The organism is uncultured Campylobacter sp., from assembly GCF_938002845.1.
Lineage (GTDB): Bacteria > Campylobacterota > Campylobacteria > Campylobacterales > Campylobacteraceae > Campylobacter_B.
In genome coordinates this window covers 1-57,671 of sequence record NZ_CALKZP010000050.1, presented here as the reverse complement: position 1 = coordinate 57,671, position 57,671 = coordinate 1, and the positions used below count along the sequence as shown (strand labels likewise).

50 protein-coding genes and 3 pseudogenes (1 of these 53 running past the window's edge) are annotated in these 57,671 nt (G+C 48.7%); 29 read left to right on the top strand and 24 right to left on the bottom strand.

Going from position 1 to position 57,671, the window contains the following annotated elements:
* The 14 genes from wecC to yajC form a co-directional block, all read right to left on the bottom strand.
* A protein-coding gene (gene wecC, locus Q0224_RS07935; protein WP_297950507.1) for a UDP-N-acetyl-D-mannosamine dehydrogenase crosses the window boundary here: on the bottom strand, positions 1-670 show its 5' portion. 527 nt of this gene lie to the left of the window's left edge; only the first 670 of its 1,197 coding nucleotides appear in the window; its start codon is at positions 668-670; the stop codon falls past the left edge of the window.
* Positions 664-1,800, bottom strand: coding sequence for a non-hydrolyzing UDP-N-acetylglucosamine 2-epimerase (gene wecB / locus Q0224_RS07930; protein ID WP_297950363.1), 1,137 nt, complete (start codon positions 1,798-1,800; stop codon positions 664-666). The genes wecC and wecB overlap by 7 nt, the downstream gene beginning before the upstream one ends.
* A 150-nt stretch (positions 1,801-1,950) precedes the next feature.
* Positions 1,951-2,649, bottom strand: coding sequence for a 3-methyladenine DNA glycosylase (locus Q0224_RS07925; protein WP_297950362.1), 699 nt, complete (start codon positions 2,647-2,649; stop codon positions 1,951-1,953).
* Positions 2,646-2,771 carry a hypothetical protein gene (locus Q0224_RS07920; RefSeq protein WP_297950361.1) on the bottom strand — a complete coding sequence of 42 codons (126 nt, stop codon included), beginning with the start codon at positions 2,769-2,771 and terminating at the stop codon, positions 2,646-2,648. The genes Q0224_RS07925 and Q0224_RS07920 overlap by 4 nt, the downstream gene beginning before the upstream one ends.
* Entirely contained in the window at positions 2,768-3,751 is a 984-nt protein-coding gene (locus Q0224_RS07915; RefSeq protein ID WP_297950360.1) for an ATP-binding protein, read from the bottom strand. The genes Q0224_RS07920 and Q0224_RS07915 overlap by 4 nt, the downstream gene beginning before the upstream one ends.
* The gene (locus Q0224_RS07910) at positions 3,735-6,695 is read right to left on the bottom strand and encodes a DEAD/DEAH box helicase (protein WP_297950358.1); all 2,961 of its coding nucleotides are present in this window, start codon (positions 6,693-6,695) and stop codon (positions 3,735-3,737) included. The genes Q0224_RS07915 and Q0224_RS07910 overlap by 17 nt, the downstream gene beginning before the upstream one ends.
* Positions 6,695-7,588 carry a M23 family metallopeptidase gene (locus Q0224_RS07905; protein ID WP_005872272.1) on the bottom strand — a complete coding sequence of 298 codons (894 nt, stop codon included), beginning with the start codon at positions 7,586-7,588 and terminating at the stop codon, positions 6,695-6,697. The genes Q0224_RS07910 and Q0224_RS07905 overlap by 1 nt, the downstream gene beginning before the upstream one ends.
* Positions 7,581-9,182: a bifunctional folylpolyglutamate synthase/dihydrofolate synthase gene (locus Q0224_RS07900; RefSeq protein WP_297950356.1), complete on the bottom strand. Its 1,602-nt coding sequence runs from the start codon at positions 9,180-9,182 to the stop codon at positions 7,581-7,583. The genes Q0224_RS07905 and Q0224_RS07900 overlap by 8 nt, the downstream gene beginning before the upstream one ends.
* Complete coding sequence (gene lptE / locus Q0224_RS07895; RefSeq protein ID WP_297950354.1) at positions 9,163-9,702, bottom strand: LPS assembly lipoprotein LptE; 540 nt, start codon at positions 9,700-9,702, stop codon at positions 9,163-9,165. Before lptE ends, Q0224_RS07900 begins: the two co-directional genes overlap by 20 nt.
* Positions 9,703-9,708: 6 nt before the next feature.
* On the bottom strand, positions 9,709-12,156 hold the full coding sequence (leuS, locus tag Q0224_RS07890) for a leucine--tRNA ligase (protein WP_297950353.1): 2,448 nt from the start codon (positions 12,154-12,156) through the stop codon (positions 9,709-9,711).
* Between the two features lie 9 nt (positions 12,157-12,165).
* Positions 12,166-12,507: a DUF6394 family protein gene (locus Q0224_RS07885; protein WP_005872279.1), complete on the bottom strand. Its 342-nt coding sequence runs from the start codon at positions 12,505-12,507 to the stop codon at positions 12,166-12,168.
* Positions 12,508-12,516: 9 nt separating this feature from the next.
* A complete protein-coding gene (gene secF, locus Q0224_RS07880; protein WP_297950352.1) occupies positions 12,517-13,485 on the bottom strand; it encodes a protein translocase subunit SecF in 969 nt (322 codons plus the stop codon).
* Positions 13,469-15,073, bottom strand: a complete 1,605-nt coding sequence (gene secD, locus Q0224_RS07875) for a protein translocase subunit SecD (RefSeq protein WP_297950351.1) — start codon at positions 15,071-15,073, stop codon at positions 13,469-13,471. The genes secF and secD overlap by 17 nt, the downstream gene beginning before the upstream one ends.
* Positions 15,063-15,335: a preprotein translocase subunit YajC gene (gene yajC / locus Q0224_RS07870; protein WP_005872282.1), complete on the bottom strand. Its 273-nt coding sequence runs from the start codon at positions 15,333-15,335 to the stop codon at positions 15,063-15,065. Before yajC ends, secD begins: the two co-directional genes overlap by 11 nt.
* Between yajC and Q0224_RS07865 the strand changes: the two genes are divergently transcribed.
* From Q0224_RS07865 to Q0224_RS07825, 9 genes are all read left to right on the top strand, one after another.
* Positions 15,311-16,654, top strand: a complete 1,344-nt coding sequence (locus Q0224_RS07865) for an apolipoprotein N-acyltransferase (RefSeq protein ID WP_297950350.1) — start codon at positions 15,311-15,313, stop codon at positions 16,652-16,654. The two genes, yajC and Q0224_RS07865, sit on opposite strands and share 25 nt — an antisense overlap.
* Before the next feature lie 64 nt (positions 16,655-16,718).
* Positions 16,719-17,438 carry a UMP kinase gene (gene pyrH / locus Q0224_RS07860; RefSeq protein ID WP_005872284.1) on the top strand — a complete coding sequence of 240 codons (720 nt, stop codon included), beginning with the start codon at positions 16,719-16,721 and terminating at the stop codon, positions 17,436-17,438.
* Between the two features lie 23 nt (positions 17,439-17,461).
* Entirely contained in the window at positions 17,462-17,680 is a 219-nt protein-coding gene (locus Q0224_RS07855; RefSeq protein ID WP_291935955.1) for a DNA-directed RNA polymerase subunit omega, read from the top strand.
* Positions 17,658-19,850 (top strand): RelA/SpoT family protein, encoded by a 2,193-nt coding sequence (locus Q0224_RS07850; protein WP_297950349.1) that lies wholly within the window; start codon positions 17,658-17,660, stop codon positions 19,848-19,850. The genes Q0224_RS07855 and Q0224_RS07850 overlap by 23 nt, the downstream gene beginning before the upstream one ends.
* A gap of 14 nt (positions 19,851-19,864) precedes the next feature.
* Complete coding sequence (gene tyrS / locus Q0224_RS07845) at positions 19,865-21,070, top strand: tyrosine--tRNA ligase (protein WP_177389336.1); 1,206 nt, start codon at positions 19,865-19,867, stop codon at positions 21,068-21,070.
* Complete coding sequence (locus tag Q0224_RS07840; protein ID WP_297950348.1) at positions 21,070-22,158, top strand: nitronate monooxygenase; 1,089 nt, start codon at positions 21,070-21,072, stop codon at positions 22,156-22,158. Before tyrS ends, Q0224_RS07840 begins: the two co-directional genes overlap by 1 nt.
* On the top strand, positions 22,142-23,980 hold the full coding sequence (locus tag Q0224_RS07835; protein ID WP_297950345.1) for an N-acetylmuramoyl-L-alanine amidase: 1,839 nt from the start codon (positions 22,142-22,144) through the stop codon (positions 23,978-23,980). The genes Q0224_RS07840 and Q0224_RS07835 overlap by 17 nt, the downstream gene beginning before the upstream one ends.
* 669 nt (positions 23,981-24,649) lie before the next feature.
* Positions 24,650-25,237, top strand: a complete 588-nt coding sequence (locus Q0224_RS07830; RefSeq protein WP_297950344.1) for a hypothetical protein — start codon at positions 24,650-24,652, stop codon at positions 25,235-25,237.
* Positions 25,234-25,560: a hypothetical protein gene (locus Q0224_RS07825; RefSeq protein ID WP_297950342.1), complete on the top strand. Its 327-nt coding sequence runs from the start codon at positions 25,234-25,236 to the stop codon at positions 25,558-25,560. Before Q0224_RS07830 ends, Q0224_RS07825 begins: the two co-directional genes overlap by 4 nt.
* Positions 25,561-25,654: 94 nt before the next feature.
* On the opposite strand, the gene Q0224_RS07820 is transcribed toward Q0224_RS07825, so the two are convergent.
* Positions 25,655-26,761 (bottom strand): FtsW/RodA/SpoVE family cell cycle protein, encoded by a 1,107-nt coding sequence (locus Q0224_RS07820; RefSeq protein ID WP_005872296.1) that lies wholly within the window; start codon positions 26,759-26,761, stop codon positions 25,655-25,657.
* A gap of 53 nt (positions 26,762-26,814) precedes the next feature.
* Between Q0224_RS07820 and Q0224_RS07815 the strand changes: the two are divergent.
* The 10 genes and pseudogenes from Q0224_RS07815 to Q0224_RS07770 all read left to right on the top strand — a co-directional run.
* Positions 26,815-27,447, top strand: a pseudogene (locus Q0224_RS07815) (RluA family pseudouridine synthase); the annotation flags it as partial.
* A 579-nt stretch (positions 27,448-28,026) separates the two neighbouring features.
* Positions 28,027-28,362 (top strand): annotated as a pseudogene (locus Q0224_RS07810) (RluA family pseudouridine synthase); the annotation flags it as partial.
* On the top strand, positions 28,292-28,957 hold the full coding sequence (locus tag Q0224_RS07805) for a fibronectin type III domain-containing protein (protein ID WP_297941755.1): 666 nt from the start codon (positions 28,292-28,294) through the stop codon (positions 28,955-28,957). The pseudogene Q0224_RS07810 and the gene Q0224_RS07805, both read left to right, overlap by 71 nt.
* A 3-nt stretch (positions 28,958-28,960) precedes the next feature.
* Positions 28,961-30,979, top strand: a complete 2,019-nt coding sequence (trmB, locus tag Q0224_RS07800; protein WP_297950339.1) for a tRNA (guanosine(46)-N7)-methyltransferase TrmB — start codon at positions 28,961-28,963, stop codon at positions 30,977-30,979.
* Positions 30,967-31,656, top strand: coding sequence for an ATP-binding cassette domain-containing protein (locus tag Q0224_RS07795; protein WP_295152369.1), 690 nt, complete (start codon positions 30,967-30,969; stop codon positions 31,654-31,656). Before trmB ends, Q0224_RS07795 begins: the two co-directional genes overlap by 13 nt.
* Positions 31,643-32,458: a hypothetical protein gene (locus tag Q0224_RS07790; protein ID WP_297950337.1), complete on the top strand. Its 816-nt coding sequence runs from the start codon at positions 31,643-31,645 to the stop codon at positions 32,456-32,458. The genes Q0224_RS07795 and Q0224_RS07790 overlap by 14 nt, the downstream gene beginning before the upstream one ends.
* Positions 32,455-33,843: a peptidoglycan DD-metalloendopeptidase family protein gene (locus tag Q0224_RS07785; protein WP_297950335.1), complete on the top strand. Its 1,389-nt coding sequence runs from the start codon at positions 32,455-32,457 to the stop codon at positions 33,841-33,843. Before Q0224_RS07790 ends, Q0224_RS07785 begins: the two co-directional genes overlap by 4 nt.
* Before the next feature lie 4 nt (positions 33,844-33,847).
* Positions 33,848-34,240 carry a hypothetical protein gene (locus Q0224_RS07780; RefSeq protein WP_297950333.1) on the top strand — a complete coding sequence of 131 codons (393 nt, stop codon included), beginning with the start codon at positions 33,848-33,850 and terminating at the stop codon, positions 34,238-34,240.
* A gap of 25 nt (positions 34,241-34,265) precedes the next feature.
* Positions 34,266-35,081 carry a threonine/serine exporter family protein gene (locus Q0224_RS07775; RefSeq protein ID WP_297950331.1) on the top strand — a complete coding sequence of 272 codons (816 nt, stop codon included), beginning with the start codon at positions 34,266-34,268 and terminating at the stop codon, positions 35,079-35,081.
* Between the two features lies 1 nt (position 35,082).
* Positions 35,083-35,574, top strand: a complete 492-nt coding sequence (locus Q0224_RS07770) for a threonine/serine exporter family protein (RefSeq protein WP_295098183.1) — start codon at positions 35,083-35,085, stop codon at positions 35,572-35,574.
* A 2-nt stretch (positions 35,575-35,576) separates the two neighbouring features.
* On the opposite strand, the gene Q0224_RS07765 is transcribed toward Q0224_RS07770, so the two are convergent.
* From Q0224_RS07765 to Q0224_RS07755, 3 genes are all read right to left on the bottom strand, one after another.
* On the bottom strand, positions 35,577-35,699 hold the full coding sequence (locus Q0224_RS07765) for a hypothetical protein (RefSeq protein WP_297950329.1): 123 nt from the start codon (positions 35,697-35,699) through the stop codon (positions 35,577-35,579).
* Positions 35,700-36,668, bottom strand: a complete 969-nt coding sequence (locus Q0224_RS07760; RefSeq protein ID WP_297950327.1) for a hypothetical protein — start codon at positions 36,666-36,668, stop codon at positions 35,700-35,702. It abuts the gene before it with no gap.
* Positions 36,669-36,851: 183 nt separating this feature from the next.
* Positions 36,852-38,012 (bottom strand): PepSY domain-containing protein, encoded by a 1,161-nt coding sequence (locus tag Q0224_RS07755; RefSeq protein ID WP_297950325.1) that lies wholly within the window; start codon positions 38,010-38,012, stop codon positions 36,852-36,854.
* Between the two features lie 354 nt (positions 38,013-38,366).
* Here Q0224_RS07755 and Q0224_RS07750 point away from each other — a divergent pair, with 354 nt between their 5' ends.
* The 6 genes from Q0224_RS07750 to Q0224_RS07725 all read left to right on the top strand — a co-directional run bounded on the left by Q0224_RS07750 (position 38,367) and on the right by Q0224_RS07725 (position 44,423).
* The gene (locus Q0224_RS07750) at positions 38,367-39,056 is read left to right on the top strand and encodes a hypothetical protein (RefSeq protein ID WP_297950323.1); all 690 of its coding nucleotides are present in this window, start codon (positions 38,367-38,369) and stop codon (positions 39,054-39,056) included.
* Between the two features lie 44 nt (positions 39,057-39,100).
* Positions 39,101-39,823 (top strand): hypothetical protein, encoded by a 723-nt coding sequence (locus Q0224_RS07745; RefSeq protein WP_297950321.1) that lies wholly within the window; start codon positions 39,101-39,103, stop codon positions 39,821-39,823.
* Positions 39,824-40,126: 303 nt separating this feature from the next.
* Complete coding sequence (locus Q0224_RS07740) at positions 40,127-41,020, top strand: DMT family transporter (RefSeq protein WP_297950319.1); 894 nt, start codon at positions 40,127-40,129, stop codon at positions 41,018-41,020.
* 324 nt (positions 41,021-41,344) lie between these two features.
* Entirely contained in the window at positions 41,345-42,058 is a 714-nt protein-coding gene (locus Q0224_RS07735) for a vWA domain-containing protein (RefSeq protein ID WP_297905175.1), read from the top strand.
* Positions 42,059-42,734: 676 nt separating this feature from the next.
* On the top strand, positions 42,735-43,841 hold the full coding sequence (locus Q0224_RS07730; RefSeq protein ID WP_297950317.1) for an alanine racemase: 1,107 nt from the start codon (positions 42,735-42,737) through the stop codon (positions 43,839-43,841).
* 141 nt (positions 43,842-43,982) lie between these two features.
* A complete protein-coding gene (locus Q0224_RS07725) occupies positions 43,983-44,423 on the top strand; it encodes a pyrimidine dimer DNA glycosylase/endonuclease V (RefSeq protein WP_297950315.1) in 441 nt (146 codons plus the stop codon).
* 367 nt (positions 44,424-44,790) lie between these two features.
* Here Q0224_RS07725 and Q0224_RS07720 read toward each other — a convergent pair.
* The 4 genes and pseudogenes from Q0224_RS07720 to Q0224_RS07705 form a co-directional block, all read right to left on the bottom strand.
* Positions 44,791-45,126 (bottom strand): annotated as a pseudogene (locus Q0224_RS07720) (formate--tetrahydrofolate ligase); the annotation flags it as partial.
* A 129-nt stretch (positions 45,127-45,255) separates the two neighbouring features.
* The gene (locus Q0224_RS07715) at positions 45,256-45,813 is read right to left on the bottom strand and encodes a histidine phosphatase family protein (RefSeq protein ID WP_297950313.1); all 558 of its coding nucleotides are present in this window, start codon (positions 45,811-45,813) and stop codon (positions 45,256-45,258) included.
* Positions 45,814-45,981: 168 nt separating this feature from the next.
* Entirely contained in the window at positions 45,982-46,614 is a 633-nt protein-coding gene (locus Q0224_RS07710) for a tetratricopeptide repeat protein (protein ID WP_297950311.1), read from the bottom strand.
* A 57-nt stretch (positions 46,615-46,671) separates the two neighbouring features.
* Positions 46,672-49,311: a hypothetical protein gene (locus Q0224_RS07705; RefSeq protein WP_297950309.1), complete on the bottom strand. Its 2,640-nt coding sequence runs from the start codon at positions 49,309-49,311 to the stop codon at positions 46,672-46,674.
* 448 nt (positions 49,312-49,759) lie between these two features.
* On the opposite strand from Q0224_RS07705, the gene Q0224_RS07700 reads away from it, so the two are divergent.
* Positions 49,760-50,125 (top strand): hypothetical protein, encoded by a 366-nt coding sequence (locus Q0224_RS07700; RefSeq protein WP_297950307.1) that lies wholly within the window; start codon positions 49,760-49,762, stop codon positions 50,123-50,125.
* A 569-nt stretch (positions 50,126-50,694) separates the two neighbouring features.
* Here Q0224_RS07700 and Q0224_RS07695 read toward each other — a convergent pair.
* Both Q0224_RS07695 and Q0224_RS07690 read right to left on the bottom strand, forming a co-directional pair.
* Positions 50,695-52,341, bottom strand: a complete 1,647-nt coding sequence (locus tag Q0224_RS07695; RefSeq protein WP_297950305.1) for a formate--tetrahydrofolate ligase — start codon at positions 52,339-52,341, stop codon at positions 50,695-50,697.
* Between the two features lie 140 nt (positions 52,342-52,481).
* Positions 52,482-53,240, bottom strand: coding sequence for an exodeoxyribonuclease III (locus tag Q0224_RS07690; protein ID WP_297950303.1), 759 nt, complete (start codon positions 53,238-53,240; stop codon positions 52,482-52,484).
* Between the two features lie 67 nt (positions 53,241-53,307).
* On the opposite strand from Q0224_RS07690, the gene Q0224_RS07685 reads away from it, so the two are divergent.
* The 3 genes from Q0224_RS07685 to Q0224_RS07675 all read left to right on the top strand — a co-directional run bounded on the left by Q0224_RS07685 (position 53,308) and on the right by Q0224_RS07675 (position 57,325).
* Positions 53,308-53,670: a diacylglycerol kinase gene (locus tag Q0224_RS07685; protein WP_297950301.1), complete on the top strand. Its 363-nt coding sequence runs from the start codon at positions 53,308-53,310 to the stop codon at positions 53,668-53,670.
* A 380-nt stretch (positions 53,671-54,050) separates the two neighbouring features.
* Complete coding sequence (locus Q0224_RS07680; RefSeq protein WP_297950299.1) at positions 54,051-55,193, top strand: PepSY domain-containing protein; 1,143 nt, start codon at positions 54,051-54,053, stop codon at positions 55,191-55,193.
* Complete coding sequence (locus tag Q0224_RS07675) at positions 55,190-57,325, top strand: TonB-dependent siderophore receptor (RefSeq protein WP_297950297.1); 2,136 nt, start codon at positions 55,190-55,192, stop codon at positions 57,323-57,325. The genes Q0224_RS07680 and Q0224_RS07675 overlap by 4 nt, the downstream gene beginning before the upstream one ends.
* Positions 57,326-57,671: the final 346 nt, after the last annotated feature.

Here is a 57,671-nt window from a genome sequence, read left to right as displayed (position 1 = left end):
CGCACAAAATACTAAGTTCATTTGCAAAGGCTATGTTTACGTCGCGGAAAGAATTCTCTGTAAGCTTTGACATCTCTGCAGTTTTCGAGTCAGTATGTAAAACTTCGCCTTCTACGAATTCTGCGTAAAATTCCGCTATCTTTTTAGTAGCAATCTTTGTAGTTCCACCCACGATTCTATCGTTTTGCGTAAGCTCTTTTAAAATTTTACCTGGCAAAACTCTCTCAGGACAGTGAGCGATATAAATTTTAGAAATATCAACACCGCCATTTTTTAAAATTTCGCCTATCTTTTCGGTAGTACCTACCGGCGAAGTGGATTCTAAAACGACCATATTATCGTCTTTTACGTATGGTATTATAGATTTTGCCGCACTTATGACATAATCGATATTTGGCACGTACCCGTCTCGAAACGGCGTCGGAACAGCTATAATAAAAATGTCTGCAAAATCGGGCTTAACATCTGCTTTGAAATTTCCGCTTTCTACTGCTTTTTTAACAAATACGTCAAGTTCCGGCTCGACGATATGAATTTTACCCTCATTGATCGTATCTACGACGCTCTGCACTACATCAACGCCGTGGATTTTATAGCCCCTATTTGCCAAAAGCGCTGCTGTCGGCAGCCCTATATATCCAAGACCTAAGATGCAAACTTTTTTCACAATATTCCTTTTAAAAATTCCAGTATTTTTTTGCAAGCTTTACCGTCGCCATACGGACTTACACTTTTACTCATTTTATCATATTCATCTTTTAAATTTAATAATTTTTGCACCTCTTTTATGATATTTTCGCGCTTGGTGCCGATAAGCTTCACACATCCTGCTCTTATCCCTTCAGGTCTTTCGGTAGTTTCTCTGATAACTAAAACGGGCTTGCACAGGCTCGGCGCCTCCTCTTGGATGCCGCCACTATCGGTTACTATCAGATATGCCTTGCTCATAAGATAGACGAAACTATCATATTCTAGCGGATCGATTAAAAATATATTCGAAATGCCCGATAAAATTTCTCCTACAGGCTTTCTTACATTTGGATTTAAATGCACGGGGTAAACGATGTCAATATTTTCGTTTTTTAGCGCTATTTCACGTAAAGCCTCACAAATATTAACAAAGCCTTCTCCGAAATTTTCTCGTCTGTGTCCTGTAACGAGAATAAATTTTCTATCACTAAGCTTATATTTGGAATTTATAAAGGATAAAATTTTATTTTTTAGCAGCTCGTTGTTTTCGATTTTATCTATCGTCCACAAAAGCGCGTCTATGACAGTGTTGCCGCTAACGATTATATTTTTTGAATCTTTGCCTTCTTTTAAAAGATTGTCTCTCGCATCGGTAGTCGGCGTGAAGTGATATTTAGCTATGAGTCCCGTCATCTGCCTATTTATCTCTTCAGGAAACGGCGAATAGATATCATGCGTCCTAAGGCCAGCTTCTACGTGAGCAACGTCGATCTTTTGATAATACGCCGCTAAAGAAACGGCATAAGTAGTAGTCGTATCTCCATGCACAAACACGATGTCCGGGGTATATTCGCCAAATACATCGCGCATACCAAGTAAAACACCAGACGTAATATCGTACAGATCCTGCCCTTGCTTCATTAAATTTAGATCAAAATCAGGCTTGATATCAAAAAATTCAAGCACCTGATCGAGCATCTGTCTGTGCTGCGCCGTGACGCAAACTTTCACTTCAAATTCTGCGTGCTTTTGAAATTCCTTTATCAACAAAGCCATCTTAATGGCCTCCGGGCGCGTTCCAAATACTATTAAAATTTTTCTTTTCGTCATAAACTCCCCTAAATATCGATTTTTTAACCAAATTTATCGCCGTAATTTTAATTAAATTTTGCTATATCGGCACTTAACAATACATAAAATCACCTATTTATCGCTACTTAGATGGTATAGAATGTTCTTTGCTTCAAAGACGGCTAAGATTTATTTTAAATTATCAAAAAATTCCATCGCAAAATCATCAAAAATTTTACCTTTCAAATGCGCTTTACAAAATTCCACTATGAGCCCGTGAAATAGTGCATACGCGCCGTTTTCGTTCTCCAGCTTATCTGCTTTTGCCGCCGCATCGCAGGGAAGATTAGCAGAATTTACAAATTCATAGATCCGCTCAAATTCCAGCTCGCCTAGCCACGCGTTAAGCTCGTCATAGCTTTCAAACTCATAGCCCAAAGCCCCGAGTAGCCGCGCTGAATAGCTGTCCGCGACCATCACCGCGCGCTCGCATGCATAGCATAGGATTGCGTCGCAGCTCTCCGCGCCGATCCCCTTGCGCGCTAGCAGCCACTCGCGGCTAACGCCTGATTTGAAGCTCTCAAAATCCCCAAAATCCGCGATCATCGCTTTGCAAAACAAGCTTAAGCGTCTCGCTTTTTGATTATAAAATCCGCTTACTTTGATGATCTTCGCAAGCTCCGCTTCATCTAGCCCGGCAATGCTTTCTAAGCTCAAAAGCCCCTTGCTATGCAGGTTTTGCAGCGCCGCGTCGGCATTGCGCCACGCCGTATTTTGGATCAAAATCGCCCCCACGACCACCTCAAAGCTTCCAAACCCTGGCCACCAGCGAAAATCCTTAATTTCCACGGCGCGAAAAAGCGCGATAAAAAGCTCGATCGCGCTCATCTCGCGCCTCCGAAATTTCTGGCGTCGTTTCTAAAATTTCGCGCAGTGGCGGCAGTTTGTCGCACATATTTCGCTACCGCGATAAAATTTACGTCAAATTTAAATTCGCACGCTGTATTCATCTGCCGCCGCCTTTTAAATTTGTAAAAAATTCCTCGCTAAAGCTCAAGAAAAACTGCTTTGCCGCGCGGCCGCTGCGGCTTGCGCGAAGCATCGCAAACTCCCGCGCCTTTGCGTGCAGCGCGTCTAAATTTGCAGCAAAGCTCAAGCGAAATTCCGCCGCACTCATACCTTGCGCAGCCGCAAAATAGGCATCTACGATCCCTAAATACTCCCGCATGCTCCCGCCGTAAAAGCTTAGCTGCAGCCCGAAACGCTCGCTCAGGCTGATTCGCTCGTTCGCCGCGTCGCTTAGGTGCAGCTCGCCGCGGCTGATCTGCGCGGCGTCGTTATCGCTTGCGCATTCGCCTACGATGTGGCGACGATTGGATGTCGCATACATCAGCACGTTGCACGGCGCGCGCTCTAAGGATCCTTCTAGCAGCGGCTTAAGGTGCTTGTAGCCGCTCTCGCCAAGCTCAAAGCTCAAATCATCGCAAAAGATGATAAATTTAAAGCTCGTTTCGCGGATTGCGTCGATTATATCCACAAGAAAGCCCAGATCGTTCCTGCCGATCTCGATGATCTTAAGGTCTTTCGGGATAAATTTAGAAAAAACCGCTTTTGCAAGGCTTGATTTGCCGCAGCCGCTCTCGCCCCACAAAAGTGCGTGGTTGGCGCTGCAGCCGCGTAGGAAGGCGTCAGTGTTTTTTATTAGAGCCGATTTTTGGCTCTCTAGCCCCACAAGCGCGTCAATACCCGTGAAATCGATGTCGCGGACGATCTTTAGCGCCTTTTTATTTGCGCGAAAGACGGCGACCTGTACCGTGCGCCAATCAATCGCGCTAAAATCGCTGAAATAAATTTGCTCGCCGGCGGCGCTCTGCACGCTTTTTAGGACGGCTTGCGGCGCTAAATTTAAACCGCTTGCCGCGTCTAAATTTAACTCTTCGCTTCTGCTTTTGCCCGCGCTTTTTTTGATATTTTCATCGCAAGTTTGCATTTTTTAGCTCCCTTCGCAGATAGATCAAGATTTCGTTTATCACGTCGTCATCGTCGCGCGTCTGCGCCTTTAATCGCACCTTATCGCCGTTTGCAAGGGTGATCAAGATATTTTCATCCATGCTCGAAATCACGCGCAAGCCGAGCTTCGTAGCCAAAACCTTAATCATCATCACGTCGATAAATTGCTTAGTGTAAACATCCGCGCGCCCGAAACGATCCTCGATCTCGCCAAAAATTTCAAGCACTTCGTTCGCCTCGGCGCACTTGCTAAGCCGCCTGTAAAGATCCAGGCGCAGGCGATCTTCTCTGATAAATTCCGAGTTTAAAAAGGCGTTTACCGAAATTTTAAGCTCCACGCTCGCAGCGGCGCTCTTTCTGCTTAGCAGCTTGCCGATCTCCTCTTCGAGCATCTTTAGATAAAGCGAGTAGCCGATCGCTTCGATATGCCCGCTCTGCGCCTCTCCGAGCAAATTTCCGCCGCCGCGAATCTCCAGATCGTGATACGCCAGCACCGAGCCGCTACCCAAAAACGAGTTGCTCTCAAGCGCTACGAGCCGCTTTAGCGCGTCCTGCGTAAGAGCGGTTTTATCCTCGATCAAAAAGTAGCAAAAGCCCTGCTTATTGCTGCGTCCGACGCGGCCGCGCAGCTGGTGCAGATCGGCGATACCGAATTTATCAGCGTTTTCGACGATGATAGTATTCACGCGCGGCATGTGGATGCCGCTTTCTACGATGCTGGTGCAAAGCAGCAGATCGTATCCGCCCGCTACAAATTTTAAAATTTCACCCTCCGTAGTTTTAGCGTCGATCTTGGAGTGCAAAATTAGAATTTTAAGGCTCGGCAAAATTTCAAGCAGCTTCTTTTTGGCGCTTTGCATCGTCGCGATGTGATTGTGGACGTAAAAGATCTGCCCGCCGCGTCGCAGCTCGCGTGAAATCGCCTCTTTTATGATCTTTTCATCCCACTGCTTGACGAAGGTGCGCACGTCCAAGCGGTCCTGCGGCGGGCTAAGCAGCGTGGAGTAGCTTTTAATCGAGCTTAGCGCCATATTTAGACTGCGCGGTATCGGAGTGGCAGACATACTAAGTAGGTGCGAGGCGGCGCTTTTCTCTTTGAGCCGCTCCTTTTGCTTAACTCCGAATTTATGCTCCTCATCGATGATTATGAGCCCTAAATTTGCGGGATTTAAATTTAAAAGCGAGTGCGTGCCGACCACGACGATCGCCTCGCCGCTTTGCAAGCGCTTTAAAATTTCACTCTTTTGCCTCGCGCTACTGAAGCGATCGAGCTTGAAAACAGGAATTTCAAACTCCCTAAAGCGCTCGCTAAGCGTGGCGTAATGCTGGGAGCTAAGCAGCGTCGTAGGCACGAAAAACAGCACCGAATGCCCGCTGCGGATGCAGGCAAAGATCGCATTCATCGCAACCTCAGTTTTTCCAAAGCCCACGTCGCCGCTAAGTAGGCGGTCCATCACCTTGCCGCTTTGCAGATCCGCTAAAATCGCGCCCACTGCCTTTTGCTGATCGCTCGTGTAACTAAATCCGCTTGCGCTTAAAAATTTCGCATAATCCGCGCTTTCGTTTTTGATGACGAGCCCCCGCACCAGCTCGCGCTTTGCCGCCAACGCAATGATCTTTGAAGCGATCGCAAAGAGCTTTTCGCGCACTCGCTCTTTGATTTTTGAAAAGCTCGCCCTGCCCAGATGATCCAAGCTCACGGCGCCGCCGCTTGCGACGTAGCGATCGATCTTATTTAGATACTCTACCGGCAGCAGCAGCTTGTCGCCGCCCTCGTAGAGCAGGGATACGAACTCCTTGCTACGCCCCATCACCTCGATGAGCTCAAGCCCGTTAAATTTAGCGATACCGTGATCTTCGTGCACGACAAAATCGCCCACGTTTAGCTCATCCAGAGCTAGGCTCGATCTTCGCATGCGCTTTTTAGGCGCCGCTTTGTTTAGCGAAAGGATGATCCGCTCGGAGCTTATTAAATTTACGACGAAATCCTCGCGTAAAATTTCGATATTGCTAAATCCGCCAAGATCAAACGGCGCGAGCAGCGCATCGTTTCGCGCGATCAGCGTGATGGCCTCGCTGCGGTGGAATTCAAAAAATTCCTGCGACGGCGTCACGGCGAGATCTTTAAATTTACGCGCCGCGGGCAGTACCTCGATCGCGTCTAAAAAATCCAAATTGCGCTCGGAAAAAATTTCATCCTTTTTGATCTCGTGCAGCAAGACGCAATCAAACGCGCTCACGTAATCGACGAAGCCCTCGATGAACCAAAACCCGAGCGAGCCCAGATCGCGAGCTAGCGCGTCGCTGTCCGCGCGCGATATCTTTTCGCTCACGCTCTCAAACTCGTCCTCGCTTAAATTTGCTAAAAACGGCGCTATTTCGGCTTGCGCAAGTTCATCTTTTTCGCTTTTTTGCGTCGCGACGTCAAAACGCCTGATGCTCTCGACCGTCTCGCCGTCGAGCAGAATTCTAACCGCGCTTTCGCTCCCTACCGAAAAAATATCGATGATCTCGCCACGAAAGCTAACCTCGCCCATGCTTTCGACGATGTCACGCACGTCGTATCCCAGGCGTAAAATTTCCTCTTTCAGCTCGCTTAAGTTTAACTCACTTCCAAATTTTAAATTTAGCGGGCGCAGATGGCTTGCTGCGGGGAGTTTGTTTAGGATCGTGCGGACGGGAGAGATTAAAATTTTTTTGCCGCTTGCTTTGTAAAACGCGCTAAGAGCGGTGCTGATGCCCGCGAGCTCGCCCATGTAGCTGCGCAGATCCTCGCCGAAGCTCGCTCTAAAATCGGGCAGGCAAAAGACCGCGTAGCCCATAAATTTAAGCACCTGTTCGCACGCCGCAGCCTCTTTATCGTCCTCGCAGATCAAAAGCTCTTTTTGGTTTTGCAAAAAGTATTCGTAAACCTCGGCTTGCATTATTTAAACCTTTCGATCTGGTGCTGCACGACGTTTGCGATCTCCTGCCACGATACGTTAGGCTCTAAGGTCGAGATATTTTTGAAATTTTGCGCGTTCCAGCTCATAAAATTTGCAGGATCGACGCTTTGAGCCAAAAACCTAACTTCGTAATGCAGGTGTGGGCCGGTGCTGTAGCCGGTATTGCCGCTATAGCCGATAAGATCGCCCTTTTTAACCCAAGAACCGGGCGTTACGACCGCGGAGCTAAGGTGGCCGTAGCGGGTCTCAAAACCGTAATTGTGCGATAGAATCACTAAAATTCCATATCCGCTACCACTGCCGCCTGCAAACTGCACAAAGCCCTCTGCTGTCGCAAACACCGGAGTGCCCTCGCTTGCTCGCAAGTCGATGCCGTGGTGCATCCTCATAACGCCGCTGATTGGATGAGTGCGCATCCCAAAAGGGCTAGTGACGCCACGATACTGCATCGGAAGTCCGTTAGGCACAGCGCTAAGAATCGCGCTCGCCGTTTTTTCGCTAGCTGCGATATGCGCGCCGGAGCCCTTTTTACGCTCCTTTTTCATCTCATTCATCGCAAGCATTACTTGGATATCACTATCCAGCCCGCCTCCATCGTCTTCGCGTCCATCGAGCTTGGCAAGCACCTCCTCGTTTTTGCCCTCAAGTGCGATATTTTGCTCTTTAAGCGCGAGATTTTCGGCGTAGAGGGTTTTGTTTAGCTCCTTTAAATTTGATCGGTCGCTCGCGAGTTTAAATATCGCAAAAAACAGAACGAGCAGAAAAATTACGAAAAACGCAGATAAAATTTTAAGTTGAAATCTAAAATTTTCGCCAAAATACAGCGTCTTGGTGCCAAAGTGATCGCTTAGGGTGAGTTTAGTTTTAGCCACGGCGTGCCTCAAGCCATAAAATGAAATTTTCTACCAAATGAAACGAGCCGAAAACCAAATACTCCTCGTCCGCTCTAAGCTCGCCGCGAAACGGCGAATGCGGAATTTTAAGCGCGTCAAGCTCGCGGGTTATCGCCTCTGCCGCCATTTCGCGATCCGCAACCTCGTAGCTAAAGATCTCCACGCGCTCTACCACGGGCGCTAAAGTCCGCAGCACCGCAGCTACGTCCTTATCGGCAAAAGCGTTGTAAATCAGCACGATCTTTCTGCCCCCGTAGATTTCGATAATTTCGCGGGCGACTTGCTGCGCCGCAAGCTCGTTGTGTCCAACATCCACGCGCAAATTCGGCGCCAAAACTTCCATCCTGCCGCGTAAATTTAGAGGTGGCAGCTGCGAAATTTCAAATTTCAAATTTAAAAATTTCATCGCGGCAAGCGCTAGGGCTAAATTTGAAATTTGAAATTTAGGCAGATTATTGTGCGCGCAAAACTCCGCGATCTGCGCTCGCTCGCTCTTGCTTAAAAGCTCTGCCGCAAACCTCAAATGAGTTCCTTTTTGCTCTGCGATCTGCCTTGCGATACGAAGCGGAACCTCGCTCATCTCATCGCTTAAAATCGCCTCTTTATCCATCGTAATGAGCTTGGTGTGGGCGATCTGCTCTAGATTTTGTCCTAGCATACCCAAATGATCGGTGCCGATCGGTGTAAAAAGTGACAGCGTGCGCCCAAAGCTCGACGTAGCGTCAAACTCGCCGCCCATCCCAGCCTCGATCACGCAGTAATCGCAATCCCTAAAAAGCACTGCCGCCGCAAGCGTGAGATACTCGAAATACGACAGGCTATCTTTAAACTCCGCGGGCAAGCTCTCTTGCAAAAACTCATGCGCGAAATCAAGCTCCTCATCCGTAGCATCGCGACCTAGCGAAATGGGGAGCGAGCTTTGAGCGGATTTAAAATTTTGCTCCGGCGAGAAATTGAAATTTTGCTCAGACGGCAATTTGAGATCTTGAGAATTCCATAAATTTTGTGTAGAAGCAGAATTTTGCGTATCTATGGAATTTCGCGCGATAGAATTCTGATCGCTACAAAAATTTTGCGTGGTAGAAACGAAGCTTTGCAGGGCAGAATTCTGCTCGCCGTGCAAATTCTGCGTGGTGGAATTTTGCAAATTAGAAATAGAAATTTTAGAGGCTGAATTTTCTCTATTCGCAAAATTTTGCATCTTTGCGGAATTTTGTTTTTCTGTAAAATTTGACGCCGAAGCGGAATTTTGCTCGTTTTTAAAATTTGAAGCGCCTGAATTTAACGCAAAAACTGGGTTTTGCGCGATCTGTCCGCCTAGATAGATGCGCTCGTTGAGCTTAAAAACGTGCGGACTGGTGTAGTGCCCGACGTTAAAGCCCGCTGCAGCGATCGCGTTAGCCAAAAACCGCCCAGTGCTGCCCTTGCCGTTGGTGCCGATGATCTGAATGACGTTTTTGAGCGGAATTTTATCTTTAATGGCGGCATACGCCCGCGGGAAGCGCTCATAGTCGATTTTTTTGTAATAAATCGGGCGATTTTGCAAAAATTCTTTAATGCTGCGCCCGTTCAAGTCTGAATCCCCTAATCGCAAGCGCCGAAATAAACTCGTCAAACGCCTGCGCGGAGGCATTTTCGATCGCCTTGTAGCGGTCCTTATCGCTAATGATCGAGCTCGTATCGTAGCTATTTTTGACTAGGCGGCTAACTTTAAAATCGTAATCGCCCACGCAATCCTTGCTGAAAATCTCGCCGTTTTTAAGCTTGGTGCTAAAATTTACGACAAGATTTGCGCGGTAACTAGTGACATAGCCGAACTGATCGTATGAAAGCTCGCTAAAGCTTAGGCTTTTTATGCTCGCTACTACGATCGTCTGCGCCGAGTTTTTATCCGCAAGGCTCATCCCTAGGCGCTGGACTATACCCTGTCTGATCGCATCTTTGATAGCGACCGTATTTTGCGGATCGGTCTTGCTCATCATCACATCCACAAATACACTTCCATCCATCGTCTCTTTCGCGATCCTTGAAACGGGCTTGTAGCCGCAGCCGATCAAAAAAATCAAACAAAAAACGGTTAAAGCTTTTCTCATCTTCGCCTACTTTATCACCAAATTTACGAGCTTGTTTTTGACGTAAATTTCTTTTACGACGATCTTGCCCTCTAGCCATTTGGCGCAGTTCTGCTTCGCAAGGCTTAAAATTTCGCCCTCGCTTAGGCTTGCGCCCGCTTCGAACTCGGCGCGCTTTTTGCCGTTAATCGTGACGGCAAGTTTAATAGTATCGCTTTCGAATACCTCTTCGCAAACTCGCAGCTTGCCGAAATTTCGTCTTTTAAACAGCTTCTCGCTAAGCTCGGCACAGATGTGCGGCACGATAGGCTCGAGCAGGCACAAGATCACAAAGTAGCCCTCGGTAAATACGTCTTTGTCGCTCTGCGCGTTTAGCGCATTTAACGCCTCCATACACGCGGCGATTAGGGTATTAAAAGCAAAGCTGCTCTCATAAACCTGCTGCGACTTCTTAAGCGCCTCGTAAACTTTGAGGCGGGCGTATTTTTCCTCTTTATTTAAAGCGGCGTGGTCGATCTGTGGAATTTTATCCGTAGCATAAGCGTTTTCGGCGCGATCATAGAGGCGGCTAAGAAATTTATACGCGCCCTCTACCGCGCTGTCGTTCCACTCAAGCTCCTTTTGCGGCGGCGCGGCAAAAAGTATAAAAAGCCTCGCCGTATCGGCGCCGTAGGTCTCGATGATGTCGTCCGGATCGACGGTGTTTCCTTTGCTTTTACTCATCTTTGCGCCGTCTTTTAGCACCATACCCTGAGTTAGCAGCCGCTCAAACGGCTCGCTATCGCGCAGATAGCCTATGTCGCGAAGAGCCTTTTGGAAAAATCTCGCGTAAAGTAGGTGCAAAATCGCGTGCTCGATGCCGCCGATATATTGATCAACGTTCATCCAGTAGTTCACGCTTTGCTCGTCAAACGCCCGCTGCTGCCACGTCCGTTCGTCGCTTGCGTAGCGCGCGAAATACCATGAGCTTTCAAAAAATGTATCGAGCGTGTCGGTCTCGCGCATCGCGTCGCCGCCGCATTTAGGGCATTTGCAAAACTTCCAGCTAGGATGCGCGTCGAGTGGATTGCCCTTGCCGGTGATCTTAATATCCTGCGGAAGCTCTACGGGCAGATTTGAAATTTCTTCGCTTACGAGCCCGCATTTTGGGCAGTGGATCATCGGGATCGGCGCGCCCCAGTAGCGCTGGCGGCTCACTCCCCAATCGCGCAGTTTAAAATTTACCACGCGACGCCCAAGCCCTAGCTCTTCAAATTTTGAGATGACGGCGCTTTTTGCCCTCTCGCTATCCATGCCGCTAAATTCCGCGGAATTTATTAAAATTCCAGGCTCGACGTAAGCCTTGCTAGCGTCGTAATCGCCGCTTTTTGGAGCGATGCTTTGAACGATCGGCAGGTTAAATTTCTTTGCAAACTCAAAGTCTCGTTCGTCGTGCGCAGGTACCGCCATAACCGCGCCGCCACCGTATTCGGCTAGGACGAAATTTGCAGTCCAAACGGGGATTTTTTTGCCGCTTAACGGATGAAGCACGCTGATTCCGAGGCTTGTGCCGTCTTTATCGCTTGCTTGGCGCTCGCGCGGGCTTTGATTTAAAATTTCTCTCACCTTCGCCGCAGCTTCTGCGCCGAGTAAATTATTATCCAAAAGCCTCTTTACAACCTCATGCTCCGGCGCAAGCGCCGCGTAGCTCATACCGTAAATCGTATCGGGGCGCGTCGTAAAGACCTTAAAGCCCTCGATGCCGCCAAGTTTGGCGCTGCTTTGCTCGTCAAATTTAAAGCTAAATTCTAAACCCTCGCTGCGCCCGATCCAGTTTTCCTGCATCGTAAGCACCTGAGCGGGCCACTTGCCCTCAAGCTGCTTTAGGCAATCCAAAAGCTCCTGCGCATAAGCGGTGATTTTTAGATAATATCCCGGCATTTGCTTTTGCACGACCTCATTGCCGCAGCGCCAGCACCTGCCCTCCTCGACCTGCTCGTTGGCAAGCACCGTCTGATCGTGCTCGCACCAATTTACCACGGCGCTTTTTCTATAGATAAGCCCTTTTTCAAAAAGTTTGATGAAAAATTCCTGCTCCCAACGCGTATAAAGCGGATCGGAGGTAGCGAGCATGCGACGAGCCGAAAAGCTAAAGCCAAGGCGGTGCAGCTCATTTTTCATATAATCAATATTTTCGTAGGTCCAAGTTTTAGGGTGAATGCCGTGTTTGATCGCCGCATTTTCCGCAGGCATACCGAAGCTGTCAAAGCCGATCGGCTGAAGCACGTTGTATCCGCGCAGCCTATAATAGCGACTCAGCGCGTCGCTGATGCTGTAGTTTCGCACGTGCCCCATGTGGATGCGGCCGCTTGGGTAGGGAAACATCGAAAGGATATATTTTTTAGGCAGGCTGTAATCGTCCTTAGGCTCGAAAACTCCCTCTTCATCCCAAATTTTCTGCCATTTAAGCTCAATACTTTTACTATCGTAAGGCATTTTGCGCTCCTAGAATTCGTCTTTAGTTTTTGCCGACTCGATCGCTATTAAAATTAGCGAGAAAAAGTTTGCAAGTAGCGCGCCGATGGCAAGCGAGGTCACGATCGACAGATCTCCCGGCGCTACTACAATCAAAACGAACGCCGGTATGAGATGCAGATCTGCTACGAGCGAGCTTGCGAAAAGCTCGGCCGCGAGCATATTTCGCACGCCTACCTTCAAAAGCGTCGAGACCGCATTTACGCTAGTTGCTATGAAAAGTAAAATTTCATTCTTCTCATACAAAAACCCGCCTATCGTAGTCATACTCATAAGCGCAAAAAATATGTAAATTACCCTTCCCCAGTTCATCTTTTATCCTTACACCGTGCCTTTTTCATACATGGCGCGATTCTTTTCTTTCTCTTTGATACGGCGCTGTTTTTCAGCCAAAAATGCGCGGTATTTCTCGACGTTAAATTTAAACAAAATCAGCATCGGAGCAGCTACAAATACAGAGCTGAAAGTTCCTGCTATGACGCCTATTAGCATCACGAAGCTAAAGCCGTGGATCATCTCGCCGCCCCAGACGAATAAAATCACGATGACGATGAGAGTCGTAAGCGAAGTAAGCAACGTGCGCGATAGCGTGTGAGAGATTGATTCGTTTATAACCTCGTCAAGCTTAATCGATTTACTATCTTTTACACCCTCTCGAATTCTATCGAAAACAACGATGGTGTCGTTTAGCGAGTAGCCCATTATAGTTAGCAGTGCGGCTAGAATTTCAAGGTTGAAATCCACGCCAGCTAAAATCATCGCACCTACGGCAACTACGACGTCGTGCAGATCCGATAGTACGGCTGCAATCGCAAATCTCCACTCAAACCGCAGGGTGATATAAACCAAAATGAGCGCAAACGACACACATACCGCTAAAATTCCGTTTGTGCGAAGCTCCTCGCCGACTTTAGGACCTACGATATCGACCTTGCGAATGTCGAAGTTTCCACTACCTTGTAAAATTTTTTGCGCCGCTAAAGCGGGATTATCACCCAGTTCGCTCGCAGCGCCTGAATATCTAATCGTGACCTCTTGATCGCTACCGAATTCCGTAACGTTGATATTGCCTAAATTTGCCGCCTCGAAGCGTTTTCTGATCTCATCAAGCGGTGCTTTAGCGTCGTATCTAACCTGAATGAGTGTACCGCCGCTAAAATCGATGCCGTAATTAATGCCCTTAATGAAAAACAGCGCAATAGAGCCTATTATCAAAACAGCAGAAAGTGCAAAGGTAAAATATCTAAATTTCATAAAATCATAAATTTTGCCCTTATCGAACACTTGCATTTGCGCCTCCTCTTACTTTATAACCGAGCCAAAGCGCGGTATTTTTGCTCTTTTCCATCTTATCCATTACTAACTCAAACATTCCGTGAGTGCCTAAAATAGCCGTTATCATCGACGCTACGATACCGATGCTCATCGTGACGGCAAAGCCCTTCACTGGACCCGTGCCGTAAGCATAAAGCGCAGCAGAAGTAATTAGCGTAGTGATATTTGAATCCACGATCGCGCTCATCGCGTTTTCATAGCCTTTATTTATACTTTGGCGGATTGAAACTCCCGTCCTTAGCACCTCTCTAACGCGCTCATTAATGATTACGTTCGCATCCACGGCCATTCCGATAGTTAGTACGATTCCAGCCATTCCAGGAAGCGTCAAAGTAGCGCCGAATAGCGCCATACAAGCTATCAAAAACAAGATATTTACCACAAGCGCGATGTCGGCAAAAAGCCCCGCCACGCCATAGTAGAAAATCATAAAGATCAAAATCGCAACCGCCGCAAGGCTAAGCGCCGCCATACTCTTATCAATGCTATCTTGCCCTAGGCTAGGGCCGATACTGCGCGTTTCGGAAACTTTGACGGGGGCCAAAAGCGCGCCGCTTCTAAGCGCGATCGCTACGTCGTGTGCCTCCTCGACGCTAAATCCGCCGCTGATCTGACCGCTGCCGCCGCCGATGCGCTCGTTAATGCGCGGCGCGGAGTAAACCTTGCCGTCAAGCACGATGGCTAAACGTTTGCCGACGTTTTTGCCGGTAAAATCGCCAAAAATTTGAGCGCCTTGAGAGTTCAGCGTAAAATTTATGATCGGCTGGTTGGTGTGCTGATCGAAAGCTACCTTCGCATCGACTAGCATCGCGCCATCTAAAACCGGAATTTCGTTTATGAGATACTTGTAATTTGGATTTTTAACGTCCGGGTAGATCACGTCGCCGTAAGCTCTGGCATCCGCTGCGCTAATAGTCTGCGCGCGATCTTGGCGCACGTCGTCCACCGCCATAAGCTGCAAGTGAGCCGCTTTGGCGATCAGATCCTTGGCGCGCTGCTCATCCGCTGCGTTTTTGACGCCAGGAAGCTCAACCAAAATATAGCTCTCGCCCTGCTTTGCTACCGTTGGCTCCGCAAGTCCGAATTGATCCAAGCGGTTTCGGATAGTTTCTACGGCCTGTTCGATCGCATATTTTTTAGTCGCTTCGACCTCCTCAGGCGTTAGTGTGACGCGATATTTTTCGCCCGATTTTTGAATGTCTAATCCGCTTGCGGCGCTATGCAAAATCGCATCAAATTTAGAAGCCTCATCTGCGTCTAAAATTTCAAACTCAAACGAATCGCCTTCCAATTTTAGCCCGTCCATCAGCAGATCGTCGCGCTTGGCGGCGTAATTGACGCTAGCGGCGATCGATTTGATCTTTGAAACGACCGCTTCGTCGCTTTGAACCTCAAGCAACATGTGAAGCCCGCCTTGCAGATCCAAACCTAAGTTTATCTTGCTTCCCTTTTCGGTCTGAAAGATCGAAGGCGCGGCAAAAATCGCCGAAAAAATAACCGCAGCCAAAAAGATCAGTAGGCGGTATGAAATTTTACTGCTCATCTAATTTTCTTGCCACGAATTGTTTATCCAGCTCAACCATGACCTCATCGTTAAGCTTAACTGTGATAAAATCATTGTTTGTTTTCACGACCGTGCATTTTATGCCACCGCTAGTTATGATCTTATCGCCTTTGCCGAGCGCATCGACCATCGCTTTATGATCCTTGGCCTGCTTTTGCTGCGGTCTGATAATCAAAAAATACATAATCGCAAAGATTACGACGATAGGCAGGATTGATGCAAAGAAGTTCCCTTGTTCCATGTGTTTCCTTCATTAGAAATTTAAAAAGTAGCTATTTTACATTAAGTTACATAAATAAAGGCTTTGTTCTTGCGCTTGCGCTTTCAAATTTTATTTTCGTAGAAATTTTAAGCTCTAAATTTGACGGCTTGGCTGCTTTGGCGGCGGAATTTCTCTCGCCTCTAATTGCGATAGCAGCACTTTTTTATCTACTAAAAGCAAGCAAGGCGGAGTGGTTTTGGTGCGGATTTTTTATCGGCGCGCTATGGATGCACTGGATCAGCTTCAGTCTGATCTATTTCGGTCTTGCGTTTTTGATTCCGCTTGAAATTCTTGGAATTTGTCTCGTTTACGCCTTTATTTTCCGCATCTTTGCGATCTTTAACGCACTGGTTTTGCGCGCTGCGTGCCTTTTGATTCTAAAATTTATCCATCCCTTCGGCTTTGATTGGCTAAATTTTGAACTGCTGCTAAGCCATGGAATTTTCAGAGCCGATCTTAGCGCGCTGGCTCTGATTTTAGCGGGACTTTGCGCGGTTTTGTATCTACGCGGACGCGGCATTGCGGCTAGGCTTAACGCCTTAATTTTCGCGATATTTTTGATCTGCGCGCTGCAATTCAGCCAAAAAGAAGCCGAGCCGCTGCCGATTAAAATTTCACTCGCAAACACCGATATTTCGCAGCATGACATCTGGGCGAAGGATAAAATTTTATCCGCCGCGTTGGCAAATTTAGCCCGCATCGATGATGCCATCGCAGAGGGACAGGACGCGATAATCTTGCCCGAAAGCGCCTTTGCGATGCCGCTAAATTTAGAAAACGTATTAGTTGAAGCTCTAAAGGAAAAATCGCGCGCAATTACGATCGTAGCGGGTGCGGAAGCGTATGAGAACGGGAAATTTTACAACAGCGCCTATCTTTTTGCGAACGGGGAAATGAAGCGCTTCGATAAGCACATTTTGGTGCCGTTTGGCGAAATGGTGCCGCTGCCTGAATTTGCGCGAAATTTTATCAACCGCGTGCTGTTAGGCGGCGCGACCGATTTTTCGACGGCTAGCGGTTTTAGCGACTACGAGCTTGGCGGCAAGAGCGTAAGAAGCGCGGTTTGCTACGAGGCTACGCGCGCAGAGCTTTACGAGGGCTCGCCTAAATATGTCGTAGCGATCAGTAATAACGGCTGGTTTGTGCCGAGCTACGAGCCCTATTTGCAGCGCCTCATAATCCGCTACTACGCGAGCTTGCACGGCACGCTGATCTATCACGCCGTAAACGGTAGCGCTAGCGAGATAATCGCTCCGAAAAAGATCTGGATAAACCGCCTTAAAGATCATCTAAAATAGCCTAAAAAGTTATTTTTAAACGACTTTTGGATAATATTTTAAAATTTTATTAGGAGCTAAATTTATGGCTAAATACAATCGCATACTCGTAAAATTTTCGGGTGAAGCGCTAGCGGGAGAGAACGGCTTTGGGATCGACAGCGAAATTTTAAAATTTATCGCTAAAGAGATCAAGCAGCTCGTAGAGGGCGGCATCGAAGTAGGCATCGTAATCGGCGGCGGCAACATCATAAGAGGCGTAAGCGCCGCAGCTAGCGGTATCATCAAGCGCACCAGCGGCGATCATATGGGCATGCTAGCCACCGTCATCAACGCAATCGCGATGAGAGAGGCGCTAGAATACGCAGGTATGGATGTACGCGTGCAAAGCGCGATAAAGATGGAAGCGATCTGCGAGACCTTCATTATCGGCCGCGCAAAAAGGCACCTCGAAAAAGGTCGCGTTGTGATCTTTGCCGCAGGCACCGGAAATCCGTTCTTCACGACCGATACCGCGGGCACTCTCCGCGCGATCGAGATCGGAGCCGACGCCATCATAAAAGCCACTAAAGTAATGGGGATCTACGACAAAGATCCGCAAAAATTTAAAGATGCCAAATTGCTTTCCAAAGTCACTTACGACCAAGCCCTGCACGATAACATCAGGGTGATGGACGATACAGCTATCGCGCTTGCTAAGGACAATGCGCTCCCGATCATCGTGTGCAATATGTTTAAGAGCGGAAATTTATACAAAATCGTCGATGGCGGAGATCTAAGCTCCTGCTCGATCGTAAAAAACTAAAATTTTAAATTTAAGGAGAATTGATGAGAACCGAACAAATTGTAGCCAAGGCTTTAAAAGTAACGGGCGGAGACCGATATAAGCTATCTTTGATGATAAGCAAACGCGCCGAACAGCTAGCTGCGGGCGAACCGCCGCTGATAGAGAACGTAGATACTCGCAGGATGAAATTTGCCGATATAGCAATCTTGGAACTAGCCGAAGGTAAGATCGCATTAGATGGAATCGTTGACAAGGATTAATGATAACTTCCTAGAAAGCCTTATCGAAGACGTTGTCGATACCAAAGATATACAAAGCGCCAAGCAGCTGCTTTATAATCTAAAAGAGCCCACTCCGCTGCTGGTGGATGCTATAAATTTATGCATTGCGCAGCATGACGGGCAGTTTCGCAAAAGCGGCGAGCCGTATGCGATCCATCCGATTTTAGTAGCTTGCTTCGTATCTTTTATGGGTGGAGACGACGCGATGGTGATATCTGCGCTACTACACGACGTAGTAGAGGATACAGATTACAGCATCGAGCAGGTTAGACAAAGATTCGGCGACGAAGTAGCCAAAATCGTAGAAGGGCTTACTAAAATCGTAAACATCAGAGAGGATAAATTAGCTCCATCCGGCGATAGCAACGCCAAGCTTCGCACCACTGCGCTTACCTTCCGCAGGATGCTGATGATCTCTATTAACGATCAGCGCGTCTTAGTCGTAAAGCTCTGCGATAGACTGCACAATATGCTAACCCTAGACGCACTCCGCCCCGATAAACAAAAACGCATCGGCGAGGAGACGCTTTTGGTTTATGCGCCGATCGCGCACAGGCTTGGAATTTCATCGATCAAAAACGTGCTTGAGGATCTTAGCTTTAAATACGTCATGCCCAAAGAATACGCGGCGATCGCCGATTACGTCGAGGAGCATAAGCAGCAGCTTCAGATGAGCTTGAGCAAATTTAGCGAAAAGATCAAGGAGTATATGCTTTCAAACGGCTTTAGCGAGGGCAGCTTTGAGATCCAAAAGCGAATGAAGCACTACTACTCGATCTTTTTAAAAATGCAGCGCAAAGGAATTTCGATCGAGGAGGTGCTCGATCTTTTGGCTATCCGCATCATCGTGCAAAAGCCGATGGATTGCTATTTGGCTCTTGGCATCATCCATACTAAATTTAATCCGCTGATCTCACGCTTTAAGGATTATATCGCGCTTCCGAAGCAAAACGGATATCAGACGATCCACACGACTGTCTTTAACGAAAGTATGATCGTAGAGGTGCAGATCCGCACCTTCGATATGCACAACACCGCGGAATTCGGCGTCGCAGCGCACTGGAAGTATAAATATAGCGGCTCAATCAATCCGAAGCTTGATTGGCTAAACGACATCGGCATGCAGGAAGAGGACGACGCCAACGCCGAGGATCTTTACGAATACGCCAAAGACAGCCTCTACGTCGAGGATATCGCCGTGTATTCGCCCAAGGGCGGAATTTTTACATTGCCGCGCGGTGCTACAGCGCTTGATTACGCCTACGAGATACACTCTCAAGTAGGCTTAAAAGCGACCGAGGCCTTTATAAACCGCGTCAAGGTGCCGCTTCTTACGGAGCTTAAAAACGGAGATATCGTTCATATTATCACCGGAAGCGAGCCACACTACCGCTGCAGCTGGCTAAGCTCTGTAAAAACGGGCAAGGCACGCGCAACGATAAAGGCGTTTTGCAAGCAAAAGATCAGAGATATAAATTTTGAAGTAGCGATTAAAATTTTATGCGCGATCTTTACGACGAGCAAGGAGAGCATTCTAAGCTGGCTTGAAAAAGAAAATTTAAGCAAAAAGATCGGCAAAGCTGCCTACGACTCGGTATTTTTAAAAGACGTCGTAAACGCGCTGAAAAAATACCCGCTCAAAGAGAAATTTTTCAATATGAAATTTCGCAGCAGGTATGAGATCGAGAAGCAAAAATTTGACAACATCGTGGTGTATTCAAATTTTAAAATCGACGAGGTGGAGTTTGATTACTGCTGCAATCCAAAGCGCGGCGACGACATCATCGGCTTTCGCAACGGACATGGCGTAACGGTGCATCATAAGCTGTGCGAACGTGCAAGCGAGCTAATCAAAACCGATGAGATGATCTTCGTAAAATGGACGCGTAATGCGCCGCACCGCTACAAGATCATATTAAATTTAGAAAATAAGCGCGGCTCGCTGGCGACGTTTTTGAACTATTTAGTCAAGCTCGAGGTCGATCTAGTGTCGATAAGCCTCAACGAAAATAGCGAAACGACGTCGGATTATTTTGAGATTATCATCGAGCTAAACGAAAATTTAGACTCCACGGAGATTAAAGACAAACTCAAAAACCGCTTTAAAATCGTGGATTTCGTATCGCTTACGGACGTATATAAAAACTAAATAAGGGAGAGCAAATGGCTGACATTCAAGGCATTATGGAAAATTTTAAGCGCGGTGTCGCGGAGATCATCGGCGAAGAACAGATCGAGGCACTGATTAGGCGCTATTACGACAGCGGCGAGGTCTTTTACGTCAAAATCGGCATGGACCCCACTGCTGCGGATCTGCACCTAGGGCACGCCGTCGTGCTAAATAAGCTTGCATTTTTACAAAACCACGGCGCGATCGTGCAGTTTCTAATCGGTGATTTTACTGCTCAAATCGGAGATCCTACAGGCAAGAGCGAGACTCGCAAAAAACTAGCACGCGAAGTTGTGCTTCAAAACGCCAAAACCTACGAGCAGCAGGTGTTTAAAATTTTAAATCCCGCAAAAACTAAGGTAATGTTTAATTCCGAATGGACCAACCGCCTGGGTGCTAGCGGTATGATCGAGTTATCAAGCACTTTCAATGTTGCCAGGATGCTCGAGCGCGACGACTTTGAGAAGCGCTACAAGGCCGAGCAGCCGATCAGCATCAGCGAGTTTATGTATCCGCTACTGCAGGGATACGACAGCGTTTGCATGAAATGTGATATAGAATTTGGCGGTACCGATCAGAAATTTAATCTTCTAATGGGTCGCCAGCTACAAAGAATTTATGATGTCGGCAAAGAGCAAAGCGTCGTGATGATGCCGCTTTTAGTAGGTACCGATGGCACGAACAAGATGAGCAAGAGCCTGGGTAACTACATCGGCGTAACCGATACGCCTCATGATATGTACGGCAAGGTGATGAGTATCAGCGATGCGTTAATGTGGGATTGGTATAATCTGCTAAGCCAAAAAAGCAGCGAAGATATTGAGCTAATAAAAGGCTTTGTGGCGGATGGTTCGATCCATCCTAAGGCGGTTAAGGAGGAGCTTGCCTCCGAGATCGTCACGCAATTTTATGACGAAAATACCGCCTTTGAAGCCAAGCAGGAATTTGACCGCGTCCACGGTGCCGGCGAGCTTCCTAGCGAGATCAAGGAATATCACGTAAGCTCGCCTGCATGGATCGTAAAGGCGCTAATTAGCTGCAAGCTTGCCGTCTCTAGCTCGGATGCGCGCAGGCTGATAAAATCAAACGCCGTCAGTATCGATCAAAATAAAATTTTAGATGAGCAGCTTCAGCTTAGCTCGGGCGAATACACGCTTCAAGTAGGGAAGAAGAAATTCGCTAAATTAAAGGTGGATTAATGAGTATAAAGATAGGCAAACACGAGATTGCGCACCCGATAATTCAAGGCGGGATGGGACTTGGTATCAGCTGGGACAAGCTAGCCGGCAATGTCAGCCTAAACGGCTGTCTAGGCGTCATTAGCTCGGTCGGCACCGGCTACTACGAAAATCTTAAATTTGCCAAAAAATCGCTCGATGGCAGACCATATCAAAGCGAGAATTTTTATAGCAAAGAGGCGCTTTTTGCGATAGTGCGAAACGCCCGTAAAATTTGCGGCAATGCGCCTTTGGGGATGAACGTAATGTGCGCAGCGAACGACTACGAGCGCATCGTGCGCGACACGTGCGAGGCAGGTATTGACGTTATCATTAGCGGCGCGGGACTTCCTACCAATCTGCCGGAATTTACCGCAGATTTTCCGAACGTCGCGCTCGTACCTATCGTCTCCTCCGCCAAGGCTCTTAAGATCATCGCCAAACGCTGGAAGCAGCGCTACGACAGAATTCCCGATGCCGTAGTACTCGAGGGCCCTCTTAGCGGCGGGCATCAGGGCTTTACCTACGAGCAGTGCGGCGATCCGGCGTTTGCGCTGGATAATCTAATCCCGCAAGTAAAAGCGGAAATCTCGCAATGGGGCAGCTTCCCGCTATTTGTCGCAGGCGGGATTTGGGATAAAACCGACATCGATCGCGTAAAAGCCCTGGGTGCAGACGGCGTGCAGATGGGCACGCGCTTCATCGGCACCTTTGAATGCGACGCCGCGGAGGAATTTAAGCAGGTGCTTCTTAACGCCAAAAAAGAGGACATCCAGCTTCTAAAATCGCCCGTAGGCTATCCCGCGCGCGGCATTCATACTAATCTGCAAGATATGATCGCCGCAGGCACGGCGCCTAAGATCCGCTGTATCAGCAACTGCGTAAGCCCTTGCGAGCGCGGCAAAGGCGCTAATGCCGTAGGATACTGCATCGCCGACCGCCTAAGCGACGCGTATCTGGGTAAAACGCAAAGCGGTCTGTTTTTTACCGGTGCGAACGGATGGCGATTAAACGAGATAATATCCGTGAAGGAATTGATAGAAAAACTTATAAATGGCGAAGATAGTTAAAATTTTTCTAATCGCAGCTTTTAGCTGTGTATTGGCGTTTGGAGCTTCGAGCGAGGCGTTTTTTGCGAAATTCGACAAGGATTTCATCGTAGCGACGCCGAATTACAAGCGCTCGCTGCACAAGGAGCTAAAATCGCTTTACCAAGGCGCGTCCGATAAAGAGGTCCGCATCAAAGCGCTAAAGAGGCTGGTTTACAGCTCGAAAAATTTAGGGCTTGACTCCTCGCATTATGAATCTGCGCTAGCCAAATTACAAGGCAAAGCAAGCGATAGCAGCACGAATTCTAAAAAGCTCAAAGATGAAAACGCAAAAAATTCCAAAAGCTCGGACGAGAAAAACGCTTCAAATTTAGCGCATAGCCCCAAAGCCTCCGCCTCTAAAAATTCTAAGAATTCAAAAAATTCCACTTCCAAAAATCTCAAAAAGACGCGCGCGCCAGAAGAAGCCGATCTAAGCTCGCTATCTAGCGAGGATTTGGAGTTTTTACGCTCCACTAGGCCCCGCGGTGCGGACGACGCAAAAAATTCAACAGACGATGCGCATCGCAGCGACTCAAGCGAAAATCCCGCAGGAGCCGACGACTCCTTACAAGCGCAGAATTCCGCAGGTGGCGCTGCGACTGAGCGACTAGATTCTGAGCTTCGCAAAAGTAGCATAAAAAAATCCTCCTCCGATGCCAAACTCGCTTTAGCATCGCTGCGCGGCGATAAAAACGAGATCGTGCTTGAGTTTAACCGCGATCTAAAGCGCGGCGATTATAAAGATTTTACGATCGCAAGTAGCGATAATTTTCGCTTCGTGATTGATTTTAGCGCGCGGCAAAAGTCACAAAAAACGCGGCTTAAAGATAGCTTCGTTAGCGATGTACGCGTCTCGCAATACAACGACAAGACCGTGCGCATCGTACTTAGTGATCCGAAAGAATTCAACGCAAACGTAGAAATTAACGGCAATATGATGATTTTAAGTACAGCTGAAGGCTTAAAAGCCGCAAAATCGGCGCGAGCAGAAAAAAACAAGGATCAAAAATCAGGGCGCAAGCGCGGACGCGAGCAAGATAGCGAGCCGCAAATCAGCACAATAGATGATGCGCAAGGCGCCAAAACTGCATCCGTGGCCGCCGGTAAAATTTACAAATCCACTAAAGGCAAGCTCATCGTAATCGATCCGGGTCACGGCGGCAGCGATTCGGGCGCGGTAGGAAACGGGCTGAAGGAAAAAAACGTCGTGCTGGCCACATCCAAAAAGCTCGGTGCGCTGCTTACCAAGCGCGGCTACAAGGTGCTTTATACGCGCAGCACCGACGTTTTTATAAATTTAAGGTCGCGCACCGCTTTCGCCGCTAAAAAAAACGCCGATATGTTTATTTCGATCCACGCAAACGCCGCTCCTAACGCTAGTTCAGCACTTAAAATGAGCGGCGTGGAGACCTTTTTCTTAAGCCCGGCTAGAAGCGAACGCAGTAAAAACGCCGCCGCACTCGAAAATAGGGGCGATTTGGAGGATATGAATACCTTCTCGAAGCAGACCTTCCTCAATTTCTTAAACCGCGAGAAGATAATCTCCTCAAACAAGCTTGCCATCGATATTCAAAGCTATATGCTAAGCTCGGTCAAAAAGAGCTTCTCAAGCAGAGACGGAGGCGTGCGCGAGGCGCCATTTTGGGTGTTGGTGGGCGCTACGATGCCCGCGGTGCTCGTGGAGATGGGCTACATCACGCACCCGCAGGAGGGCAAAAATTTAGGCAAAAGCGCCTATCAAGACCGCATCGCCCAAGGCATCGCAAACGGCGTGGACGCGTACTTCCAGAAAAACAAATGATGGAATTTTACGCGCTACGCATTTTTGCGAGCGAGATGAAATTTTACTTCGGCGCGAGATCTGCCCCGCAGATAAATTTTAGCTGGCGCGATAGCTCTTGCGGATAAACAGAGTGCGGAAGCGGTAAATTTAAAATTTTAAAGCCCGCCGCGCTAAATTTAAAACAAAACGTGCGGCGCTGCGCGCAAAAATCTGCCCGCGCGCTAAATATCTACTGCGAGCGGGTAAATTTTACGGAGCGTCTTGCGGCGCCACAAGCTAGGGATGTATACGGCTTAGACGCGGAATTTTAACGCGGCTCGGCGTAAAATTTTAAAGCACGGACTTGACACCACTTGCTCAGCAGAGTGCGACTGGCGGTAAAATTTACCGACAGAATCATATTTGAGCCGCGCGAAAAATAGCGATTTTGTCGCGCTAACGCAAGTCGTGTTTCAAACCGCGTCCGCGCAATTAGGATTGCGCTTTAAGTTATGAGCGTGTATATTGAGCCAATCGCGCTTAAAACAGCACGGTCGCGCCCTAAAATTTTGCGCCACGTTCGCAGAGCGCACGATATTTGCGTAATGCTGCGAACGCGGCAGTTACAGCGTGCCGATGCCTGTGCTGTATATGCATTAAAGGTGCAGCTGAATCGTAAATTTAAAGATAAATTTTAAAAGGTCCAAAATGAAAAAAATTGTATTTTTGATCCTGCTTTTCGCAGCCGTCGCGCTCGCACTCTACGTCACTTCGCGCGTAAATCCGAGCCTTTTTTCTGAGATCAAAATCCTAGGCGCATTGCTAAACGCCACGATCTTCGGCGTCGCGCTCATCGCCTTAGCGATCGGTGAAAAGGATGTAGTGCGCTTCCCGTTTCTCACCGCCTCGCTGCTGGCGCTGTTTTCGGGGCTAGTAGAGGGCGTGCTGCTCTTCGAAAACCGCTACTACATCGCGATCACGGCGGTGGCGTTCGTCGCCTTCGTCTTTTATCTGCAGATCAAACACAAAAGATTTTCAAACAAAGCTTATAAAAATTCTGCGGACGAAGGCTCTAAAGATTTAGACGGCAGCGAGAGCGAAAATTCCAAAGAAAGTGGCAAAATTTCAAATTCTCAAAGCGAGGATGAAATTTTAAACTCCAGTGGCGATCTCGGTGAAAATTTCACAAGCGGCGCCGATGAAAATTCCGACAAAAATTTTAAAATTTCAAATGAAGGCGCGGGCGAAGGCGGCGCGAATGAAAATTCCGCGCCCGACGCAAGGTGCGATAGATGATCAGATCCGCGCTGATCGCGCTTGCGGTGATATTTTTACTGCTTTTAAATTTAGCCAATCTTTTCGGCATGATAGGCCTAAGCGGGCCGATGCCCGCGATGATCTGGTTTGCGATCAGCTTCTGCGGGGTTTTTTATCTATACAAATTTTGCGGCGCAAGGCCCGTCGCGGCGCAGATCGGGATCTTTGCCATAGCCTTCGTGGGCGGATTTTTCACGAGCGTTTTGTACTACGGATTTTTTAATTCGCAAACTTTGGAATTTGCCTTTACATACGCCTTTTTCGCGGTGGTCTTTACGCTCGGCATCGGCGTGATTTTGTAGCGAGTTTTAAAAATTTAGTGCCCCGCTTAAAATTTCGCCGCCGAAGCGAAGAACCAAGCTCCACGCGATTTACCCTGTTCACGCGGCGCCAAATTTACATCCTGATCTTATAGGTCTTGTAGTTATCTTTCATCCTAAACGTCAGTAAATTTTGTAAAATTCCAAAAAGGATCATAAAGGTGATGAAGCTGCTGCCGCCGTAGCTGAAAAACGGCAGCGGCACGCCCACGACCGGCGCGAAACCCACTACCATCGAGATATTAACGCCTGTATAGATGAAGATGAGCGAGGCAAGCGCGCTCGTAAAGACCCGTATCAGATAGTCACTCTTAAAGTCGTAGTTTAGGCTCAGCAGATGCAGTATCAGCAGCGCATACAGCGCGATCAGCGCGGCAGCCCCTACAAAGCCGAAGCGCTCGATCGTATAAGCGAAGATAAAATCGCTCGTCGCAATCGGCAAGAATTTAAAGTGCGTCTGCGTCGCTTCATCCTTATCCTTGCCGTAGATGCCGCCGTTTCCGATAGCGATGATTGCCTGCTTGACCTGGTAATTGGGCTCCTCACTGATAAAATCGGCGATGCGCTTTTTTTGATAATCGTGCATGTTTTCGTACAAAATCGGCGAGCTGGCCACAAAAACGATGATCAGCGTAAGCCAAATTTTTTTATCGACGCCGATGATAAAAAGAATAGCAAATCCCGTCAAAAAAAGTATCGCGGCGGTACCTAGATCGGGCTCTTTCGCGATCAAAACGAAGGGCAGAAGTATGTAAAAGCTAAGGCGCAAAAAATCCTTCAGCCCGTAGCCGTTTTTCGGCGGCGGATTTTTATGTATCAAATACATCAGCATCAGGATAAACGCGGGCTTCATCACCTCGCTGGGCTGCAGCGTAAAATGCACGAACGGAATCTCCAGCCAGCGTCTCGCTCCTAGCTTGCTAACGCCGAAAAAATCGACGCTGAGCAGCAATATGATGTTGGTCCAATAAAATATCGGGATCAGATATAAAAATTTGCGTATCGGAAAGAGAAAAAACAGCGTAAAAACGGCAAATCCTACGCCGAAATAAACGACCTGCTTTGAGGATAGCACGTCGTTTGCCTCGCTTATTAAAACGTATGAAAAAACCACTATCGGCACGATCAAAAAAGGTTGAATGAAATCAAAATATGCTAAAATCTTTTTGTCAATTTTAAACAACGCTTAATCCTAATTAAAATTTTGACGTAAGAATAGCCAAAAAAGGTATAAATTTGGATAATCTAATAGCACAATGCAGCGAAAGGCTCGACGTTTTTTTAAGCTCGCAGCTTGGAATTTCGCGCAATCAAATATCAAATTTAATCAAATCCGAAGCGGTCAGAGTGAATGGCGCAGTGCAGAGCAGGCCCGGCTACAAGCTATCTGCGGGCGAGCTAGTACGCATCGACTACCCCGCGCCCGCGCCGCAGCAAACAAGCGCAGAGCGGCTAGATTTCGACATTGAAATTTTATACGAGGACGAGGATCTGCTCGTGGTAAATAAGCCCGCAGGCCTTACCGTCCACCCCGCTGCAAGCGTCAAAGAGCCCACGCTCGTGGACTGGCTCAAGTCTCGCGGCTATCTGCTTTCCACGCTCGGCGGCGAGCTTCGCGCGGGCATCGTGCACCGCCTGGATAAACTCACCAGCGGCGCCCTGCTCGTAGCCAAAAACAACGCCGCGCACGCCGCGCTCTCGGCACAGCTAAGCGATAAGAGCATGGGGCGGATATACCTCGCACTCATCGACCTGCCGCTGAAAGAGCCCTGCGTGATCGAGCGCCCGATCTCTCGCAACCCTGCAAACCGTCTAAAAATGGGGATCGTGCCCGACGGACGCAGCGCAAAGAGCGCGTTTTATGAAATTTTAAGCGGAGCGGAACTAACGGAACTTCAAAACTCCGCCGAGAGGTGCGATGAAATTTTAGGCGCGGACGATGGCGCGGCTGCGGGCAAGAGCGCAAGCGCGGATAAAATTTCAGCCGCGAACGCAGGTGCAAGCGCGACTTTAGCTGCAAACAAAATTTCAACAGGTGCCGCGGGCAAAATTTCAGCTATGTATGGGGACGGAGATAAAATTTTAAACGCTAATAGGGACGCAGATATGAGTAAAATTTTAGCCACCGACGTGAGCGTGCGCGGGAACGAAATTTTAAATGCAGACCCAACTGCGGGCGCAGATAAAATTTCGACTACCGACGTGAGCGCGAGCAAGAACGCGGGTATGGATAAAATTTTAAACAAATACGCGGACAACGCAGATAAAATTCCAAGCAGCTGCACGGGCAACGCAGGTAAAATTCCAAACAATCTCGTAGATAGCGAGGATAAAATTTTAACCGCCGATATGAGTGCGGATCAAACCAGAGCCGCCCGTCTCGCCGAGAATAAAGTTTTAAATTTTAAAAATCCCGCTCAAAACTATAAGTTACCGCCGATAAACCTAAAGAACTTTAATCTCGTCGCGGCAAAGCTCTTCACGGGTCGTACGCATCAGATCCGCGTGCATTTAAGCTCGATAAATCGGCACATTTTGGGCGATCATTTATACGGATTTAAGAGCGAAAACGCTAAAATTAGCAGGATTTTGCTCCATGCCTATTTGCTCTATTTCATCCATCCGCGAAGCGGCAAAGAGGTGAAAATATGCGCGGGCTTGCCGAGCGAATTTCTAAATTTTACGACAAATCAAAAGGTAAAGGATGAAATTTATGAAAAAATTTTACCGACTAACGTTGAGTGCTACTTTAGCGATATTAGCGGGTGGTTGCGCTATGTCTAGCGCGCCTAGTGCAAGCGACGAGAGCCTTCCGCGCGTAGAGGGGATCAGGACGATTACAAGCGACGATGAGATCGGGCTTGAGTGGCCTAGATACGACAGCAATACCGCCGTGCTGGGCTTTGTCGTTTACCGAGCGCCTGCAAGCGGCGGCGAAGCCAAAAAGATCGCCACCATCGCAGATCCATACTCCACCCACTACGTAGATACGAGGCTGCAGCCGGGCACTTCGTATAAATACACGGTGCGCACATACGGCGCCAAGGGCGTTTCGGCTCCTTCTCCGGTTGCTATCGCAAGCACAGCGAAGATGCTAGAGTCCGTGCCGTTTGCGCAGGCTATCTACGGGCTTCCGGGCCGCGTTAAGATCATCTGGCGCCCGCATCCGGATCTTCGCGTAAGCTCCTATCTAATCGAGCGCCGTCCTAAAGGAGGCGAGTCGTGGAGCACGATTAAAGAGGTTCGCGGCAGACTTAGCGCTGAATATATCGATAATATCGATTACGGCGAAGGATATGAATACCGCATTACCGTCAAAACCGAAAACGGAGAGCTGTCCAAGCCTAGTGCAGTCATTGCCGCAGCGCAGGCAGAATAAAGCTTGCCGAATTTCATAACCCAAAGCGTGAGCCTGCCGCGGCTGCCGATTAAGCTCGGCGAGACCGAGTTTTTAGAGACGGCGCGCGGCAGAAATTTAACGCTCGTGCGAACTAAGAGCTTTGATAGCGAGTTTTTTATCACCCTAAAGCCCAGCGGCGACAAGGTGATAGTAAAGGGCGAAAAGATCACCAAGCCCGCCAAAATCGGCCATCTGCAGCGAGCGCTCGAAATTTTTAAAGAGCGCTTCTGCGGACGGATCATCTCGCAGGCGTTTGCTTACAAAGACAGCTCGCTTACTGAAAAAACGCCGCTGATTTTGGATGAGAATGAAATTTTATCCCTCGTAAAAAGCTCTAAATTTAATAAAATTTTTATCGAGATCGGCTTCGGCTCGGGCAGACACCTGCTTCATCAAGCGCGCTCGAATAAAGACGCGCTGCTAATCGGCATCGAAATTTACAAACCCGCGATCGAACAGGTCGCAAAACTAGCGATCCGCGAAGGGCTGCAAAACATCGCTCTCATAGCCACCGACGCGCGGGTTTTACTGAGCCTGCTTCCCGCGGGCTGCTTTCAGCGCGTATTTTTGCACTTCCCCGTGCCGTGGGACGACGCGCCGCACCGCCGCGTCATAAGCGACGAGTTCGCCTCGCAGATCGCACGCACGCTCGAGCTCGGCGGTCGCTTCGAGCTTCGCACCGACAGCGAGGAGTACTTCCTCTACGCGATGCAAAAGCTCTCGCCCTACGTGCAGCGCAAAGCGGGCGAAATTTCGCACTTCAAAAACCGAGACGCCGCCGTAGCGAGCAAATACGAGGATAGATGGCGCAAAATGGATAAAGATACCTACGATCTGATCTACGAGAACAAAACCGCGGGCCGGGGCGAGCCGCAGCAGTTTGAGATGGAATTTTTAAAATTTGACGCGGCGGCAATCGCGCGAAATTTTAAAAATTCTACCTTCAAAGGCGAGGATTTTTTCGTGCATTTTGAGGAAATTTTTTACTTTGACGCGCAGAAAGACTTGGGCGCGGATGGGATTTGCACGGCGGACGGCGTGAATTTAAGCAGCGCGGGCGAAGCGATAAACGACGAGACTACAAATTTAGACGCGGCGCGCGGCAAAAATTTAACCGAGCGCGCGAGCATGGGTGAAATTTCGTCAGACTGCGGCAAAATTTCAGCTACGACAGCGGGCAATAGAATTTCAACTTGCACGAACACTACACAAATTCTAAAAAAAGCGAGCGCCGCGCCAAATACAAACCGCGCGGATGAAGCGGGCGTAAATTTAAACGAGGATCGCTTGAACGCAAGCGGCATAAATTTAACGAGCGACGTTCCCATCGCAGTAAGCGCTAAATTTAGCCGTTCCGTCCCGAGCGAAAAGCGCGCTTTAGCCTGCGAGCAGATCGCGACAAAGCAAGGCGCACAGATAAACAGCGCAGCCGCCGCAAGCGATACACTAAACGTAAACGACCTGATCGCAACAATTGACGCAAGCAACGCGCTAAATTCTAGCGGCGCAGAGGGGGCGTCTGCAACTATCGACGCGACAGGCACAGACAATACACCCACAACGATCGGCGCAATAGATGCGAGCAATGCGCCGAATGCGACCCGCGCAGACGGAGCAAACGCTACGCAAATTCTAAAAAAAGCGAGCGCCGTACCTTGTAAAAAGGGATCGCAAACCGAACGGCAAAGCAAGCCGAACTTCACCAAGCAGCAAGATAAACACCAAAGCAACCTAGAAGGCTGTGCAGAAACGCGAGCCGAACACCAAAGCGAGCTAGACTGCGCAAAGTCACAGCTCAAACAGCAAAGCAAGCCGTGCACCGCAGAACCGCAAGACGTACTAATCCTGCTTTCGCTCGGGGCATTCGACTTTCCGCAGCAGTGTTTTATCCGCGCAAACGCAAGCGGTACGCGCTACTTCATCCGCCGCCCGCTTCCTACGCGCGAAAATCACGCGGCACATCAAAAAATTTCGGAGATATTTTCACAATGGCAGAGATAACGGACGATTACAACATCATCACCGCAGCGGGCCTCACGCTAGGCTACGAAAAGGCGGGCGCGGTCATCCAAGACGCGAGTTTCGGCATCGGCGCGAAGGACTTCGTCATCATCACGGGCAAGAGCGGCAGCGGCAAATCCACGCTGCTTAAGTCCTTCTACGGCGGCATCGACATCATCGGCGGCGAGCTGAACGTCTGCCTGTGCGATCTAAAGGGCATCACAAACTCCGATCTGCGCACCCTGCGCCAGCGCATCGGCATTATCTTTCAAAACTACCGCCTGATCAACGAATGGACGATCGAGCGCAACATAATGCTTCCGTTAATGATAATGGGCTACAATCAGCAGGTCTGCCAAGACCAAGCCAAAAAGCTACTGCGCCACGTCGAGCTCGGGCACAAGATGGGCAAATATCCGCTCGAGCTTAGCGGCGGCGAGCAGCAGCGCGTGGCTTTAGCGCGCGCGATGGCGCATAATCCGCGCCTGCTGCTGTGCGACGAGCCTACGGGAAATTTGGACGACTACTCCAGCGCCATTATTTGGAATTTGCTGCGTTCGGCGTGCGAGTCGTGGAACGCCTGCGTCGTTATCGTGACGCACAAAATGCCTGCTACGCTGCGTTTTAGGCACCGACATTTTGAGATTAAGGACGCTAAAGTAAATGAAATCGATTAAAACCCATTTCGGCGTGATCTTTTCGCTCGTCGCGCTGCTTTTTTCCGTGCAGTTTGGAATTTTTATGAGCAACTTAACCAAAAGCTACGAGCGCTCGATCCAAAACGAATACAACATCGTGCTAGTCTCCAAAACCCCGCTCAGCTTGCAAGACGCACAAAAAGCGGTACCTAAAATCAGCTCGATTAGCGAAATTTCCACAGCGGGCATAACCGAGCGACTGAAGGGTAAAATTTCACAAAACGCCTTTGCCGAGCTTAGTAAAAATTTGCCTAAATTTTATAGCGTCAAGCTCGAAAGCTTCCCCGACGCCGCGCAGCTTGCCAAGATCGAGCAGGATCTAAAGTCGATCGGCTCGCTCACGCGGGTTGAAATTTTTAAAAAGACCCACGATGAAATTTTTAAAATTTTACTGCTTATCAAAAGCCTCGTTTACGGCTTTGCGTTTCTCATCGTGCTTTTAGGCGTGATGTTAATCCACCGCCAGATGCGTATCTGGGTTTACGAACACAAAGAGCGCATCGAGATCATGGAGCTTTTCGGCGCGTCGTTTCTGATAAAAAGCGGCAAACTCTACCGAATGGCGATAATAGACTCCTTCATCGCCACGCTGATCGTGACCTGCTTCTACATTGCGCTTCCCTCTTGGGAGGTGTTTTCGACCACGCTTAAAGGTATCGGCGATCTACGCACCGCCATAGTGCTGCCTTACGACGCGCTGATCCTTTTGAGTGTTGCCTTGGCGCTATCTATAATCGCGGTAAGTTTTGTGATGCTGCAAATCGGAAATAAACGAGCATGAAAAGGGCTTTTTTAGCGCCGCTTCTTGCGCTGGGGCTTGCCGCGGCTCTTACTTATGCCGCGCCCGCAAAGCAGCAGAGCACGAAAGATAAGATCGCCAAAGCGGGTCAAGAGCTCAAAAGCTCGCAAAAGGAGGGGATGCAACTCTCACAAAAGATCGACGAGATCGCTGGCCTTATCGTAAAGGAGCAGGAGGGCTTTAAAAAGCGCGAGGGCGAAATCAAACAGCTAAGCGAAACGATCGAAGGGCTAAAGGATCAATACGCCGCCGAAGCGCAGGAGCTTGAGAAACTCAATAGCCAAAACGTCACCCTTCTTAGCGTGCAAAACGATCTGGAGAGCAAGATCATAAGCGTGATCTCGCAAGAGCTATCGTTTGATCTAATCACCGACGTAAATTCCACCACTACGCCCGATTCTATCGTAGCTAGCGAAATTTTAGAGGGGCTCGGCGTCGTTATGAACGACGAGCTGAAAGGGTTAGTCAAAGACTACGAAAATAATCAAAATTTTATCAACGAGCAGAATAAAAAGATCAAATCGATCCAGGCGAGCATGGCGGGCTATGACAAGAAAAAAACCGAGCTTAACGCCAAGCAAACCACCCAAAAAGAGAAGCTCGCGCAGATGAAAAAGGACAAAGAGGACTATATCGCGAGGCTTGAGAAGATAAATGACGAGCAAGACGCCATATCTAAGACCTTGCAAGAGCTTAAGATCATCGACGACACTGAAGAGAAGGCAAAAGCGCAAAAGGAGGAAGCGGCGCGCCAAGCAAAGCTTGAAGCGCAGAAGCAAAAGGAGCGCCAGGCACGCGAAAAAGAGTACACCAAAGCAAAAGCGGCTGCCAAAAAGGCGGGCAAGCCGGAGCCTGCGCCTCCTAGCGAGCCCGAGCCCGAGCCAGAAGTGAGCGAGCCTGCGGATGAGCGCGTAAGCAAGATCAACCAAAAGGTCAAGCAGTACGGCTCGAGTTATCAGTCCTCGCGCGTTAAAAAATACAGCGGAGCCAAGACCGCAGCGCCTTTAAACGGCGCGTATTTGAAGCGAAAATTCGGCAACTACAACGATCCCGTGTATAACATCAAGCTTTTCAACGAAAATATCGTGCTGGGCTCAAACAGCGGCGATACGCAGGTTAAAGCGGTGCTACCAGGCAAGGTGGTCTTTGCCAAAGAAACCGCCGTGCTCGATAAGGTCGTGATCCTAGAGCACAGCGGCGGCATCCACACGATCTACGCGCATCTAAATCAGATCCCGCCTACCGTGCGCGTCGGCTCCAACGTCAAAAAGGGCTACATTATCGGGCGCATCGGCTCGGATCTGACCTTTGAAGTGACGCAGCAGAACTACCACATCAACCCGCTCGATCTCATAAGTCTGAGGTGAAGCCGTGAGCGGGGAAAATTCTAAATTTAGCGAATCTTGCGAGGATGCCGAAAGTTTAAATTTAAGCGAGCAAAGCTCGGCCTGCGAGTTAAATTTGAGCGATGAAAATTCTGCGGCGACGTTAAATTTGAATGACGTAAATTCCAAAGCGGCGTTAAATTTAAACGATCAAAATTTAAGCAGTCAAAGCTCTGCCGCCGCAGGTATTGTCGCCGCGTCAAATTTAGATAGCGAGAATTCCGCCACGGGAGCCACTGCATTAAATTTTAAAAATAAGAATTCCGCGACGACGGACATCATAGCGACATCAAAAACGATGGCGGGCGCCGCAAAAACAGGAAGCTACAACGAGCGTCGTAGAAGTAAAAACGACGAAAACAGCGCAAAACGATATTGAGATTACAAGGGTAGCGGAGGAAATAATGACAACAGAAATGGCGGCAGCAAAAGAAGCAGAAGCGGCGAAACCGCAAATCCAAGAGCTCACCAATTTTCTTAGCGAATACACCGCCAAGATGCTTAGTATCGGCACTTACACCGCGCGCATCGAGCACTGCGTGCGCAGGATAGCGGACGCTTACGACTATGAGGCTAGCCTGATGATCTTTGTGCGCCACTTCATCATCAGCGTGATGGATCCTGCGGACAACTCCATCCGCCGCACCTACGTTAAAACGGGCGCTGCAGCGCAGATCAGCTTCGATCTGATCTCGGAGCTAAGCGCGCTTAGCTGGGAAATTTACGACGAAAAAATCCCCCTTGCGCGCGCTAAGGTCGCATTTGCCGAAATTTTAGCCTCGCAGAAGAAAAGCTTTGCCAAAACCCTCGTTCTGCTTAGCGTCGCAAACGCCGCATTCTGCGAGCTTTTCGGCGGTGACGGCGGCGCGATGGCGCTCGTTTTTGCGGCTACGGCTTTTGGAATTTGCGCCCGCTATCTGCTTAGTAAGCTCAAAATCAACCTAAAAATCCAATACATCGCGGTTTCGTTCGCAGTCTCTTTCATCGTCTCGCTAGGCGCTCGCTACGGGCTTAGCGAGACGCCCGATGTCGCCGTGGGATCGAGCATACTCTTTTTGATCCCCGGCGTCTGGCTGATCAACTCGGTATTTGACATCTTAAACGAAAATATGCTCGTAGGCATCAGCAGAGGGCTAAATACGGGGCTTTTGATCATCTGCATCGCAATCGGGCTCTTTCTGACGCTTAGCATCTCAAATTTGGGGCTTGTAAATGTTTGATATAGCACTTTTGGTATTTAAGGATGCTTGCTTTGCCGCTGCGGCGGGGCTTGGGTTTGCGTATGCGTGCATGCCGCCTAAAAAGACGCTAGCCTTCTCGGCGCTGCTTGCGGCGGTTGCGCATTCATGCAGGTTTTTGCTGATTCAAAGCCAAATTTTTTCGATCGCTGCCGCGACGCTTTTTGCGTCGTTTCTGATCGGCGTTTTGGGAATGCTCTGCGCCAAGCGCCTCAAGGTGCCCGCAGAGATCATCGCCTTCCCTGCGCTGCTTCCGATGATCCCCGGCATCTACGCCTACAAGGCGGTTTTGGCGCTGTTTTCTTATATCAGAGCCACGGGCGCAGAGCATAAACTCGCTCATCTTATCTCGTTTTTCGATAACGCCCTCGCCACGATCTCGATCTCGCTGGCGCTCGGTACGGGCGTTTCAATAACGCTGCTAATTTTCTACGAGCAGTCCTTGATGATCACTCGCGGAGCAAGAGGCAAATAGCGCTAAATAAGAAATTTTAAGCAGACGCGACGGGTAAATTTAAATTTATCATCTTCGCTAGCGAGGTAAAATTTTATAAATTTACCGCCCTTTCTGCGAAGGTAAAATTTAGTTATATTCGCCATTTATCGCTCATTATTCGATATTTGTTTTATTGTTTTCTCTTTTTCATCGTAGTAATATTCATACAATAAGTCGTATTCTAGACTTTTGCTAAATTTCATATTTTTATCTATTACTATAAATAGGAAGCTATAATTAACATGGAGCGGTAGATATTCTATAGGCGTCTTAAAATCATCTATTTTATAACTCGCTTCATCAATTTTTATTCTATTTTTATATTGTTCATACCTATGGCAAAAAATATCATAATTTGGATTACTCGGCTCAATATATGCATAAAGACTCAAAAATATCGAATTTATCGGTATAACAAATACAATATCCGTATGGTCAAAACCAAAACTCTTATCAATTTCTAATGAATTATTGAAAATTTTTTCTGTTAATATAATTTCCCCGGATTCCCTATCTCTATAGTCATCTTCATCGATATAATTAAAAAATATTCCGTACTTTAAAGAACCATCTTCCAAAACCAAACTTTCCTTATCTTCCCAAGGATACACGACTTCGGTATTAAAAATTTCTTTATCTATATGGGTTTCGGCATCTTGTATCGCTTTGCCGTTTCTGCAAATTTTTGAGCCCAAATCCATAAGATAATCTAAATTTAGCCTTTTATCTATCTTGTAAAATTCGCATTTATCATCGGGGCGTTTATCGCTATGGCATTCTGAATAACGAATCTCTACGCCGCCGCCGATTTCGTTGGCCGTATCGTCATATTCCTTTTTAACTGCTTTAATTCGTCTATCATATTCTCTTTTATTAAAGTTATAAAAAAAGTGCCAATCTTTAAGCATACACTTTAACGCTCTATCTTTAAGCTGTATATCGGTAAGATTGCCATCCAGATTACATATCCATTCATATGGATCGGTTTCAATTTTTTCGGCTGAATAAAATATTATGCCGGAAGCGCATATTATTATGATGAAAGCCAAGCACAGATAATATCTCGTTTTCAAATTTCACTCCTAAAATTTTCCGCAATATACCTCACATAGACTTAATCCGCGATAATTTTAGTATGCCTCAATATCGTTAAATCAGGGCTTTTCTTGATCCGCTTCGGCAAATTTCATCTCAATGATTCGTAGATATTTGGCTCTCTTGCGCCGCTCGTCGCACCTCTATCGCCAAAGTAAAATTTAGCCGAGCTTTTCTGACTTAAACGCCCTTTTTACCGTCATATAAAAGCCACTAAAGATAAAAAGCGCCATACAAAGCGAAACGAGCGACCATAAAATTTTACCCGCGAGCCCGAAAAAATAGCCCGTGTGAAGCTGATAGTTCGCGTCTTTAAACTCGCCCACGGTGATACCCTCCGTCTGCTTCTGCTGCGCGACTTTGCCCTCCTTTAGCTTCACGCTCGCGCCTTTTGGACGCGCGGTGGCTGGCGCATCTGGCTCATAATACCTGACGTCGATCTTATCTGACGCCGCGAGCATTAGGGTAAATTCTTTATACTCTATGCCACTTGATCTGAATATCTCATAAGCCCTCTGCGCGTCGCTGAATTTATACGTAGCGGGCTTTTTGCCCTCCTCCTTAGCAGGTGCGACGGCGTGATCTTTAGAAGCGGCGGCTTTAGGCGCGCTAGCTTGCGGTAAATTTTGCGAGCTTACAAAAAGCTTCATCACGGCATCGTTATACCAGCTATACGACCAGTTAAGCCCGGTCAAACAGATGAGAAGGTAAACTACCGCGCTTAGAGTACCCAGGCTCGTGTGTAGATTGTAAAAAAGAGCGTATTTTTTGAGTTTAAAATTTGGCTTTATCGCCTCGATAAATTTACGCCTAAGCCTTGGGAAATGCAGCCATACGCCGCTTATTACGAGAAGTATCATCGCCACGGCGCTCGCGCCTACGATCTGTTTGCCGATCTCGGCCGCGGTTTTGTTGCCGCTTAGCGCTAGGCCTAAATTTCGATGCAACGCCATCACCGTTAGCACAAAGCCCGTGCCGCGATCCTTGCCGATGATCTGCGCGGTGTACGGATCGACCAGATATGCATCATTTCTGTTTGCGTAAATGACGAAGGCTTCGTCAGCGCTTTTGGGCACGACGAGCCTTATGGGCTGTTTAACGCCCGTTTGCTCGCTAAAGCTTTGCAGAATTTTTTCCACGCTTTGCATTTCGCCCGTTTTTTCGATCTTTTTAGAGCCCGCGTTTATTAGCGCCTCAAACTCGTGCTGATACGACAAAATCGCGCCCGTAACGCCTATGACAAGCAGCGGGATAGAAAAAACGATCGACAAAATAAGATGGATGTTAAATAAAATTTTATTGCGCTTCAAAAGCGAGCTCATTGTAGATCCTTGCGAGATAAATTTAATCTTTATTTGATTGAGGTTCGCAATTATATTGTGCGATTTTAAATATTTAGATAATTATCATTAAGATTTAGACTACGAAATTTAAGGCGCGTTATGGCATCACAAAAGCGCCTAGGCACCTTGCGCAATGCCATAAACCGCGTGCTGCAAGATCTAAAAGCTAAAAATTTAATCCGCCTTTCGCGCGGCAAAATCACGCTGGTAAAGTAAAGCTTTAATTAACGCGCCCCTTTCGTAAAGCGTGCTAAAAATCTCGTAAATTTAGAAATTTTGCGCTAAAATTGCCAAAGACGCGAGCTTGCGTAATCCAAAAACAAGGTCATTATTATGTCGCAAAGTGTAGTCGAGTTTGCTTCGATAATCCTTTATGTTACGATAGGCTTTTGCCTTCTTGTTTCATTGCTTGATAAAAACAGATCATTCAAAACCGTAGATCACGGAACTCTGTTTATCTCCACCGATCCGCTTTTAAAAATGCAGATGTTTATAATATTCCTAAGCTTCGGCGTAGTCACTCTATCCAGCTCGCACGTAGCAAAACATAACGGCGAGCCGATACCCTGCTTTTACACCCACGATAAAATTTGTTCGCAGGAATACAAAGCGGCAGGCATAAATTTAAGATGCTTCGAAGAAGGCGATCCCAGATGTGTGGATGGATATCTGCAAATAAGCGGACCCAGGCTAATACTCGGCAAAATCATATCTGTCTGCGCCATAATTTTTTCATTTATCGTGCTAATTCAAAAAGGAATTAGAATAGATAAAAGCGGCATCTGCAAAGAATGGGAAGTTCTGCCGTTTAGGCATACGGAAAGGATAAACTTTGACGAGATGAGCTACGCCGTAGGGTTTATAAGAGGCGTAAAAATAATCAGCATACGAGGCAAAATTAGCGGCGTTAAATTCGGGGCGGGATATTTGTATGCACAAAAGGATATAGATTTTTTGCAAAATTTTATATTAGAAAAGCTCGCTGAAATTTCAAAAGTCGAAGCGGTCGAGCGAAATGCCTAAATTTAAATATATCGTCGTAAAATATCCGCAATGAAAGGAGCCGCATGAGGCTTTTATATTTTGTGCTTTTTGCAAATGTAGTGCTATTTGTACTTTGCGGTTTAAAAAACTTTCTGTTTAAAAGCAGCGCTTCTTATAAAACCGTGCAAAATGGCGCCTGGCTCATACCGCCTAGCCCTGTAGCCAAATTTACGCTCGTCATATTCCTTTTATCTTGGGGGTCGATAGTGGCGTTTGACGAGCCCTGGATAAAAAGGATAAAAGGTAAAGGTAAAGTTACATGCTTTGACGCAAACGACCCTTTATGTATAGACGGCTTCTTACACAGAAGTGGCGACGAGACCGCACTCGTGATCGCGATGGGCATTGTTTTGATACTTATATCGCTATGGCTATTAACCGAAAAAGGGATCATCATAGACAGCCGCAGTATAAGGAGAGAATGGGAATGTTTGCCGTTTAAATTTAGCACAAAGATCGATATAGAAAATGCCCTTATGGAAAAAGGGATGAAGGGCGAGATGCCGATTTTAAAAATAAAAGACGGGCAAAGCAGCAAAAATTTTACGCTCTCATTCCCATACGCACAGCAAGATATAAAATTTATCGAAGCAGAGATAAGAAAGAGGCGCTATAAGATGATGAAAACAAAAGAGGCGAAAACTCCCCTTAAATCCGCGCTCAAAAAAACTATAAGCTTAAAAGGCGCGAATGAGCGCGCAAACATAGAAATTCTAAAAAACGACAAAGAGGGCGCGGGCGATTAAATTTTAAATTTATCCACGCGGCGCAATGATCGCGCGAGTAGTAGCCGTAAAATTTACGCGTAGCGAAGCGACACAATGGTCGCGCGAACAAGTGCGCGCAAACCCAAAAAAATGAGCCCAACGCAAGTGCCCGTAAGCCCAAAAAAGATGAGCCTGGCGCAAACCCCAAAAGACGAGCCGGGTACTTAAAATTTAACTCGCGATTTTAAAATCCTAAATTCCAAATCGCTCCGCCAAAATTTAGCCTATTTTTTACCTAAAATTTCGTAAAATTACGACTTTAAATTTTCAAAAAGGACGCAGATGAATAAAAGTTTGGAATTTAGAGCCGACATCGGAATGCTCTTCGTAGCGATCGCTTTTGGACTCGGGTATCTGCCCACCTCGCAGGCACTTACGAGCAACAACGTCTTCGTGCTACTATTTTGGCGCTTTTTCGCCGCAAGCATCATCGCAGGCGCGATATTTTTCCCAAAGCTCAAGGCCATAACTTCGCGCGAGATCAAGCACGGCGCAGTGCTTAGCCTGTTTTTATTCGCGGGTTTTACGTCGCAGACCTTCGCCTTTAAATTTGCGCAAAGCTCCTCCGTGGCGTTCATCATCGGCCTAAACGTCGCGCTCGTGCCCTTCATCGCCGCAGCGCTGTTTAGGCATAAAATTTACTCCTACGCCTACGCTGGCATCGCGCTTGCGATCGCTGGGCTCTATCTCATCGGCGATACGCAGCTTGGGCTCGGCAAGGGCGAAGTGCTGGCGCTAGTCTGCGCGTGCGCGTATTCGTTTCACATCGTGCTGACCAACCGCTTCGTGCAAAGCTGCGACGTAGCGGGCATCGCCTACGTACAGATACTCTGCCTAAGCGTGCTTTGCTGCTTTGCGGCGATCTTTTTTGAAAGAGTCAGCATCATGCCGGTGATGGATAGAAGCTTTTTTGTCGCGATGGCGGTGATCTGCCTGCTGGGAACGGTTTTTGGCTTTTTTGCGCAGGCTTTGATGCAAAAATACACGACGCCCGTAAAAACCGCTCTGTTTTTCACGCTCGAACCCGTAACGGCGGGCATTATGGGCGTATTCGTGGGCGGCGAGAGGCTAAGCGTGATGCAAATTTTAGGCGCGGCGCTCATCCTCGCGGGCGTTTTGATAAGCGAGATCGGAAGCTACCTCAGCGCGAAACGGAGCAGATCTGCAGAGGCCTGATTTTGCGGCGGCGCAAATTCCATAAATTCCATGCCACGTGGAATTTTGCGCCATAAAATTCCGTGCTGCATAAAATTTGCACGCAGAATTTCGCGCTGTATAAAATTCTGCGTCTTAAAATTTCGCGGCGAAATTCTGCGCCGCGCATAATTCTATATCGCGCGGAATTTTGCGGCGCCATGCGCAAGGATACGTTAAAATTCCACGACAAAATTTCGTATTAAAATTTACCCAGCAGAGGCGTGCGGAGAAGCTTTAGCGATAAAATTTCATTGATTAAGCGATACAATAGTAAAATAATGAAATTTTAACAAAGGAGCCCCTATGAAAAAAATCATCTTTCTTGTTGCCGCACTTGCGGGCATATTGTTTGCCAAAAGCGTAGAGCTCGCCACGCCGCCCGATCATAAAGACGGCGTAAATCACCTAGAATTGGTGCTGATCTTAGACAAATCGGGCTCGATGAGCGGGCTTGAGAGCGATACGATCGGTGGATTTAACTCGATGATAGAAAAGGAGCGCAAAGAGGGCATCGACGCCAGCGTCACGACCGTGCTTTTCGATACGAAATTTAATGTCATCCACGACCGCACGCCGCTTAAGAAGGTCGAAAACCTAACGTCCAAGGAGTACTACGCCGGCGGCAATACCGCGCTACTGGACGCCGTTGGCAGCACGATAGCGCGTATCGAGCGCGTGCCTGACATCTATGCCAAAAACAATCGCGTGCTTTTCGTCATCATCACCGACGGGATGGAGAACTCAAGCCGCGAATACTCCAAAGCGCAGATCAAAAAGATGATTAGCGACAAGCAGGAAAAATACGACTGGGAGTTTATCTTTTTAGGCGCTAATATCGACGCCGCGAATGAGGCGCAAAGCATCGGTATCAGAAGCGAAAACGCCCTAAAATACGAGAATTCCAAAGAGGGCGTGAGTAAAAATTTCGAAGCGGCGGCCGAAATATCCAAGGATGTAGCGACCGACAACAAAGCAAACTCAAAATGGCGCGACAAGGTGCTTCAGGACAAAAAATAGCAAATCGCGAGGCGCACTAAAATTAAGTGCCGCTGCTAAAACGAGCGGCGGCGTGAAAATAGGCAGCGATGTGCAGCGCGCGGCGCAAAACGAGCTTTAGCAAAAAACGCGGGCGGCGGTGCAAACGAGATTTATCAAAAAAATGCGAGCGGCGGCGCGGAAACAGAGACAGCAGCGCAAAACGGCTAGTCCGCCGGATCGCTTGCCGAAAAATTTAATGCGAATATGCGCCGCAAGCAAAAACAGGCGCGCGAGGAATAAAACTGCGTGAAGCGGAGCCGAAAATTCCGTGAACCTAGCGGCACGGCGCGCGTATTGATTTTTACTCGGTGCATTTTAGAATTTTATTTTGATTTTTTCATGTGCCGCGCGTTATTGCTTTTGCCGGCGCTGCTTTGTTGCGGCAAGAAAACGCAAATTTGCTCGCTAAATTCAGGCGCTTCGCGAAGGGCGCCGATTTGCAGCGAGCAAACCGCTATTTCGCAAGCAGCGACAAATTTACGGCGCGCAAATTCCATATTTTGCGAGAAGCGCGCAAATTCCGCTTTTTGCAGGCGATAGATAAATTTTGCCCTTCGAAAGCGGCGCTAAATTTTAAAATTTCGCCGCCGTAAAACGGGCGCAGCTACTAAGCGCGGCTGTATTAATTTCGTAAATTTAACGAGGAGGTGAGCTTATGATGGTATCAGAGATCGACACGCCGGCGCTGCTGATTGATCGCGAAATCGTGCTTCGCAACCTGCAAAAGATGCAAAACTACGCAGACGCCGCGGGCGTGAGCCTGCGCCCACACACCAAAACGCACAAAATGCCCTATTTCGCGAAGCTGCAAGAAAGTCTCGGCGCTGCGGGCATCACGGTCGCCAAAACGGGCGAAGCCGAGATCATGGCGGCAAACGGGCTGAAAGATATATTTATCGCAAACGAGATCGTGGGCGAGCTAAAATTTCAGCGCATCGTCGCGCTTTTGCGCGCGGGGATAAACTTAAGCTTCGGCGTCGACAGCATAGAGCAGGCGCACCTGATAGAGCGCGCCTTTGAGCGCAGTGGCACGAAGGCCTGCGTGCTTGCCGAGATCGAAGTGGGCGAAAATCGCTCGGGCTTCGTAGAAAAGCAGGATTTCGCAGCGTTTATAAAATTTCTAAAAGGCTGCAAAAATATCGAATTCCGCGGCGTATTCTCCCACGACGGCCACTCCTACAAGGCCGTCTGCAAAAGCGAATGCGAGCGCATCCATCTAACCGCGCAGCGCCGCACGCTGGAGTTTGCGGATATCGCGCGCGAGCTGGCTCTGCCCGCACGCGTCGTTAGTATCGGCTCGACGCCCTCGCTCATCAATGATTTTGAAATTTTAAAGGGCGTCACCGAGATCCGCCCGGGCACATATATCTTTATGGACGCCTCGCAGGCGCAGGCGTACGGCGATTATTCAATGAACGCAGCGAGCATCCTTACGACCGTCATCAGCAGACCTACGGCGGATCGCATCATTACCGACGTCGGTGCCAAGGGGCTCACGCAGCAAAGGCGCACCGAGGGTTTTACGGCAACGCCCGGGCTCGGGCGCATAAAGGGCACGGATGTGTGGATAAATGGCGTTTACGACGAGCATGCGATCATCTACGACAGAGCGCTGCGAGACGCCGTGCGCGTGGGCGATCGGCTCGAAATTTATCCGAACCACATCTGCCCCGTCGTAAATTTACACGAGTTCGCCTATCTCGTTAGCGGCGGCGAGATCGTAGAAAAGATCCCCGTGCTATGCAGAGGCAAGCTGCAATGAGCGGGAAATTTAGAGGCGCGGCGAGGTAAAATTTAGCCTCTAATCTAGGGCGCGGCCAAATTCAAGACGCGAATTTATCGCCGCTCAGGCTGCGGCGCAAAGCGCGCCGAATTTGACGACGAAATTTAACGAAAGACGAAAATGAGACTTTGGACGATAAGCTTTAAATATCTCGACGCAAAGGGGCTCGTGGCGCTGTGGCGCGAGGCGCTGCTAGCTAAAAACGTGCTGGCTGGGCTTACTAAGGGCTACAAAAATCACCCGCAGCTCGACCGCTTTTACGCGCATGAAAACGCGCTAGAGGCGATAAATGCGTATCTAGCGGAAGTTTATGAGGAGGGCTGCGCTCGCGGGTATAAATTTGACGCCGCGAAGGTGGGCGAATTTGACGCGCGAAATTTGGCTAAAATCAGCGTCGCTCGCGGTCAGATCGAGTATGAATTCGCCTTTTTACAAAAGAAGCTAAAAACGCGCGACAGAGTAGTTTACGAGCGAAATTTAAGCGTAAAAAATATAGAAATCGCAGGCGTTTTTGAGGAGGTTGCAGGCGAGATTGAGACGTGGGAGAAGGTTAAAATTTAGCTCTGTTTCGCGCAGGATTTTTGGCTTGCCTAAGCAAATTTGATCAATAAAAACGCCGAAATACGTTACGTCTATTTTCCCCTAAATTTGACGTAAAAATCTCAAATTTTAAAAGGCGAACCTACGTCAAATTCTCGTCAAATTCGCCTCTGTTTTTAAAAATCAAAGCCGATCCGCAAAATCCCGTGCTTAAAATTTATCCGCAAGCGAGCAAATTCAGCCAAATTTTGCAAATCGGTAACTCTACTCCGCTCTCATCTGAGTGCCTACGAATGCTAAGCTTAAATCGCGACTAGGCCGGTAAGCTAAGCTTAAACCCCAAGGCGGGCGCGCAAAAAAATGGAGGCGCAAAAAATAAAATTTCAAATCACGCCAGCCCGCTTATTACGCCATCGCTAGTGATCTTCATATTTAGCGCGTTAGGTACCTTCGGTAGCCCCGGCATAAGCATTATCTTGCCGCAGACGGCGACGATGAAGCCTGCTCCCGTGCGGATCTGAAGGTCTTTGACGCTGAGTTTAAAGCCGCGCGCTCGCCCGAGCGCCTTAGCATCGTCGCTGAAGCTATACTGCGTCTTTGCGATGCAGACGTTTAGCCGCTCAAGCCCCAAAGCCTTGATGTGCTGTAGCGCCTTTTGCGCCTCGGGCTCGAAAACGACCTCGCTCGCGCCGTATGGTTTAAATTTTACTTCGCGGCGGCGGGCTATCCGCATTCAAAAAGCGGCGCCTATTACATTATAAAATTTCGCCGTCTCGCGACAGCTGCCAAACGGCGCATTAAATTTAAAATTTACAAAACGCAAAATTTCAAAATTTCGCGCAGAGAAGTATCTCTACACGGCGCGCTGCCAAATTTCTACGCAAAAGCAGCCCTCGCAAAAGCGGTATATCAAGCGGTAGCCTGCCCGCCGCGCACTACGACGTATTACGCGCAGCACGAAGCCGTGCGCGATCACCGCCGTGTCCGCTTCTAGCAGCGACGGCACCAGATCAAGCACGCGCCGCCGTTCCTCTTTCGCGCTTGCGCCGCTAGGGTTTATGCCGCACAGCCACAGCAGGCGCGAGAGCACGAGCCGGCAATCAAACGGCATTTTTATTAGCGGCACGGGGAATATTCGTAGATTAAACTCGCACAAAGCCTCTAGATACTCTATGCTCCGCTGCGGGAATAGCTTTTGTGCCGTAAGCGCGGCGCGCGGCAGCGGCGAGGAATATACTCGGCTTATACGGGCAAGCTTTTCGTATGCGGCGCTGCTTTTAAATTTATCGGTTTGCCACAAAGCTAAGCTTTGCGTAGTATCGTACAGGATTACGCGCCGTGCCGCTTCTGCGGCGTCGCATACGCCGCGATCGATTAGCGGCGTAACATGGCGGATCAGCACTAGCGTCATGATTTTGTCTCCTAAAATACGAGCCCGCTAAGAGCTTGCGCCGTTATGTTTCCGCTCCTACAGGATACTTGATATTTAGATTTGCGCTATTTATGCGAAATCCGCTAGGGTTCTTGCTCCGTAGCCACGGCGAACGCGAGAGTCTGCTTCAAAGCATAGATTTGCGGGCTATTTAAGCCTTTCGTAGCTTTCGCATGAGCTTTGCCATGCCCTTTCATGCTCCGCTACCGAGCTCATAAATCTATCCTTGCCGCCCAGCTCGCAGGCCTTTTTGTAGTATTCTACGGCTTTAACATTATCTATGCCCTCGTAAAGACGCGCTAAATTTAAGCACGCAAGCCAGCTATCCGCGATATCCATATCGCAACCGCGCACATAGTAACCTACGCCCTTTATAGCGTCTTTGCGCACGCCTCTGCCTTTGATATACGCAGAGCCTGCGTTACTGCAGCCTATCGCGTGCCCGTCATCGCAGGCTTTGTCGAACAGCTCCGCCGCCTTCGCCTCATCGCGCGGCATCCCCTCTCCGCTTTGATACAAAATGCCTAAATTTACGCACGACTCCACATCGCCGCCTTTGCAAGCTTTGACGTATAACGGCGCAGCCTTTAGCAGATCTTGCGGCACGCCCCAGCCATAATTATAAATCTGCGCCAACGCCCCGCACAACTTCATATCGCCCTTATCACAGGATTTTGTAGCCCGGCTTATATCGTCTGCGGTGATTTCAAAATTTTCGGCTAGCGCGAAATTTGCAGCAAGCGTCGCGATAAGCGCTAGAATTAAAATTTTATTTTTCATTTTAGTCCTTTTTGATTTTTTAAGATCGCCCGCCAAGCCTAAGACGCGGATTTATCGTTAAGGCGCAGTTTGATTGCTAGAGTTCGGGTTCGTTCTCGCCCGCTCTTTGCTTTTTAGAGCCTCGTAAATTTCATCGACGCCGCTTAGATTTTGATCCAAAACCTCTCTCGCCTTTTTTAGCGTGCGTGCGCCAAAAATCCCGTCCTGCCTCACTCCGATACTTTTTTGGATATATAAAATTTTATCCTTTTGCATCGCAGCGGAATCCTTAGCCGCCCCGGAAGCGAAATTTAAAGCAGGGCTTTCAGAGCCGCTAGAGCTTGCACTAGTAGAATTTTCGTCTGCAGAATTTACGCCATCACTCGCGGAAGCGGAATTTTCGTCCTCAAAAAATGTAGGCATCCACCCTTGCAGTAGCCCTGCTGCGCCGGTTTTTGGTGTGTAGCCCGTATTTGCCGCGCCTCCGTAGATTGCGCTAGCTAAAACGACGCAGAGCAGAGCTTTGCAAAAGCGAGTAAACGCCGCGCCGCCTCTGCCACAGCGATACTCTCGCGGAATTTTACGAGCTTTTACAGCGCACCGCACTGCGCTTGCCAGCCACAGCACTCCTCCGCCTAACAGCCCCGCAGCAGCGATTGCCACGCCGCATGCAAGTGCCCAAAAATAATGCTCCGCAAAGATCATCTCGAAGCAGCCCTCGCACGCCAGCGCAGCCGCTGCAATAAGCGCGCCTCCGCCTATGCACCACACCGCGCGGTCATATCGCGGACTTAGCACGCCAAGCGCTCCAGCCATCGCGCTGCCCAAATCGCGAGCGCATTGCTGCGAAATAAAGCCCTCACAAACGCGCATAATCGCTGCGGCAAAACTCTGCGCGCAATCCTCGCGCAAAGAATGCGGGAAAATTAATTTCTTTAATCGGGCAAAAGGCGAAATTTTAGAATTTGACGAGGCAGGGCTTTGCGTATTCGCGCGATTTTTAAATTTTGCAGCGGCGAGATTTTTGGAATTTGCAGAATTTATCGCGGCGGAGTCTATGGAATTTGTGGAATTTTCAGCACCCAAGGCGCTTAAATCTCGATAATCTCGCTCGCCGCGTAATTCGTAAAGATCCTCCGCGGCGCGATCAGAAGTGCTGATTAAGCCCTCTTGCAAGCCGGCAAAATTAGGTCTATTCTGCGCGAGAGCTTCGTCGCTTTGCTGCCTAGCCTCAAAATCGCCGGCAGAATTCTCTCCACCTTCCAAAAAATCTGCCCCTGAAAATTTTATGCCACCGCTCACTCCTCCTGCGAACCTGCCTTGCTCTCCGCGCAACCCCAAGCGATTATCTTCCGCGCCCATAGAATTTGCCGAAGCGCTCGCGAATTTCGTGCCCGCAAATTTTACGCTCGCGCCACCCTCGAGATTTTCTTTGCGAGAAGCGTCTTTTGCAAGGCTCAAAGCATCGCAATCGGCCGTGCCGCAAGTAGAATTTACAGAGTTAAAATGTCCGTCCGAGCCGCGCAACTGCTCGAGATCTAGCGTCTCGCCGCGCAGCTTAGCACTAGCTAGGCGCATCGCCGCATCCAGCGCAGGCTTCGCGCGAAATAACGCAAAAAGGCTTTGCGCATCGTCCCGCCCTAGCCTAGCGGGCGCGCTGCGTACCGCCGCAAGCTCCGGCGCAAAAACTTCGTCAAAAAAGCTGGGCCTTACGAATGTCACGCCGCCGAAGCACGCCGCATCGTAAGCCTTGCCGCAGACGGCAAAACTCAAGCGCAAAAAATCATCCTCCGCGCTAAATACCGCTTCGCAGCCGCCCTGCACCGCTCGCAGCGAGCTTAGACGAAACAAAAGTCTGCGTGCTGCAAAACCTACGCCCTTGCTGCATAAAAACTCCAGCAGCTCGCGCCCGAAAACCTGCGAGCTAGCGCCTATGCTGACGCTTGGGCGGGCATAAACGGATACTTTGCCAGTGCGAGTGAAATACCCGCGCCCATCGCAGTGCTCGCAGCGAAAATCGCCCGCACCGCCGCACTTTTCGCAGCGCAATCTGCCTGCGCCGCCGCAAACGGGACAAATGCGCGAGCCGCTACCGCCGCAGCTAGCGCAGGGGATGAAGCGATAGCCCATAGAATTTGACGCAGAGCCTGCAGAATCGCTTCTAGAAAGGCTGCGCACGTGAGCGTCCGTAGAGCTTAATGCCGCACGGCTATAGCCACCGGCGCCCTTGCAAGCGGGGCAGATCAAGCGTCCGCGCCCGCCGCAGTTAGCGCACGGCGTCTTGCCCGCACCTTCGCAGGCTTTGCAGCGTCTCCTGCCCGATCCGCCGCAATGCTCGCAACGCAGCTGAACGCTAAAGGGCTTAAAATCGTGAAATTTTATGATCTGATCCGCATTCGTAGCAGCTTTTTGGGGATCTGCACGCAGGCGTAGCATAAAGGCCTCGCTTAGTTCCGCATCAGTGCTTGCCGCGCGTAGGCACTCGCGCGCATGAGCTTCGAACTGCGCGACGTCAGCGAAATGCAGCTGAGCGCGCTCGCCGCCACTTATCTGCGAGACGCTAAACTTGCCGGCAAAGTCATAACGCACGCCAAGCCTCACGCTAAATCCATAAAACTCGCGATCAAGCTCACGCAGATCGGCGCCACCGCTACGCGCTAAGGCTTTGAGCCTAGCGATAAACGCCTCTGCAAGCTCCTCTTTATCTAGCTTGTCCATGATCGCTCCTTTCTTGCAGACGCGCCGCAAAGCCGCGCCGCATAAATTTTAAAATTTCTTTATTAAAATCCTGCAAATTTTGCATTTCATACAATTATACCGCGAAAGGGAATTTTAAAATTCCAAAATCTCACGCAGGATAGAATTTAACACCATTGCGCGCCGTAAAATCTCGCTGCAAATCAAAGCTCTAAAATATAGCTCGACGCGGAATCTCGCACTGCGGCGCGGCGACGCGCGTAACTGATCGCAACAAATACGGCGCGAACGGATCGCAAAACGGAGCCGCCAGGCATGCGGCGCCCGAGTGGTAGCAGCGGGCATGCAAGACTTTAATTCCGCAGCAGCGTATAATTTGGCTCGCGAAGATGTACGACACAGCGTAACGCGAAGCAAATTTAACGCCTGCATAAAATTTTAAATTTCACGGCTAACTCGTGCGTACGGCATGAAATTTAAAATTTTACGACAGCTATGGCGCGACGCGCAGCGATCTAAATTTTATGACAAGCAGCGGCACGCAAATTTCAACCCCGCGCGACAATCAGGCGACGGGTGCATAAAGTGCAATTTAATTTACAAGCGTGCAGCGGCATATAGTCGTCGCACAAATTTAGTCGCAGTGGGCAGCTTCGGCATAGAATTTCATACCGCGACGCATCGACTCGTAAAATTTAGCTCTACGATGTCGCGCGGTTATAACACTCCTGCATTTGCAAGCAGAACGGATCAAGCATCCGTGCCCACTGCAGGCGCTACACGGCAGTGTGTAAAATTTAATCTGGGCGCCGCAAACCTCCACCAACATGACTGATCGCACGAGCGTAAAATTTAGCTTGCGATGCCACATAATTTAACTTGCGGCGGCGTATGTCGCGGCGCAAGCGCGAATTTTAGACCGTGCGGCGATCTGCTGCACGACCGACGGATTAATTTGACGGTGCGCTCGACATGAAATTTAGAATCTCGTAGCGACACATGACACTGTGCGCAGTCGCGTGAAATTTTGAATTTCACGGCGAGCTTATGCATTATGAAATTTTAAATCTCGCCGCGGTGAGTTCGCAAGCTCGCGGGCGGCTCGGTTTAAAATCTTGCGCCCAGTTTTTGCGCAGAATTTTGCGGGCGAAATTTCAAATGCCAAACCCGCGCAAGTTTCGCGCCGAATTTCTGCGTAGATCTTGCGCGAAATTTAATAAAATTTTGCAGGCCGAACTCGGCGCGCCGAAACCCGATTAATCAAAACCTAGCGCACTAAAACCGGGGCTCGATAAACTCGCCGCAACCTGCAAGCAAAATTTATCGTCGCCGAAGCTCGCAGCTAAATTTTACCGCCCAAGCGCGGAATTTTCGGCTTTGGTTTTGAGCGCCGAAAATAAAATTTCATGCTAGCCCGCTTATAACGCCATTGTCCGTGATCCTCATATTTAGCGCGTTAGGAACCTTCGGCAGCCCCGGCATCAGCATTATCTTACCGCAGACGGCGACGATGAAGCCCGCTCCCGTGCGAATCTGAAGGTCCTTGACACTAAGCTTAAAGCCGCGCGCGCGCCCAAGCGCCTTAGCGTCGTCGCTGAAGCTATACTGCGTCTTTGCGATGCAGACGTTTAGCCGCTCAAGTCCCAAAGCCTTGATGTGTTGCAGCGCCTTTTGCGCCTCAGGCTCGAAAACCACCTCGCTCGCGCCGTAAATTTTAGTAGCGATCTTTTCGATCTTGCTCGCCGTATCGTCGCTAAGCTCGTAGGCGAATTTTAGCTCCTTAGCGCGCTCGCACTCATCTATGACGAGGCGGGCTAGCTCAAGCGCGCCTTCGCCTCCTTTGGCGAAATTTTCGCAAATCGCCATCTGCACGCCGCGCTGCTTGCAGTACTCGCGCACGAAAGCGATCTCCTCGTCGCTATCGAAGCTAAAGCGATTAAGCGCCACGACCGGATTTAGCCCGAAGTTTTGTAAAATTTCAATATGCCCGCCTAAATTTACGATGCCTCTTTGAAGCGCGGGCAGACCTGGGCTCGCGATATTTTCTTTATCAGCGCCGCCGTTGTATTTAAGCGAGCGGATCGTGCTGACTAACACCGCGGCATCCGGAGCGATACCTGCGCGGCGACACTTGATGTCGATAAATTTTTCAGCCCCCAGTTCGCTTCCAAAGCCCGCCTCCGTCACGGCGTAATCGGCAAGACTTAGAGCTAACTTGCTCGCTATTATTGAGTTGCAGCCGTGCGCTATATTTGCAAAGGGTCCTCCGTGCACGAGCGCGGGCGTGTGCTCAAGGCTTTGGATGAGATTAGGCTTCATCGCGTCTTTTAGCAGGATCGCCACGGCATCCGCGCAGCCCAGATCGCGCACATATATCGGCTCTCCCTGCGTATCGTAGGCGACCATGATGTTTGCGATGTTTTCCTTAAGCTCGGCAAGATCGTTTGAGAGGCACAGTACCGCCATTATCTCGCTAGCTGCGGTGATATTAAAGCCGTCCTCGCGCTGTACTCCGTCGGTGCGCCCGCCCTGTCCTACGGTGATGTGGCGCAGCGCGCGATCGTTCATATCCATGCAGCGCTTCCATAGAATTTTCTCGATCTTTAGCGGGTTTTCTTGATACAGCGAGTTGTCGATGACCGCCGAAATGAGGTTATTCGCAGAGGTAATCGCGTGAAAATCGCCGTTGAAGTGTAAATTTAGATCGTCCATCGGCACCAGCTGCGAATACCCGCCGCCCGCAGCTCCGCCTTTGATACCAAAAACCGGCCCCAGCGACGGCTCGCGTAGCGCAAGGCAGACGCTTTTACCCAGGCGTTTTAGCGCGTCGGCTAGACCGATAGAGGTCGTAGTCTTGCCCTCGCCAAACGGCGTCGGATTGGTCGCCGTGACCAAAATAAGCTTCGAAGCGCGCGAGCGCAGCTTGATATTTAGCTTGGCTTTGTAGTGGCCGTACAGCTCGATCTCATCCTCGCTAAGCCCCAAATTTTTCGCAACGTTTGAAATTTTATCCGGCTTCGCCGCATTTGCTATTTCGATATCGCTCAACATTTTCTCTCCTTAAATTTAAAATTTTATCGCACAGCGTTTACGCACCGCCTCTTTAAATCCGCGCATTAGCTCGCGCCGCTACGCACACCTTATCCACGAGCCGCGCAAGATCAAAGCTCGCGCCGCGAAATTTGCCCCGGCTAAATTTCGATCTCGATGCCCACGGGGCAGTGGTCGCTGCCCATCACGTCGCTTAGGATGAAAGCGTCCTTTAGCCGCGAGCGCAAATTTGCCGAGATGAAAAAATAATCGATCCGCCAGCCTACGTTTTTGGCGCGCGCGTTAAAGCGGTAGCTCCACCACGAGTAGGCGTCCCGCAGCTCGCCGCGCACGGCACGGAAGGTATCGACGAAGCCCGCCGCCTCCACCTCATCGAGCCACGCCCGCTCGATCGGCAAAAAGCCCGAGGTTTTGGAGTTTGCTTTTGGATTTGCAAGATCGATCTCGCGGTGCGCGGTATTTACGTCGCCGCAAAATATCACCCCGAGCCCCTGCTCCGCGAGGCTGCGCGCGTAGGCTAGGAATTTTGCATAAAATTCCATCTTGTAGGCTAGGCGCGCCTCGTCCTTTTGGCCGTTGGGAAAGTAGATATTAAAAAGCACGATATCGCCGAAGCGGTGCTGCAGCACGCGCCCTTCGTCGTCGGGGAAAAACAGCGCCTTGTTCGTCTCGCTTTTAAATTTCGCTAGGCTCGCCACGCCCGAATATCCCGCGCGAGCGGCGGAATTTAGATCGATCTGAGAAAATCCGAGCTCATAAAGCCCTTTCGGAGCGTCCTTTTCGCTCACCTTGATCTCTTGCAAGCCCAAAAAATCGGGATTTTGCTCCGCGAGCCACGCAAAGCCGTCTTTGCCGAGTACTGCGCGCAGCCCGTTTACGTTCCAACTAATCAGTTTCAAATTTAGCCTTTGGCCTAAAAATTTTGGTATGATTATACGAAATTTTGACTAAATTTAAAGGAAAATTATGCGTAATCAGCCCAAATACCGATTTTTTGCCAACTGGGGCTACGCTATGGCGGGTCTTGCCGAGATGCTGCGCAGCGAGCGTAGCTTTAGGCTCGAGCTTTTCGTGTTCGTGCCGCTTCTGCTATCGCTATTTTTTTGGAATTTCGGCGCAGTACTAAATCTATTTTTGATCTTCGGCGCAGTCTTTACGCTCGTAACCGAGTGTGTAAACTCCGCTATTGAGCGCGCGGTCGATCTTGCCACGAGCGAAATCCACCCGCTAGCCAAGGGCGCCAAAGACACCGCAAGCACCGCCGTGATGATGAGCCTATTTCTCAACGCCGCGCTGTGGGGATATGCGCTTATCGGTAAATTCTTTTAATCGCGTAATTGCAAATTTCGCGATAAAGGATTTAAATCGCTGCAACGCAGAGTTTTTTTTGGCGAGTGCGGAATTTGCAAGCCGCTTGAGTCGTTGATCGTCCACGCCTGCAACCCAAACACGACCCTGCGTGATATTGAAATTTTAAAATCCGAAATTTGCTTTAAATTTAAACTCTCCTGTGCGCGAAAATTTTAATATTCGCTCGGCTCTTAAAATTTTAAAATAGCTTTTAAAATTTCTATAGATAAATCATTCAAGCAAATTTTACGCCGTAAAATTTTAGCTATAAAATTATAACGACTTTCAAGATGCTTTAATACAATTTTCACTAAAATCACGCCATCCTAATTAAAATAATTTTCAAAAAAAGGAAAATTTTGTCTAAATCCTTTCACAAAATCTCGCGCAAATTTCATTTGTGGCTATCTTTGATATTTTGCATACCCCTTATAATCGTATCCGCAAGCGGCTCGGTTTTAGTTTACGCGGAGCAGATCAATGAAGTTTTGCTAAAAGACAAGGTGTTTAGGACGCAAGAAAGCATAGCGAAATTCCCCGTTAGAATGAAATTTAGTACCCTGCAATCCGAGATAAATTCCAAATTTAAAGAGTATGCGATCATGGGCTGGAGCATCGCGCAAGATCCTTTAAAGACCGATAAAATCAGACTTTCCTCTCAGAAACTGCAAAAGCGGATCATAATTTACTTAGATGCCTTTAGTGGCGAGATTAAAGGCGCGCCCATGCCGCGAGATAAGGGCTTTATCGGCGCGATAAACAAACTGCACGCGGAGCTGTTTTTAGGTCGCGGCGGTAGAATTTTTACGGGTATCGTGGGGCTTAGCGCGCTACTTATCGGCATTAGCGGCTTTTTTATCTACAAAAAATTTTGGCAAAACTTATTCTCGCTGAGGCTAGATCGGGCCATATATTTTATGCGCGGCACTCACCGCCTAATCGGAGTCGCGAGCACTCCCGTAATGTTTGCTATAGCTATAAGCGGAGCATGGTGGGAGCTAAGGGCGGTAACTTACAAGCCGCTCGCAAATCCATGCGGCGCGGTCTTGCAGAATTTTAAGACCGAGCGAAATTCCACCGTCGCGGCATCAAACGGAGCGGTAAGCATGAAAGCGGTGCAAAATCTTGCGACGCTAGATGAAGCTTTAGCGCGGATAGCGGTTAAATTTAAAGAATTTCGCTCCACCTATATCGCCTTTCCGCTCTGTCCGGGCGGCGCTTTTACCGTATACGGCTTCGAGGCGGGGCAAAACCCGCTTCAAAGCCCTTACGCGAGCCGTATCACGATATCAGATACAGGCGAAATTTTAAAAGCAGACTTTATAAACGATGCGGATTTTTCGGACAAACTTCAAGACGGCTTTCGTCGCGCCCATGCGGGCTCATACGGCGCAATAACGAAGCTTATATGGTTTTTAGCGGGGCTTGCGCCCCTATTTTTAAGCATTTGCGGATTTTACATAACCCTAAAAAATAGAAATTCTAAAAGGAGAAAGTTATGAAGAAAGTATCTCTTTCGCTCGTAGTCGCATTAAATATGCTAACTTCGCTTTATGCGGAAAATAACGCCACTGCGAGCACCCCGGAGGACTTAGGCACCATAGAAGTGCAAGATACCCAAAAGCTCCGTCGCGACGACAGAGATTATGAGGCTAGAAAGCTCGTTAAAAGTACCACCAGGCTCGATCTTACGGCAAGAGAAACACCCCAGTCTCTTACCGTGGTGACCGAAGCCAAGCTAAAAGATATGGGGATAACCGATTATCAGGTGCTGATGCGAAATATCGCGGGCATTACGAGCGGGCGTATGGATGAGAGGCTCTATCCTACGGCGCGCGGATTTAGCATAGATTATTATCTGCTTGATTCGATGCCTAGCTTCGGAGGTTTTAGCCTCGGGGCGAACGATTTAAATTTACTGCCATATGAGCGCGTTGAGGTAGTAAAGGGTGCGAACGGATTATTGGCGGGCGCGGGAAATCCCGCCGCGAGTTTAAATTTTATCCGCAAGCACGCAGATTCCACCATCCCAAAAGGTTATATAAGTCTAAACGGCGGCTCATACGACAAATACGGGCTTAAAACCGATGTGCAAAGCCCGCTCAATCAAAGCGGTTCGGTGCGCGGACGCCTAGCGTTTATGCATGAACGATCGCACTCCTATATGGACTATTACAATCGTCGCAATACTGCCGTTTATGGCGTATTAGATATCGATGTAACGGACGATTCAAGGCTGAGCTTTGGCTCATTTTATCAGACTCTACGCCGACATGGCACACGCTGGGGCGGAATGCCCGCGTTTAAATCGGACGGCACGCGCACGCACTTCGGCAAAAACAAAATTTTCTCTCAGCCTTGGACGCGATACGACATCTCTACGCTTGATTTTTATGCCGATTTTAAACAATATTTCTCAAACGAGGCGAGTTTAAGCTTGAGTTATTCGTTTCGTCGCGCTCATACCGATTCAAATTTGCTCTATTATGGCGGCAGGGTAGGCCCTGGCGGCATCGGAAACGTCGCCGATCTTAGCGTTTATGCTAACAAGCGCGAAGAGAATATCCACAATATCGACGCCTATGTGAATATCCCTTATGAATTTTTCGAACAAGATCATGAATTTGTATTTGGTGTGATGTATAATCTTTACAAAAAAGGATCTGATAACGTAAGTAGCTACTGGAATAACCGAAATACTCCAGCAGGCCTTGCTTATGCCGCGCGTACTAGAATAAATTTTAACGACCTTCATATTGAAGATCCACGCTTACCGTATGTAGATCAAAATAATGCCGATCGAACTATTCAAAAAGCAATTTATGCCGCGAATAAACTCTCAATCACCGAGGATTTAAAGCTCTTATTAGGAACGCGGATGAGTTACTATAAATATAAAATTACAGGTGGAGCAGATAATAGAAATTTTACCCGCGAAATTACTCCATATGCAGGGATCACCTATGATTTAGACGATCATCATACCCTTTATGCAAGTTATACGAGTATTTTTAAACCTCAAACCTACAAGGACAAAAACAATAAATATCTTGATCCCATCCAAGGCAAGGACTACGAAGCGGGCATCAAAGGCGAGTATTTTGACGGCGATCTGCAAGCAAGCCTGGGCGTTTTTAAGATCATCCAAGATAAGCTCGGCATCCGCACCGACGAGTATATCACGGGCACAAATTCCTACGCTTACAGGCAGGGTCGCGGAGTAACCAGCAGGGGCTTTGAAGCGGATGTAAACGGTAAAATCACCGATGCGCTAAGCCTAAGCATGGGGCTAGCGCACTACAAAGCCAAAGACGCTGACGGCAATATTTACGCCAGCGACTCCTCCCGCACCAGCGCAAATCTTTTTGCAAAATATGAGATCGGCACATTTAGAATCGGCGCAGGCGCGATGTATCGCTCAAAGATTTATTCCGACTCGCCATACGGCAGGATCGAGCAGAAAGCTTACACGATTGCAAACGTAATGCTAGGCTACAAAGCGAGTAAAAACCTAGATGTGCAGCTAAACGTCGATAACATAACCGATAAGCGCTATTTTGAGGGTATTGGTTCTAATCGAATGATCTACGGCGATCCGCGCACCTTCAATCTAAGCCTTACGTATAACTTTTGACCCAAATAGTCGCGGCGGAATTTATCTAGTGCTTAGCTCTAATAGAATTCCATCGCGACGCCATAGATAAATGGCAAATTAAGCCTAAATTTCGTAAAATCACCGCTAAGACGCGAGGTCGCGTAATACGATAAAAGGCAAACGATGCAAAGTTCAACCTCATAAATCCCGCTAAATTTAAACCAAATCAACCACCAAATTTAAATTTAAGGCAGAATCATGAAAAGACGAGATTTTCTAAAACTAGGCGCGCTGGCTGCGGCTTCGGCGCAGGCGAAGCAATTTAACGCGGCGGCGCAGGCGATATTTGACGAGCAGATGGGGCTTTGCGCGAATAAATTCGGCG

Coding starts and splice junctions, on each gene's coding strand:
- wecB (WP_297950363.1), bottom strand. CDS start 1,800: ATGACGAAAAGAAAAATTTTAATAGTATTTGGAACGCGCCCGGAGGCC.
- Q0224_RS07925 (WP_297950362.1), bottom strand. CDS start 2,649: ATGAGCGCGATCGAGCTTTTTATCGCGCTTTTTCGCGCCGTGGAAATT.
- Q0224_RS07920 (WP_297950361.1), bottom strand. CDS start 2,771: ATGAATACAGCGTGCGAATTTAAATTTGACGTAAATTTTATCGCGGTA.
- Q0224_RS07915 (WP_297950360.1), bottom strand. CDS start 3,751: ATGCAAACTTGCGATGAAAATATCAAAAAAAGCGCGGGCAAAAGCAGA.
- Q0224_RS07910 (WP_297950358.1), bottom strand. CDS start 6,695: ATGCAAGCCGAGGTTTACGAATACTTTTTGCAAAACCAAAAAGAGCTT.
- lptE (WP_297950354.1), bottom strand. CDS start 9,702: ATGAGAAAAGCTTTAACCGTTTTTTGTTTGATTTTTTTGATCGGCTGC.
- leuS (WP_297950353.1), bottom strand. CDS start 12,156: ATGCCTTACGATAGTAAAAGTATTGAGCTTAAATGGCAGAAAATTTGG.
- Q0224_RS07885 (WP_005872279.1), bottom strand. CDS start 12,507: ATGAACTGGGGAAGGGTAATTTACATATTTTTTGCGCTTATGAGTATG.
- secF (WP_297950352.1), bottom strand. CDS start 13,485: ATGCAAGTGTTCGATAAGGGCAAAATTTATGATTTTATGAAATTTAGA.
- secD (WP_297950351.1), bottom strand. CDS start 15,073: ATGAGCAGTAAAATTTCATACCGCCTACTGATCTTTTTGGCTGCGGTT.
- Q0224_RS07865 (WP_297950350.1), top strand. CDS start 15,311: ATGCAAAGAAGTTCCCTTGTTCCATGTGTTTCCTTCATTAGAAATTTA.
- yajC (WP_005872282.1), bottom strand. CDS start 15,335: ATGGAACAAGGGAACTTCTTTGCATCAATCCTGCCTATCGTCGTAATC.
- pyrH (WP_005872284.1), top strand. CDS start 16,719: ATGGCTAAATACAATCGCATACTCGTAAAATTTTCGGGTGAAGCGCTA.
- Q0224_RS07855 (WP_291935955.1), top strand. CDS start 17,462: ATGAGAACCGAACAAATTGTAGCCAAGGCTTTAAAAGTAACGGGCGGA.
- Q0224_RS07850 (WP_297950349.1), top strand. CDS start 17,658: ATGGAATCGTTGACAAGGATTAATGATAACTTCCTAGAAAGCCTTATC.
- tyrS (WP_177389336.1), top strand. CDS start 19,865: ATGGCTGACATTCAAGGCATTATGGAAAATTTTAAGCGCGGTGTCGCG.
- Q0224_RS07840 (WP_297950348.1), top strand. CDS start 21,070: ATGAGTATAAAGATAGGCAAACACGAGATTGCGCACCCGATAATTCAA.
- Q0224_RS07835 (WP_297950345.1), top strand. CDS start 22,142: ATGGCGAAGATAGTTAAAATTTTTCTAATCGCAGCTTTTAGCTGTGTA.
- Q0224_RS07830 (WP_297950344.1), top strand. CDS start 24,650: ATGAAAAAAATTGTATTTTTGATCCTGCTTTTCGCAGCCGTCGCGCTC.
- Q0224_RS07825 (WP_297950342.1), top strand. CDS start 25,234: ATGATCAGATCCGCGCTGATCGCGCTTGCGGTGATATTTTTACTGCTT.
- Q0224_RS07805 (WP_297941755.1), top strand. CDS start 28,292: ATGAAAAAATTTTACCGACTAACGTTGAGTGCTACTTTAGCGATATTA.
- Q0224_RS07795 (WP_295152369.1), top strand. CDS start 30,967: ATGGCAGAGATAACGGACGATTACAACATCATCACCGCAGCGGGCCTC.
- Q0224_RS07790 (WP_297950337.1), top strand. CDS start 31,643: ATGAAATCGATTAAAACCCATTTCGGCGTGATCTTTTCGCTCGTCGCG.
- Q0224_RS07785 (WP_297950335.1), top strand. CDS start 32,455: ATGAAAAGGGCTTTTTTAGCGCCGCTTCTTGCGCTGGGGCTTGCCGCG.
- Q0224_RS07775 (WP_297950331.1), top strand. CDS start 34,266: ATGACAACAGAAATGGCGGCAGCAAAAGAAGCAGAAGCGGCGAAACCG.
- Q0224_RS07765 (WP_297950329.1), bottom strand. CDS start 35,699: ATGGCGAATATAACTAAATTTTACCTTCGCAGAAAGGGCGGTAAATTT.
- Q0224_RS07755 (WP_297950325.1), bottom strand. CDS start 38,012: ATGAGCTCGCTTTTGAAGCGCAATAAAATTTTATTTAACATCCATCTT.
- Q0224_RS07750 (WP_297950323.1), top strand. CDS start 38,367: ATGTCGCAAAGTGTAGTCGAGTTTGCTTCGATAATCCTTTATGTTACG.
- Q0224_RS07745 (WP_297950321.1), top strand. CDS start 39,101: ATGAGGCTTTTATATTTTGTGCTTTTTGCAAATGTAGTGCTATTTGTA.
- Q0224_RS07740 (WP_297950319.1), top strand. CDS start 40,127: ATGAATAAAAGTTTGGAATTTAGAGCCGACATCGGAATGCTCTTCGTA.
- Q0224_RS07735 (WP_297905175.1), top strand. CDS start 41,345: ATGAAAAAAATCATCTTTCTTGTTGCCGCACTTGCGGGCATATTGTTT.
- Q0224_RS07730 (WP_297950317.1), top strand. CDS start 42,735: ATGATGGTATCAGAGATCGACACGCCGGCGCTGCTGATTGATCGCGAA.
- Q0224_RS07725 (WP_297950315.1), top strand. CDS start 43,983: ATGAGACTTTGGACGATAAGCTTTAAATATCTCGACGCAAAGGGGCTC.
- Q0224_RS07715 (WP_297950313.1), bottom strand. CDS start 45,813: ATGACGCTAGTGCTGATCCGCCATGTTACGCCGCTAATCGATCGCGGC.
- Q0224_RS07710 (WP_297950311.1), bottom strand. CDS start 46,614: ATGAAAAATAAAATTTTAATTCTAGCGCTTATCGCGACGCTTGCTGCA.
- Q0224_RS07705 (WP_297950309.1), bottom strand. CDS start 49,311: ATGGACAAGCTAGATAAAGAGGAGCTTGCAGAGGCGTTTATCGCTAGG.
- Q0224_RS07700 (WP_297950307.1), top strand. CDS start 49,760: ATGAAATTTAAAATTTTACGACAGCTATGGCGCGACGCGCAGCGATCT.
- Q0224_RS07695 (WP_297950305.1), bottom strand. CDS start 52,341: ATGTTGAGCGATATCGAAATAGCAAATGCGGCGAAGCCGGATAAAATT.
- Q0224_RS07685 (WP_297950301.1), top strand. CDS start 53,308: ATGCGTAATCAGCCCAAATACCGATTTTTTGCCAACTGGGGCTACGCT.
- Q0224_RS07675 (WP_297950297.1), top strand. CDS start 55,190: ATGAAGAAAGTATCTCTTTCGCTCGTAGTCGCATTAAATATGCTAACT.